This window comes from uncultured Pseudomonas sp. (assembly GCF_913774235.1).
Lineage (GTDB): Bacteria > Pseudomonadota > Gammaproteobacteria > Pseudomonadales > Pseudomonadaceae > Chryseomonas.
The window spans coordinates 225,326-279,955 of record NZ_CAJYDW010000016.1; the positions used below are offsets into that span (position 1 = coordinate 225,326).

The following is a 54,630-nucleotide window of genomic DNA, read 5'->3' on the forward strand; positions in this document are numbered from 1 at the left end:
CGGCGATGGCGGCCAGACCGGCATTGGCCGCCTGGGCCTGTTCACGGGTCTGGCGCGCCTGGTCGGCACTGGTCAACAGGGCATCGACGGTCTGGCCGGTGCCCTGCTGGATATTGCTGATCATCCTTTCGATCTCGCTGGTCGAGTCCCCGGTGCGCTTGGCAAGGGCGCGGACCTCGTCGGCCACCACGGCGAAGCCGCGGCCCGCCTCGCCGGCCCGGGCCGCTTCGATGGCGGCATTGAGCGCCAGCAGGTTGGTCTGTTCGGCGACCGAGCGGATGACATCCAGCACCTGGCTGATGTCGCGGGTCTGGGTTTCCAGCTCACGGGCCTGGACGCTGGCGCCGAGGACCTGCTCGGTGAGCGCCTCGATGGCACCCAGGGTCTTGCCCAACTGGTGTTGCCCCTGGCGTGCGGTGTCGGCGGCCTGGCGCGATTCGGTGGAGGCGGAACCGGCATTGCCCGCGACATCCTCGACCGCCTGGCTCATCTCGGTCACGGCAGTGGCAGCCTGTTCGATCTCGTTGTTCTGCTGCTGCAGGCCGGTGGCGCTCTCCTGCATCACCGCGGTCATTTCCTCGGCGGCCGACGCGAGCTGGTTGGCCGAATCGCCGATATTCCCGAGGGTCTCGCGCAACTGGTTCTGCATCTGTTGCATGGCTTGCAGCAACTGAGCCGCCTCGTCGTGGCCATTGCTTTCCAGCGGCTGGGTCAGGTCGCCAGTGGCGATGGTGCGTGCCGCCGCCACTGCCTGGGCGATAGGACCGGCGATGCTGCGGGTCAGGCGCCAGGCGAGCAGGGCGGTGAGGGCCAGGGACAGCAGGATCGCCAGCAAGGTCACGGTAGCGGAGCGCGCATAGGTAGCATCGGCGGTGGCACTGGCCGTACGGATATCCTCCTGGACGGCTTTGCGCAGGGTTTCGAAGCCGGCATTCATCTGGGTGCCCAGCTGCGTCATGCTCTGCTGGACTAGCTGACGCGCCTCGGCGAGCTGTCCGGCGCTGACCAGGGTGGCCAACTGCTGCACACCCTGCATGTATTGCCGCTGCACCTGGCGCAGCTCGTTCAGCGCCTGACGGCTCTGAGGCGACAGCACTCCTTGCTGATAGTGGTCGAAGAGGGCTTGGGCCTGAGTATTCAGCTCGTCGAGTTTCTTGCGGGTGCTGGTCAGGGTTTCAGCGTCGGGCATGGCCAGCAGACGCAGGGTCTCGATGCGGGTTCTGGCCAACAGCAGACTCAAATCGTTGGCTTCGATGAGCGTGGGGATATAGCGCTGCTCCACCTGGTGCCCCAGCTGACGGACCTGGGCCAACTGGTACCAGCCGAACAGGCCGAGGGCAGCGACGAGCACCGCGAGGATGCCAAAACACAGCAGATTGCGGACAGCGATGGAGAGCGAGCGGAGAGTCATGACGGCCTGCAGAGACAGATTCAAAATGCGAACAGGGTCACAACTTTAGGTGAAGCTTTAGCGAAAAGGCTTTAGGAGGGGGTGCGTCAAAAAATCGCACCCTTTAAAAGACAGTTTATTGACAGATGCCCTGGAGTCATTGTGACTCCAGGGCAGACGCAGGAAACGTCGTCGTCAGTCGCCGCTTACCTGGCGCAGATGCGCGGCCGGTGCCTCTTCACCGAGGTTGGCGAGCAGCCGCTCGCTGTACCAGTCGATGAAATTGATCACGCCGAATTCGTAAGTCTTTGAGTAAGGGCCGGGTTGGTAGGCCTTGGAGTTGATGCCGCGCTGATTCTCCTCGGCCAGGCGCCGATCCTGGTCGTTGGTGGCATCCCAGACCTTGCGCAGGTTGTTCGGGTCGTAGTCGACCCCTTCCACGGCATCCTTGTGCACCAGCCACTTGGTGGTCACCACGGTCTCGGTCGGACCCAGCGGCCAGACGGTGAAGACGATCATGTGATCGCCCATGCAGTGGTTCCAGGAGTGCGGCAGGTGCAGGATGCGCATGGAGCCCAGGTCCGGGTCCTTGATGCGGCCCATGAGCTTCTTGCAGCCCGGCTTGCCGTCCATGGTCATGGACACGGTGCCGGCGAGCAGCGGCATGCGCACGATACGGTTGCGCAGACCGAAGCTGGCGTGGGCGTAGGGGATGTTGTCGGCGTCCCAACGGGTGGTGCAGGCGGCGACCTGGTCCTTGAACGCCTGGGAGGCGCGCGGGTCGGTGACGTCGTCCCATTCCAGCAGGGTGTTCAGCAACTCGGGGTGGGAGCCGCTGCAGTGGTAGCACTCGCGGTTGTTTTCCAGCACCAGCTTCCAGTTGGCCTGCTCGACCAGGTCGGTGCGCACCGCGACCTTGGCGTTCTCCATGTCGTACGGCTCCATGTAGTGCTCGAGCGTACGCAGGAAGTCGTCGATGGCGGGCGGTTCGTCGGCCAGGGAGATGAAGATGTAGCCGCCGGCGGTCTTGACGTGGACCGGCTTGAGGTTGAAGTCGGCCATGTTGAAATCGGCGCCCATCTCGGTGCCGGCGAACAGCAGGCGGCCATCCAGCTCGTAGGTCCACTGGTGGTAGGGACAGACCAGCTTGGCGACCTTGCCCTTGTCGCTGACGCAGAGGCGCGAACCGCGGTGGCGGCAGACGTTGTGGAAGGCGTGGACCTTGCCCTCGGCCCCGCGGACCACCAGGATGGGGTTGTCGCCCAGCTGCAGGGTGATGAAGTTGCCCTTGGTGGGGATCTCGCAGGTCATACCGGCGATCAGCCATTCCTTGCCGAAGATCTCCTGCATGTCGATCTGGAACAGGCGCTCGTCGTTGTAGAACGGCTGGGGCAGGGAGTAGGTGCGCTCGCGGGTGCGCAGCATCTCGGCCGTGGCCTTGCGGGCCGGATCGAGAGGGTCGCCCAAACTCAAGGTGCTGACGTCCATCGTACATCCTCGTGGCCACCGCGGCGGGTGGCGAAAGTGGTTGGTCACGGTATTGCAAGGCTATTGGCCGACGGGGCAGGGCCGCCGAATGACCCTAGGTTTCGCCCGTCGCGCGCTGTTTCAGATTCGGCTTGGGGCGGAGTGTGGGGCCGGAGCCGGGAGGGGGCCTTGCTCATGGGCGACATGGCCGACGCTGTTCACGACGCCCCAGCCCTCGTCATTGCTGGGCCGGTCGCCATCGGCATGTGGATGTCGCGATTGGGAAAGTGACGGTCGTGGGGCCCTCACAGAATCGCCGCCAATAGCCCCAGTGGCAGTCGAGGTGCGCCATGAATACCTTCATCAACCCTGTTACCACCCAGACCTGGACCAATGGCCGCCACCCCGTGCGCTGCGTCAAGGTGATCCAGGAAACCTGGGACGTGCGCACCTTCTGCTTCACCGCGGAAATCCCGCTGATGTACTTCTTCAAGCCCGGGCAGTTCGTGACTCTGGAACTGGAGATCAACGGCCAGCAGGTGATGCGCTCCTACACCATCTCCAGCTCGCCCTCGGTGCCCTACAGCTTCTCCATCACCGTCAAGCGCGTGCCGGGTGGCCAGGTGTCCAACTGGCTGCACGACAACATGAAGGTCGGCGACACCCTGGCCGTGCATGGCCCGGTGGGCCTGTTCAACGCCATCGACTTCCCGGCCGACAAGGTGCTCTATCTCTCCGGCGGCGTCGGTATCACCCCGGTGATGTCCATGGCGCGCTGGTTCTATGACACCAACGCCAACGTCGACATGGTCTTCGTGCACAGCGCCCGCACCCCGCGCGACATCATCTACCGGCACGAGCTGGAGCACATGGCGTCGCGGATCGACAACTTCGTGCTCAATATGGTGTGCGAGCGCACCGAGCACGGCGAATCCTGGGCCGGGTTCCGTGGCTACTTCGACCGCCGCATGCTGGAGCTGATGGCGCCCGACTTCCGCGAGCGCGAGATCTTCTGTTGTGGCCCCACGCCCTACATGAACGCGGTCAAGGCGATGCTCCGCGAGCTGGGCTTCGACATGGCCCGCTACCACGAGGAGTCCTTCGGCGCGACGCCACCGGAAGCCAAGGTCGAGGCGGCGGAACAGGCCGAGGCGGCGGCGGATCTGCCACCGATTCCGCTGGAAGCCCAGTGCCTGATTTCCTTCACCGAGAGCGGCAAGAGCGTCAACATCGGCCCCGGCGAGACCATCCACGGCGCCGCCGCCAAGCTCGGCCTGCACATCCCCAAGGCCTGCGGCATGGGTATCTGCGGCACCTGCAAGGTACTCAAGAAGAGCGGCGAGGTGGTCATGGACCACAACGGCGGCATCACCGAGGAAGACGAAGCCGAAGGCTACATCCTGTCCTGCTGCAGCATCCCGCAGGGGGACGTGCAGATCGAGTTCTGAGGCCGTGATGCCGCTCGACTCATCGCGGCCATGGGCCGCTCCTACAGTGGTTCGATGTCCTGTAGGAGCGGCCCATGGCCGCGATCCAGTCGCGTAGCCGTAGCCTGGAAAACCGCGTCAGCGTTTTCCAGGAACTGCGCCTAGCTCCAGCTACCTGGACGGCATCCGATAGACGTCCACCCGGACTTCGTTCTCCCCCGGATAGCGGCACTGGGCGATGAACGTCTCCCGCGCCAGCCAGCCCAGCGGCCCGCCGCCCACCTCGAATTCCGGCGTGCCGTGGCAGCGGTAGTCGGCTTCCGGTAACGGCCAGTGGCCTTCGTCCATCCGCTGGCGTCCCGCTGGCGTCACGTTCAGCCAGCCGCGGTTGCGCACGTTGATCAGCACGCCCCCGGTGGTCCTCAGGCTATAGCGGGCGTCCAGCCGGCCCAGGCCATCGGCGCACTCCAGAAAGCGATCCTCGCCACCGGGCAGCACCTCCCCCTCGGCGATCAGGTGGTTTTGCTCGAACACCATGAAACAACCGCCGAGGATCGGATAGTTGATGCGGACCCCGGCGCTACCCGGGAGGCGACCGAGTAGCTGGCCGTCGCCAATGCGCACCAGCAGGGTCAGGCAGGGGGCCAGGCTCAGGCTGGGGGCGGCACTCAGCCGGGTAAGGATCTCACTGGCCATTGCGGATGGTCGTCCAGACGCGGGTTCTCAGACGATCCAGCGCCAGATCCGCCGGGGTCTGCATGAACAGCTCGGCGCGTCGCGCTTGCGGGACGAAGATGTTCGGATCGCTGCGCAGGCGGGCGTCGATCAACGGCTGCGCCGGCAGGTTGGGGTTGGGGTACTCCAGGGTGTTGCTGATCCGGGCGATGACCTCGGGGCGCAGCAGGAAGTCGATGAAGGCATGGGCTTCGCTGGGATGGCGCACGCCCTGGGGAATGGCGATGACATCCGCCCACTGCAGGGTGCCACCCCGGGGCAGGCTCATGGCGATGTCGATGCCCTTGCCGGCAGCCTTGGCCATGTTTCGCGCCTGGGTGAAGGCACCGGACCAGCCCACCGCCACGCAGATGTCGCCGTTGGCCAGATCGAAGGGAAACTTGGAGGAGCTGAAGTACAGGATGGAAGGACGGATGCTCAGCATCAGTGCCTGGGCCTTGGCGTAGTCCTCACGCTTGTCGCTGTTGGGCGGCAGGCCCAGGTAGTGCAGGGCGATGGGCAGGATCTCTTCCGGGGCATCGAGGAAGGCGACGCCGCATTGCTTGAGCTTGGCGATGTTTTCCGGTTTGAAGATGAAGTCCCAGCTGTCGAATTGCACCTCGGGCCCGAAGATCTCGTGGATCTTGGCGACGTTGTAGCCGATCAGGGTGGTACCCCAGAGATAGGGCACCGCATAGCGATTGTCGGGATCGTTCACCGCCAGCCTGTTCATGAAGGCCGGATCGAGGTTCTTCCAGTTCGGCAACTGCGCCCGGTCCAGCGGCTCCAGGGCCTTGGCCTTGATCAGCTTGCCCAGCTGGCTGCCGGAAGGGAAGACCACGTCGTAGCCGGAGTTACCGGTGAGCAACTTGGATTCCATGGTCTGGACGTTGTCGAAGACATCGTACTGGACATGGATGCCGGTCTGCTGCTCGAAGTCCTTGATGACGTCCTTGGGCAGGTATTCGATCCAGTTGTAGACCCGCACCTCGCGTTGTTCGGCCAGAGCCGGATCGAGGCGGAGCAGGGTGCAGAGCAGCAGCAACAGCAGCGAGAGATGACGCATACGGCCTCCGAGGGAGTGCAGGAGCGACTCAGAATTTGTAGGTGACGTAGGCTTCCAAGGCATTGAAACGCTCGTCGCCCAGCACCTCGCGCGCCGCCTGCTTGGCCTGGACCCAGTTATAGGCGACGGCGGCATAGATCGACGGCGTAGGCGTCCACTCCACGTACAGGGCGGTTTCGTCGGCGAAGCGACGATCGCTGACCGGCTGACCCTGGAAGTTCTTCTGGTCCAGACTGAAGGCGTGGAACAACGTCCCCACCGCCCAGCTCTCGTTGAGCCGCGTCTTGAGGTGCAGGCTATGGACGTTCTCGTTGTTGTTGAACAGCAGGTAGTTGCCCACCACATCGCCGATCAGCCAGGTGCCCCAGTCGGTATAGCCCTTGGTCAGCGGATCCCAGCCGGCCAGGCGCGTATCGCTGGGATCCGGATCGCCGGAAAAGTGTGCATAGCGATAGCTGAGTTGCGGCTGCAGTGGCAGGTCCTTGAATTGATACTGGGCCTGGGCGTACCAGGCATCGCCAGCATAGGTCAGGCCATTGCCGGAGCCGCGTTGCCAGGCGTATTCGCCGCTGAGGGCGAGCTCCGGTATGCCGGGTAGCGAAGCGTTGAGCCAGCGCAGGTTGTAGACCCGCATGCCATCGCGAGGGATCGCGTTGCGGGCGTCGGCGCTGACGCCGAAGGCCATGGCGCCGAGCACACCGTAGCCGCTGTCGTAGTCGAGGTTGCCGCCACTCAGCCGATAGTCGCCGCCCAGGGAGTCTGCCGCTCCCAGGGTGAAGCCTTGAGCTTTCCAGCTGCCATGGCTCCAACTCAGCACGCCGGCGCGGTCGAAGGCGGTACGAGGGGCAAGCCAATAGGCGCCGTCGCGGCCCAGATCGGCGCGGCCATCCTGGACGATGAAGCCGCTACCCACCAGGTAGTTCTGGCGCCCTACGGTGAGGCGCCAGTCCCCCAACTGAGCGCCGACGAAGGATTCTTCGAGATGCACGCGCTGGTCGCCGCTGCGGGTGAAGCCGGCCGGATCACCGTCGCCCCGGGTAGCGGCCCCGACGGCCGAAATGCCGGCCACCCAGCGCAGGTCTTCGTTCACCTGATAGCCGAGATTGAGTCCCGGCTTGAGGTAGAACTCCTGCCAGTCCAGGCGCGTGGCGCCGGTGCCGGGCTGACCCGCGCCGAACATGGCGCCGCGCGCCTGGATGGCGGCGGCCCCGGCGGTAAGGGAGGGGGTGACTTCGAGGCCGCCGTATTGATAGGTCTCGCCGGCAACGGCAAGGGATTGCCCGCCCAAAGGCAGGATCAACGCGAGGGCACTGTATCTCTTCTTCATGTATCGCTCCTGTCGTTTGCTTTTTTTGTCGCAGGGCAGTTGAAGCGCCAGTGGGCGCCAAGCCACCGGACCTGGGGTTCGGCGGAAATAGTTCTTAGTTTTTAATCAGCGAAGTGCTCGCCCAGGCTGCGCAGCAGGCGCACCGTGTCGAGGTCTGCCTCGGTATGGGCACGAGGTAGGGAAGACTGCTTGACCACCACCAGGCGTGCCGCCGGATCGACATAGAGGTACTGGCCATGGATGCCGCCGGCCATCAGCGCCGGGCGGCCGTCACGGAACACGTACCACTGGCTGCGATAGGAGGCGCCGGGGGGCCAGGCGGAGAAGTCGCGATCTTGGGCATAGAGTGCCGCGTCGCCGCCGGCGGCGATGGCGTCGATCACCGCCGGGTCGAGCAGGGGGCGGCCATCGGGCAGGGAGCCGCGATGGGCGAGCAGTTGGCCGAAGCGGCCCATGTCCTGCAGGGTCGCGGCGAAACCGGCGCCGGCCACTGCCCGCCCCCAGGGATCGGCGACGAAGAAGCCATCGCGGCGACAGCCGAGCTGCCGCCAGAGGTCTTCCAGCAGGGCCGCGCAGGAGCGCCCACCGGCGCGCTCCAGGGTCCAGGCCAGCACCTCGGTGCAGGCGGTGACGTAGTGGAAGGTGGCCCCGTGTTCGCCGCGCTTCTGCAGGCTGGGCAGGTATTCGTAGAGCGAAGCGTGCTGCGCCTGCCCGGGGGGCGCCGGCTCGAAGCCGCAGGCATAGCCATAGCGCGAACTGGCGGAATCCGGATCGTCGTAGACCTCGTCGTAGGCGATGCCCACCGTCATGTCCAGCAACTGCCGGACGCTGGCATCCGCGAAGGCGCTGCCGGCCAGCTCCGGGACGAGGTCGCCGGCCAGGGCTTCGGCCGACAGTACCCCTTGGCGCAGGGCCTGTTCCGCCAGCGTGCCGATCATGGACTTGGTGACCGAGAACATGACGTGACGGCTGTCCGGCGTCTGGCCGTTGAAATACCGTTCGCAGAGGACCTGATCGTCCTTGAGCACCAGAAAGCCGTCGGTATAGCTGTTTTGCAGATGCTGCGCCAGCTCGACAGCGTCACCCTGGGCGCCCTGGAAACGGTAATCCGCCAGTCGATCAGGGCCTGCCACCCAGGCTGCCCTGGTGCCCCAGCCGGCGCGCACGGCCAGGGTCGGACGCAACTGGTCGAGATGCTGCAGGCTCCAGCAGTTGAATGGGGGACGCAGCCAGTTGCTCCAGAGCACCCGCTGCGGTGGCGGCGGTGGAAAACCCTGCATCAGCAGCGGCGTGGCGGAGGCTTGGCGAGGCGCGTCCATAGGGCTTCTCCTTGCGTGGACGAAGCAAATTTGTCTCGCTTTAATTTTTTAGTCAATAAAATATTTATCCGAGAAAGATTTTTACGTCCGGCCTAGAATGGAGGCTCCAGATCGCGGGTCGGACCATGTCTCAGTTACGCCAGCAACAGAAAGCCAGACGTCGCCAGCAGATCAGCGACGCCGCGCTGCAGCTGTTCTTCGACCAGGGTTTCCAGGAAACCACCATCGAGCAGATCGCCCGCGAGGCGCAGGTCTCGCCGCCGACGGTGTTCAACTATTTCGGCTCCAAGCAGGAGATCCTGCTGGAGTTGCTGGTCCAGGCCGATGGCCGCGCCCTGCAGGAGAGTCGTGAGCGCCTGGCGAGCTACGCCGATCCACTGGACGCCCTGTGCGATCTGGAAGGCCGGCTGGTGGGGTACGCGCTCGACGCCATGCCGCCCGAGTTGTGGCGGCAGTTGCTGCCGGCGGTGCTGCGCGGCGGCGACGAGGGCGTGGCGGCCAAGTACCAGGTGCTAAACAGACGCCTGCAGCGGGAGATCGCCTTGATCCTGCGCGAGCTGCAACGACTGGGCAAGCTGCGCCAGGATCTGGACATCGAACTGGCGGCCTTCCTGCTCAACGACTATTCCCACCTGCAGTTGCTGCGCCTGGTCAACCAGACGCCGCTGGACCTGGCCGCCCACCGTGAACAGGTGCGCCGTACCAGTCGGTTGATCCTGGAAGGCATGCTGCCCAGAACCTAGCTCAGGCGCAGCGGCAAGCTCAGGGTGATGACCACCTCGCCGTCGCCATTGGCGAAGCGCGCCTCGCCGCCGAAGCTTTCGCTGAGCGCCTTGACGATGGGCAGGCCCAGGCCCCAGCCGCGCTTGTCGCTGCGGGTGGAGATGAAGTAGGGCGTGGCCAGGTTGGCCAGGACCTCGGCGGGGAATTGCCCGCGGTTGCGCAGTTCCATTATCACGCCGCCTTCGGCCAGGGTCTGCCGCACCTGAATCGGGGTGCCGGCTTCGCCGTGCTTGGCGGCGTTGAGCACCAGGTTGTCGAAGATGCGCAGGAAGGCGTATCTATCCCAGCGCACTTCCAGCTCCGGGGTGTCCAGGCGCAGGTCGAGCGAGTTGGCGAACTGGAGGCGCAGATTGGCTGCGGCATCCGTCAGCAGGGGCCCGAGCAGCAGCGATTCGCCGCTCAGCCGTACCCCGCCGCCCAGGCTCATGTGGGTGATGTCGAGTACGTCGGTGATCATCTGGTTCATGCGCTGCAGGTTGTCGTGCAGGGTCTGCAGCAGGTCGTCGGTGCGCCGCGACGGGTTGCGCTGCATGAGGTTGACCACCATGGTGGCGGCGGTGAGCGGCGAGCGCAGATCGTGGTTGAGCGATCTCATGAAGCGTTCGAGCATCACCTTCTCCGCCTGCAGGTTCTCGCTGCGGGCGATGGCCGAATTGCGCTGCTGCTCCATGTGCCCGACCTGGGAGCTGGCCTTGAGCAGGGCGGCGACGGTGGCCAGTACCTCGTCCGGATTGATCGGGTGGGTGAGATAGGCCTGGGCACCGGTATTGAAGCCGCGCGCCTTGTCCTGGCCGGAGACGAAGGTGGCCGAAATGTTGATGATGGCCGGCAGGCGACCGCGACCACGCTGGCGCTCGATGGCCTGGATCAGCTCGAAGCCGGTCATGTCCGGCAGGTTGACGTCGATGATCACCAGGTGCACGTCGTCGTCGATCATTGCCAGGCCGGCCGTGCCGCTGGCGGCTTCGCAGACCTGGTAGCGCGCCTGGCTTTCCAGGATCTTGCGCAGCACGTAGCGATTGGCCTCGGTGTCGTCGATGATGACGATCCGCTGCGCGGCGCTATTCATGGCTCAGACTCCGCGCCAGGGCATACACCTCCGCGAGCAGGCGCTCGGCATGGTCGGGCTGGTGCTTGGACAGGATGGCGTGGCAACTCTCCTGCAACCGCGCGCGCCGGGCGTCATCCAGCGGCTGGGCGGTGTTGATCAGCACCCGGCGGTGCATGCTCCAGTCCATGCTGGCGAGCAGGTCCTCGCCGTTGATGTCGGGCAGATCGAGGTCGAGGATGATGATATCGGGCCGCACCGCGTTGAGGCGGTCCAGGCTGCTGCGGGCGCTGTCGGCTTCCAGCAGCACCGGGTTGGCGACCTCCAGGGTGCGCCGGACCAGGTAGCGATCGCCTTCGTTGTCCTCGATCACCAGCACCGTGAGACCGCTCAGGTCGAGCGGCTCCGCGGCGGTGCCGGCGGTCAGGTAGCGGCGCGGCAGGCGCAGGATGAAGCGGCTGCCGCGGCTGACCTCGCTGTCCAGCGACAGCTCGCCCCTGAGCAGCACCGCCAGGCGCTGGGCCAGGGGCAGGCCGAGTCCGGTGCCCTCGATGTGGGTCAGGTGCGGCGAGCGGATGCGCTCGAACTCCTCGAAGATCTTCTGCCGGTCCGCGGCGGCGATGCCCACGCCGCTGTCTTCCACCAGGAATTCCAGGTGGTCGTCGTCGGGCTGGAATACCTGGATGCGCACTCGGCCCTGGGGGGTGTACTTGAAGGCGTTGGAGATCAGGTTGCGGAGGATCTGGAACAGCCGCGTCTCGTCGGTCTCCAGCGTGACGGCGTCCGGTGCCGGCACGATCTCGCAGCTGACCTGCGGATAACGCGGCGCCAGGGCTGCGGCGAACTGGGCCAGGCGCTCCATGAAGTCACCCAGCAGGAAGGGCTGGGGCACGATGGTCAGGCGCCCGGATTGCACCTCGGCCAGAGCGAGCAGTTCGCTGACCAGGTTGGCCAGCTCCAGCGCCGCGTCGCTGATGAAGCGCACCTGGCGCTGCTGTTCGGCGTTGAGGTCGCCGTCCACCCCGCTGGCGAGCAACTTGGCCACGTTCTCGATGATGTTGATCGGCGTGCGGAATTCGTGGGTCATGTTGGAGAAGAAGCGCGCCTTGGCCTCGCTCGCCTCCTTGAGTTCCTGGGTCGCCTTCTCCAGTTCGGAGTAGAGCGCCACCACCCCCTGGTTGGTGTTCTCCAGCTCCTTGTTGGTGGCCTCCAGCTCCGATTGCTTGAATTGCAGCTCGGTGTTGGTCACCAGCAATTCCTCGCTCTGCAGGCGAATCTGCTGGTAGGGATCGGGCGCCGGTGCGCCCTGCAGTTCGCTGATCAGGGCGGCGAGGGTGGCCGAGTCGGGCGCCGGGCGCGGCGCCTGGTACTTGCAGGCGGTGATCTGGGTGCCGGCGGGGGAGGTGTGCAGGTCGAAGTCGTCGAACAGCCGCTGGGCACCGCGCAGGCCGATGCCCATGCCGGTCGCGGAGCGATAGCTGCCGTCGCGAATGGCCTCGATCGCGGCGATGCCCGGACCCTGGTCGAGGGCGCGAATCTGCAGACCACGCAGCAGTTGGCCCTCGCCAGGCAGCAGGGCGAATTCGAAGCGACCGTGGCCGGCGTACTGGTGGATGTTGCGGGCCAGTTCGGAGACGGCGGTGGCCAGGCGGATCTGCTCCAGTGGCGGCCAGTCCAGGGCCGCGGCGAGCCGCTTGGCCGCCTGGCGGCAATGCACCACGTCCTGCTCGCTACGCAGCGTGAGGGTCAGCAGGGGCGGGGCATCAGACATGCTTGAGTACCAGAACGGTGGCATCGTCGGCGGGACGACGGAAATCGCGGTGCAGCAGGGCGGCGATCAGCGCCGGATGACGTCCGCCCAGGCCCGAGTGCTCGCCCAGGCTGACCTTGGACGTCAGGCCATCGGAGTTCATCACCAGCAGGGTGCCGGGCGTCCAGGGGTAGGTGAAGGTCTGGATGCGGCCGATGCGATAGCCCAGGGTGCCGTTGTTGGACACCAGGCTGCGCGCACCGTTGCCGAACAGGCGCCCGGCAATGTTGCCGATGCCACAGAAGCTCACCTGGCCCTGGTCGGCATCCAGCTCGGCCAGGGCCAGGGCGGCGCCGCGGGTTTCCATCAGCGCCTGGTGCAGATTCTCCATCAACTGCTGCAACGGCAGATGAGCAGCCTGGCGCAGGAACAGCTCGCGGGCGCGACGACTGGCCGCCGCGGCCTGCTGGCCGTGGCCGAGGCCGTCGCACACCAGCAGGCGCCGCCCGCTCACCGCCCAGGTGTCGCCACAGACCTGCTCCTCGGGGTGCGGGGTACAGAGGGCGCCGAGGTGCAGGCGGCTATTCGGAGCGCCAGCCAAATGGAAGCGCGCCAGCACCACGGTGCCCTGGCCCGGACGCGAATGGATGTCGAAGACGTCGGACTGCCGGCGGATGGCGCCTAGTCCGGCGCCCAGGGTGGCCGCCGTGCTGTAGCTATCGGTCAGGCAGCGGGCGACGTCCTGCATGCCCGGGCCGCGGTCCACCGCCAGCACATCGAGCACGCCGGCGTCGCCCAGGGTGGCGCACAGCTCGCCATGGCCGGCATGGCGGACCAGGTTGTAGCCCAGCTCCTGGGCGACGATGGTCAGGCGGCCGAGCAGGGTTTCGTCCTGGGTGACGCTGCCGGCCAGGCGTACCAGGGCGCGCCGGGCGGCATCCACGTGCACCGCGGTACTCACCGGCAGGACCAGGCTACATGGCTGGCCGCTCAGCGCCATTTCCACAGTTCCACGGTGGTGCCCTGGCCGGGCTGGCTTTCGATGCGGAAGTCGTCCACCAGCCGGCGCGAGCCGGACAGCCCCAGCCCCAGGCCCTTGCCCGAGGTGTAGCCGTCGACCATGGCGCGGTCCAGGTCGGCGATACCCGGACCGTTGTCGCGAATCACCAGGCGGATCGCCGGCTTGCCGGCCCGCACCGTCTCCTCGATCAGGCATTCGCCGCCCAGGCCATAGACCAGACCGTTACGGGCGATCTCGCTGGCTGCGGTGACGATCTTGGTCTGGGAGATCAGGCCCAGGCGAAGGGCTTCGGCGACCTTGCGCACCTGCTGACGGATCAGCACGATGTCAGTCTCCTGGCGCAGTGGCAGCGTCTGCATCTTCGCCATCCTCTGACTCTCCCGGCAATTCGTCCGCGGCCACCATGGCCTCGAGTCGGCGCATGCCCTTTTCCATGTTCAGCGCCGTGGCGATGCCCTCCAGCGACAGCCCCAGCTCCACCAGGGTGATGGCCACCGCCGGCTGCATGCCGACCACGATGACCTTGGCATCGAGGATGCGCGAGACCTGGGCGATGTGGGACAGCATCCGGCCAATGAAGGAATCGACGATCTCCAGCGCCGAGATGTCGATGAGCACGCCCTTGGCCTTGTGGCGGACGATCTGCTCGGTCAGGTCTTCCTGCAGGTCCAGCGCCAACTGGTCGTGCATGTCCACCTGGATGCTCAGCAGCAGGAAGGGGCCGAGCTTGAGGATCGGGATCCGGTCGATCATGTCTGGTCCTCAGCCCTTGGCCGGCGCGGCCAGGCGTACGCCCTGCTGACGCAGCGCCAGGCGGAAGGCGTCGGCCAGGGAAGCCTTGGTGATGACGTCGCCGAGGTCCACGCCGAGGTGGACGATGGTGGCGGCGATCTGCGGGCGGATGCCGCTGATGATGCACTGGGCGCCCATCAGCCGTGCGGCGGTCACCGTCTTGAGCAGGTGCTGGGCGACCATGGTGTCCACCGTGGGCACGCCGGTGATGTCGATGATGGCGATGTCCGACTCGGTCTGGACGATCTTCTCCAGCAGCGACTCCATCACCACCTGGGTGCGATTGCTGTCCAGGGCGCCGATCAGCGGGATGGCGAGAATGCCGTCCCACAGTTCCACCACCGGGGTGGACAGCTCCAGCAGGCTCTCCTGCTGCTCGCGGATCACCGTCTCGCGACCGCCCACGTAGCTCTCGATGCTGTAGAGGCCGAGGGCGTCGATCAGCCGGGTGGCGGCCCACATCTCGGCGAGGGGATCGTCGCATTCGTTCTGGATCAGGGTGAACAGCGGCTCCTTCAGCGAGAAGACGAAGGTGGCGGTCTGCGAGGGGGTGAGGCCTGCGCGGCTCTGGTCGAAGGAGAAGCGCTCCAGCAGGGCGCGCACCGGTTGCCAATGGGGTTCGCGCAGGTCGCCGATGCCCTGGGCGCTGGCCACGGTGATGCGCCGCAGCAATTCGGCGGAATTGGCCAGGATGGTGGTTTCGTCGAGCAGGTCGACGCGCATGCCGGCGGCGCGCTGGGCCCCGATCCAGGCGTCGAGCAGGGAGCGCTCATGGGTGCGCAGCAGCTCGACCAAAGCGGTACTGTACATGGGAGTTCCTAGGGAGAAAGCAGGCGACCCGGGATGGGTCGATCTGGCGTAGCGGGAGGTGGCGGGACGCAGGAGACCGGGCACCAGGACCCGGTCTCGAGGACATCACATGTCCATCTTTTCCTTGGTGATCTTGCCGGTCTTGGCGTCGGCATGGAAGTCATACTTCATGCCGTCCTTCTTCATGCCCTCGCCTTCCCATTGGCCGTCATCGGCTTCGATCTTGGTGATCGAGGTGTAACCCTGCTCCATGAGCTTGGTCTTGACGTCGTTCATCGGCATCCAGTCGGCGCCGGGCTGGTCGGCCAGGACCGCACCACTGGCCAGGACGGAACAGGCAAACAGGGAAGCGAGCAGTTTGGATTTCATCGCGAGACCTCGTCGTGGTGGTTTGTCCCCGTTTGGACCACCACGACGCGCGACAAATCCCGTGGTGCCCGGGCCTCAGGTATCGGCCTGGTCCACCAGGTGCGGCAGCAGCCCTACCGGCGCGGTACCGCCCTTGGCCTTGGGCTTGCGCGGGCTGTAGGGCCGGCTGGCCAGGCGCCAGAGATCGCGCCAACGCTCGGCCAGCGCCGTGGGTTTGTCCAGGTACAGCCGGCGGCCGAGGGTGAAGGCCTTGGTCTGCAGCACCTCCCGCTGGCGGGCGACGCTCTCGGCGATGGCCTGGCGGGTATTGCTGGCGCCGAACAGCGTGGGCTCGCTGTCGAGCAACTGCCGCATCACCGCCAGGTCGTGGTCGTCCCCCAGGTACTCGGACAGCCGCTTGAGGCTCTTCTGGCGCGTCTTGAATTCCGTCGGCCAGGCCGCGGCGAGCAGTTGGGTGTGGTACCAGTGGTCCTTCACCCGCTTGCGCCAATCGTGCAGGGTCTCGTCGGTGGGCTTGTCGCGGGCGGTCTTGAGCGCCTGGCGACCGGCTTTGTAGTTGTCTTCCAGGCCGCGGGAAAAGAGCGCGAAGCCCTGGCCGGCGAGTTTCCAGCCGGGCACGCCCTCGCGCAGCTCGGCGAGTTCGGTGAGTAGCTCGGGGTGGCTGCTGGCCGCGGCGGTCTGTTGGTCGGCGCGCTCCTGCAGGCGCTGGCGCACCCGCTTCATGGCCGGCGAGGCGAATCTCTTGCGATCGGACTCGCCGAGCTTGTCCCAGCTTTCCACCAGGGCGGCGCTGTCGCGCAGCGACGACAGCTCGCGGCCCAGGTCACGCAGGCGGCGATTGCGGCTGGCGAAGGCGCGCTTGCCCAGCGCGGCTTGCAACAGGCGGAGCAGGGCGCGCAATTCCTTGAGTCGCTTGCGGGTTTCGTGCACCCCCTTGGGGGTCCCGCTCGCCAGGGACGCTTCAGCCTGAACCAGACGATCCGTCACCACACGGCGTACTTCTTCGTCTGCCGGTTGCCGCGCATCGAAACGAAAGGCCATCGAACTCTCCTCAATAGGTGGACTGCAGCACCCGCTGGCGCGGGAGCGTAACGGTAAGGAAGACCTCTACAACAGCGGTTGATGCCAAATTTCATTTAATCGTCATATTGCCGTCATGCAACTCCACCCTGGGCACCGCCTGCCGCGCAACCGGTCAGAAGGGCTATAGTTGCCCCACCACGCTAGCAAGGAGATCCGGATGTTCGAAGCCGCCGAGAACGAACACCTGCTCGACGAGGCCACCTACGACGCCAAGCTGCCCAAGCTGCGCGAGGCGCTGCTGGCCGCCCAGTACGAGCTCAAGGCGCAGGGGCGGTTTCCGGTGATCGTGCTGATCAATGGCATCGAAGGTGCCGGCAAGGGCGAGACGGTCAAGCTGCTCAACGAGTGGATGGATCCGCGCCTGATCCGGGTCGAGACCTTCCTCCAGCCCAGCGCCGAGGAGCGCCAGCACCCACCGGCCTGGCGCTATTGGCAGCGCCTGCCGGGCAAGGGACGCATCGGGGTGTTCTTTGGTAACTGGTACAGCCAGATGCTGCATGGGCGGGTGAACAAGGAGCTGTCCCGGCTCGAGCTGGACGCTGCCATCGACCAGGCCGAGCGTTTCGAACGCATGCTCGCCGATGAGGGCGCGCTGATCCTCAAGTTCTGGTTCCACCTCTCCAAGGGCCAGCTCAAGCAGCGACTCAAGCACCTCAAGAAGGATCCGCGCCTGGGCTGGAAGCTCAGTCCACTGGACTGGCGCCAGGCGCGGGTCTACGACCGCTTCGTCAAGCAGGGTGAGCGGGTGCTGCGCCGCACCCATCACGACTACGCGCCCTGGCACGTGGTGCCCGGCTTCGACGAGCGCTTTCGCAGCCTGACCGTGGGTACCGTGCTGCTCAAGGCGCTGCAGCGCGCCCTGGCCAGCAAGCCGCGCAAACCCCGCAAGGCCGCTGCCGTGACCCTGCCGCCGGTGGACGGGCAGGGCGTGCTGGCGGCCCTGGACCTGAGCCAGCACCTGGACAAGGCCGACTACGAGGACCAGCTGGTCACCGAGCAGGCACGTCTGGCCAAGTTGCTGCGCGACAAGAAGTATCGCCGCCACGCCCTGGTGGCGGCCTTCGAGGGCAACGACGCCGCCGGCAAGGGCAGCGCCATCCGCCGCGTCACCGGCGCCCTGGACCCACGCCAGTACCGTATCGTCCCGGTCGCCGCACCCAGCGACGAAGAACTGGCCCAGCCCTATCTCTGGCGTTTCTGGCGGCATATCCCGCGGCAAGGCGACTTCACCATCTTCGACCGCTCCTGGTACGGCCGGGTGCTGGTGGAGCGGGTCGAGGAACTGACCCCGGTGGCCGACTGGCAGCGCGCCTATGGCGAGATCAACGAATTCGAGGAACAGCTGAGCGACGCCGGCATCGTGCTGGCCAAGTTCTGGCTGGCCATCGACCAGGACACCCAGCTGGAACGCTTCAAGGCCCGCGAGGAGACGCCCTTCAAGAGGTTCAAGATCACCGAGGACGACTGGCGCAATCGGGACAAGTGGGATCTCTACAGTCAGGCGGTCGACGATATGGTGGTGCAGACCAGCACGGCCATCGCGCCCTGGACGCTGGTGGAGGCCAACGACAAGAGATTCGCGCGGGTGAAGGTGTTGCGGACGCTCAACGAGGCGTTGGAGCGGGCTTACGACAAGGGGTAAGCCAACACCAGGGCTGTTTGGCTGATTATCGAGGTTTGCGGCTACCTCTTGTTTCGCCCCCTCGGGCGAGTCACTTTTGCCAGTCGCGGCAAAAGTAACCAAAAACGCTTGCCCCTCCATCCGGCCCCGGCTGCGCCGGGGTCCACTCACTCCATCGCCGCTCCAGGGGCTCGCCGCGAAGGGCCTTCCATGGCCCTCGCGACTCTCGCGGCATCCATGCCGCTCGACCCCTTACGCAACGATTGCGTTCGTCCTGCTGGAAGGGGCGGTGGCCGCGCCTGAGGCCTGAGGCAGTCTGAGCAGGTATTGTCTTTGTGGCGGCGCGATGGAGCATCCTGCAAAACCCAAATCCCAGAAACGAAAAAGCCCCACCGAAGTGGGGCCTTATCTGCAACCGGATCAGTCGTTAGACGACTTGAACCTGGTCAGCTTGCATACCCTTCTGGCCTTTGACAGCCACGAAAGTGACCTTCTGGCCTTCGCTCAGGCTCTTGAAGCCGGCGCTTTCGATGGAGCGGTAGTGCACGAACAGGTCGGCGCCGCTTTCCGGGGTGATGAAGCCGTAGCCTTTCTCATCGTTGAACCACTTGACGGTGCCATTTTCACGATTGGACATGAGTATCTCCAGGATGTAGGGGGAACAACCACGTTAACGAGACATTCGCTAGCGGGACTGTAATGCGAGAGTGAGACGAGCCAGGAGATGAAAATGAAGCAACATCAAGCAGGTATCGAGTAACTATTGCAGTAGCAGTGCCTACACCATACGCGCTTTCGCGGGCTTGTATAGCCCTGATTTGCATATTTGACGATCGGACCCAGCGGCTTGCACTGCCAGAGCGTCTGAATCAGGCTACGGATTCTTCCGATCGATAGAGGTAAAGCATGGACAAGCTGCACCGGATCAAGGGGGCTTGGCCCTATCTGATCGCTGTCTTTCTCAACGCGTTCGTCGATCTTGGCCACAAGATCGTTATCCAGAACACCGTCTTCAAGGTCTACGACGGCTCCACCCAGGTGGTGCTGACCTCCTTGGTCAACGGCATGATGCTGTTGCCCTTCATCCTGCTGTTCAGCCCCTCCGGCCATGTGGCCGATCGCTTCGCCAAGGTTCGGGTGCTGCGCCTCGGCGGCTGGGCGGCGGTGGCCATCACCCTCGGCATCACCCTGGCCTACTACGCCGGGCTGTTCGAGCTGGCCTTTGCCATGACGCTCTTGCTGGCCACCCAGGCGACCTTCTACTCGCCGGCCAAGTACGGCTACATCAAGGCGCTGTTCGGCAAGCAGCGCCTGGCCGAGGGCAACGGCCTGGTACAGGCCAATTCCATCATCGCCATCCTCGCCGGTACCGTGGTCTTTACCGCTTTCTTCCAGTTGCATCTGGGCGAGGGCCAGGCCACGCCCCACGCCATCCTGCAGGACATCGCCCCGCTGGGCTGGCTGCTGGTGCTCTGCAGCCTGGCCGAGGTGGCGCTGCTCTATCGCCTGCCGCTGCTCGAAGAGCCCAAGCCGCGCGAACCCTTCGACTGGCATGCCTACCTGCGCCTGCGCAGTGCCCGGCGCAACCTGGCGGTGATCGGCGAGAATCCGGTGATCCGCCTGTCGATCATCGGCCTGGCGGTGTTCTGGTCGGTGGGCCAGGTATTGCTGGCGAGCTTTCCGGCCTACGCCAAGGATCACCTGGGCATCGACAACGTGCTGGTGCTGCAGGGCATCCTGGCCTGCGCTGGGATAGGCATCGCCCTCGGCTCGGCGCTGGCCAGCCGGGCCTCGCGCGGCCGCATCGAGACCGGGCTGATCCCGGTGGGCGCGCTGGGCATCGCCGTCGGCCTGTGGTGGCTGCCGGCGCCCAGTTCGGCCTGGCTGCATGCGCTCAACTTCATCTTCATCGGCCTGATGGGCGGCCTGTTCATCGTGCCGCTCAATGCGTTGATCCAGTTCAACGCCCGTGAGGACCAGCTCGGTACGGTGCTGGCCGCCAACAACTGGGTGCAGAACGTCGCCATGCTGGGCTTCCTGGTGCTCACCGCGGTGATCGCCCTGCTCGGCCTGGATAGCCGCTGGTTACTGCTGCTGATCGCCGCCGTGGCGCTGATCGGCGGCGCCTACACGGTGTGGAAGTTGCCGCAGAGTCTGGTGCGCTTTCTGCTGGGGCTGATGGTGACCCGTCACTACCGCATCCAGGTGCAGGGCCTGCAGAACCTGCCGGCCCAGGGTGGGGTGCTGCTGCTGGGCAACCACATCAGCTGGGTGGACTGGGCCATGGTGCAGATCGCCAGTCCGCGCCCGGTACGCTTCGTGATGCTCAGATCGATCTACGAGCGCTGGTATCTCAAGCCTTTCCTCAAGGCGATGGGCTGCCTGCCCATCGCCCAGGGCAGCGGCGCCGGTGCGGCGCTGGAACAGGTGGCCGGCCTGCTCAAGGCCGGCGAGGTGGTCTGCCTGTTCCCGGAAGGGGCGATCAGCCGCACCGGCCAGCTCGGTGAATTCCGTCGCGGCTACGAGAAGGCCTGTCAGCAGGTCGGCCCCGAGGTGCAGATCGTGCCCTTCTATCTGCGCGGTCTCTGGGGCAGCCAGTTCTCGCGTTCCTCCAGCAAGCTCAAGGAGCTGCGCGATAGTCCATTGCACCGCGAGGTGGTGGTGGCCTTCGGCAAGCCGTTGGCGAAGGACACCCCGGCCGACGTACTCAAGAGACGCATCTTCGAGCTGTCGATCCGCTCCTGGGAGCGCTACATGCAGGGCCTGCCATCGCTGGCCGATGCCTGGGTCGCCAGCGTCAAGCGCCGGCCCAACGGCCTGGCGCTGGTCGACGACCTGGGCGCGCCGCTCAAGGCTGCCCAGGCGCTCACTGGCGCCGCTTGCCTGGCGCGGCGGATGCGTCAGCGGCCCGAGCAGAATCTCGGCCTGCTGCTGCCCACCAGCAGCGGCGGCATGCTGGCCAATATGGCGGTGCTGCTGGCCGGCAAGACGCTGGTCAACCTCAACTACACGGCTACTCCCGAGGCGCTGAGATCCGGCCTGGACCAGGCGGGTATCCGCACCGTCTATACCTCGAATCGCTTCCTCGAGCGCCTGCGCAAGCGCGGCCTGCCGGTGGACGAGTTGCTGGCCGGACGCGAGATCGTCGACCTGGAAAGCCTGCGCGCCGGCATCGGCAAGGCCGAGCTGCTCGCCAACTGGCTGGCGGTGTGGTTGCTGCCCACCGCCATGCTGCAGGTGCTGGTAAGTCGCGCCCACGATCCCGAGGCCACTGCCGCCATCCTCTTCTCCAGCGGCAGCGAGGGCACACCCAAGGGAGTGATGCTCAGCCACCGCAACATCATGGCCAACCTCAAGCAGACCTCGGACGTGCTCAACACCCAGGACGATGACGTCTTCATGGCGTCCTTGCCGCTGTTCCACGCCTTCGGTCTCACCGTCACCCAGTTCCTGCCGCTGATCGAGGGCCTGCCGGTGGTCTGCCAGGCCGACCCCACCGACGTGGCCGGCATCGCCAAGGCGGTGGCCACCCATCGCGCCACGGTGCTCTGCGGCACCTCCACCTTCCTGCGGCTGTTCGTGCGCAACACCAAGGTGCATCCGCTGATGCTGGAGAGCCTGCGCATCGTGGTGGCTGGCGCCGAGCGCCTGGACCCGGCGGTGCGCGAGGCCTTCAAGCTCAAGTTCAACCAGGATATCTACGAAGGCTATGGCGCCACCGAGACGGCGCCGGTGGCCTCGGTCAACCTGCCCGATGCCCTGGACGTCAGCTACCTGCAGGTGCAGCGCGGCGGCAAGCTGGGCACCGTGGGCATGCCGCTGCCGGGCACCGGCCTGAAGATCGTCGATCCCCAGACCTTCGCCGAGCTGCCCACCGGCGAGGCCGGCATGGTGCTGATCGGCGGCCCGCAGCTGATGCAGGGCTATCTGAACGATCCCGAACGCACCGCCAAGGCCATCCGCGAGATCGACGGCGAGCGCTGGTACGTGACCGGCGACCAGGGGCGGCTGGACGAGGACGGCTTCCTCACCATCGTCGACCGTTATTCGCGCTTCGCCAAGATCGGCGGCGAGATGGTCAGCCTGGGCGCCGTGGAGCAGGCGCTGGCGCGGGCGATCGCCGATCCGGAGATCGAGTTGCTGGCGGTCAACCTGCCGGATGCCAGGAAGGGCGAGCGCATCGTGGTGCTGCACACCGGCGCGCTGGACGGCGCGGCGGTGGAGAAGACGCTGTTGGCCCAGGGCGTGAGCGGACTGCTGTTGCCCTCGGCCTGGCTGGCCGTGGAGACCCTGCCGAAACTGGGGACCGGCAAGGCCGACGTGGCCGGCGCGAAACGGCTGGCACAGGAGCGGGTGGCGGAGGAGGCGTCTAGCTGAGGCGATACATCGCAGGACTGTCGTCAGAAGAGTGCTAAAGCCTGACGCTGTCCTGCCGATCATGAGGGGGCTATCCATCTTTTCGAGGTGTCCCCGGTGAACCTACGCTCCCTCAACATCGCCCCACGCGCCCTGGTCGCCTTTGGCTTCTTCGCCCTGTTGGTGATAGGTCTCGGCCTGTTTTCCCTGGGCCAGAATCGCGCAATCAAGGAAGGCGAAGAGCAGATCGTCGGCAATGTCATCCCGAGTGTGCAGATCATTGGCGAGATCCGCGCCGATCTGCTGAGTCTACGCATGCACAATCAGGGCTTGATGCTCGCCACCTCCAACGCCGAGACCCAGGCGGTGCACAAGGGGATCGAGGAGGCCAAGGCCACTCTGGAGCGGCACGTTCGCCAGTTCGACGCCCTGCTGCTCACCGACAAGGGGCGTGAGGTCTACACCCGAATGACCGGGCAGCTGGCCACCTACCTGAACAACCAGACCCGCTACCTCAAGGCCCTCGACGACCAGAACGATGCCGAGTTGCTCAAACTCACCGGGCAGGATGGTGAAATGGCGCGCAGCGGTAATGCCCTGGGCGCGACCGTCACCGAGCTGGCCAGTCTGGTCGATGGCAAGGTCACTCGGCTCTCGGCGGCCTCCATGGACAGCTATCGCACCGCCATCACCATCACCGTGGCGGTGATGCTGGCGGCCTTGGCCGGCACCCTGTTGCTGGCCTGGCGCTTCACCCGCAGCCTGACCGGGCCGCTGGAGAGGGCGCTGGCGGTGGCCGAGCGTATCGCCGCCAACGATCTCAGCCGTCCGGTCGAGCGCGACGGCAGCGACGAGCCTGGCCGGCTGCTGGCCGCCATGGCGCGGATGCAGGACAACCTGCGCGGCACCCTGGAGCGGCTGAGCCAGTCGTCCACCACCCTGGCCGCCACCTCCGAGGAGATGTCGACGGTGACCGAGGTGGGGCTGCGCGGCATCCAACGGCAGAACGACGAGCTGGCCCAGGCCGCCACGGCGGTCAACCAGATGACCGCGGCGGTGGAGGAGGTGGCGCGCAACGCCGCGGCCGCCAGCGCCGCCGCTCAGGACTCCCGTGTCTCCGCCGATGTCGGCCAGCGGCGCGTCGAGGAGACCCTGCAGACCATCCATGCGCTGCACGCCGCAGTGGCCACCAGCGGCGCCGAGATCGACGGCCTGGCCGGCCAGGTCGAGCGCATCAGCGGCGTACTCGACGTGATTCGAGGTGTCGCTGAGCAGACCAACCTGCTGGCGCTCAACGCGGCCATCGAAGCCGCCCGCGCGGGCGAGGCGGGGCGTGGTTTCGCCGTGGTGGCCGACGAGGTACGGGCCCTGGCGGCCCGTACCCAGCAGTCCACCGGCGAGATCGAGGAGATGATCGGCGCCATCCAGCAGGGCGCGGGCAAGGCGGTGCATGCCATGGCCACCAGCAACCAACAGGCCGGCACCTGCCTGGAGGTCGCCGCGGCGGCGGGCGAAGCCCTGGGCGAGATCGGCCGGCACATCGTGCAGATCACCGAGCGAAACCTGAGCATCTCCGCGGCGACCGAGGAGCAGGCCCAGGTGGCGCGCGAGGTGGATCGCAACCTCACCAGCATCCGTGACCTGTCCACCCAGAACGCCGCCGGGGCCGAGCAGACCGCCGCCGCCAGCAATGACCTGGCCCGGCTGGCTGGGGATCTGAATGGCGCGGTGCGGCAATTCCAGCTCTGAGCCGAGTCCGGGAGGCCGCGGCTTCCCGGACCGCATCAGCTAGGCGATGCCTTCAGGGCACCAGCGCCAGGGCGGTGCGCAGGTCGATCACCAGGACATCCAGGTAGCCGCCCTGCAGGGCGCCGCGGATGGCGTTGACCTTGCGCAGGCCACCGGCGAGGCCGACGACGCGGTCGATCTTGAGCAGTTGCGGCAGGTCCACCGAGACCACGGTTTCTTCGCTCTCGTCCAGCACCGGGCGGCCCTGGGCGTCGAAGTACCTCAGGCAGATGTCGCCCACCGCACCGCGGGCGGCGAGCACTTCCAGCATGGCTTCGCCGTGGTAGTTGCCACTGTTGCGCAGTAGCTGCGAGGGCTCCAGCTCGCCGATGCCGACCAGCGCCACGGTGAGCCGGGCGAAGCGCTCGGTGACCTCGCGGACCTCGTCCAGCTGCAGGATGCGCTGGCGACTTTCCGGTGACTGCTCGATGCTCTGCGACGGCAGCAGATAGGCCGGGCAGCCGAGCAGATTGGCCAGTTGCTGGGTCAGCAGGGTGGCCTCGAAGGCGCCCTTGTTGCCGACTCCGCCGAGCAGTTGCACCACCTCGGTCGCGCCCTGGCGACTGCTGCCGCGGTGCATGTGGCCGACCATGGCGCGGATGGTGGAACTCCAGGAGGAGATGCCGATGTGGTCTTTCTCGGTGACGCTGGTTTCCAGGTAGTGGGCGGCTGCCGAGCCGATGGCCTGCTTGATGGCCTCTTCGTCGTCGCCGGTGGGCTCGACCACGATGGCCTGGCGGATGCCGTAGCGCTGCTGCAGCTGGCGCTCCAGCTCGAGGTGGAAGTTGCGCGGGCGCTGCACCGAGATGCGCACGATGCCTTCCTTGAGCGCCCGGCTCAGGGCGCGGCTGACGAAGGATTGCGACAGGTCGAGCTGTTCGGAGATCTGCGACTGCTTGAGTCCCTCTTCGTAGTAGAGGGAGGCGATCTTGGTTAGCAGGCGTTGTTCTTCGAGGTTACTCATCCAGATTCCCGGTACCGGCGGATAGGTTGTGCCCAGGGTCGTTGGGCCGGACTGGCCATGGCGAGCCGCCGAAAAGCAGGCACGAACCTGTTAGAAGGGCGCATTTTCCCGCTATTTTCCCTCAGCCTCTCGCTGGACGCCAAGGCTTTTGCGGCCGGGCGCCCAGGGGGTGCTCAGGACATGATGAGGCCACCATCCACATTGATCGCCTGGCCGGTGATGTAGGCAGCGTCCGCCGAAGCTAGAAAGGCCACCAGGCCGGCGACGTCGGCGGGCGTGCCGGCGCGCTTCATGGGAATGTTGCCGACCCATTCGGCCATCAGTTCACCCTGGCCATAGCGCTTTTCCGGGGTGGAGAGAATCTCGCCCCAGACCCGGTCGTTGTAGTCCCACATCTCGCTTTCGATGATGCCGGGGCAGAAGGCGTTGACCGTGATGCCGTGGCGCGCCAGCTCGTGGGCCAGGCTCTGGGTGATGCCGATGACGCCCATCTTGCTCGCCGCGTAATGGGGCGTGTAGATGAAGCCCTGGCGACCCTGGCCGGAGCTGGTGTTGATCAGGCGTCCGCCACGCCCGGCAGCCACCATGCGCCTGGCCGCCTCGCGGCAGCACAGCCAGACGCCGGTGGTGTTGACCTGCAGGATGCGGTCGAAGTCCTCGCGCGGCATGCGATCGAAGGGGTCGATGGTGATGATCCCGGCGTTCTGCACCGAGACGTCGACGCGGCCGAAGCGCGCCTCGGCCTGGGCATAGAGGTCGGTCACCGCCGCCTCGTCGGTGATGTCCACCACCAGCGGCAGCACCTCAGCGCCGGTATCGGCCGCCAGGCGCGCCGCGGTGTCGTGCACCCGCGCGGCGTTGGAGACCAGCACCAGGTTGGCGCCCTCACGGCCGAAGCGCTCGGCGATCCCTTCGCCGATGCCGCGGCAACCGCCGGTGATGACTACGGTTTGACCTGCGAAGCGACGTTCCACGTGAAACCTCCTAGGGCTATAGGCCACGATCTCGCGAGCTAGAGCCAAACAAGGCGAAGACAGCTGAGGACGCGGAGTTTACGAGTGGTAAATGAGCAGTCCGAAGCTGTATTCAACGCAGGTTGGCCGACGCGCAGCAGATCGTGAAAGGCGTTACCAGCAGACGAAGCCGCCATCGACGATCAGATCGACCCCGGTACAGAAGGACGCGGCCGGACTGCAGAGGAAGATCGCCGGGCCGACCATCTCCTCCACCTCGGCCATGCGGCCCAGCGGGGTGGTCTGCTCGAAGATCTTGACCTGCTCGGCCACCTCGGGACGGGTGTTCATGGGCGTGGCGGTGTAGCCGGGACTGATGCAGTTGACCCGGATACCGCGCTCGGCCCATTCCATCGCCAGGCTCTTGGTGAGGTGGATGACCCCGGCCTTGGAGGTGTTGTAGTGCGCCTGCAGGAGGCCGCGGTTGACGATGCTGCCGGACATGGAGGCGATGTTGACGATGGCACCCTTGCCACGCGGCAGCATGACCCGCGCCTGGGCCTGGCAACTGAGCATCACCCCGGTGAGGTTGATGTCGAGCATGCGCTGCCAGCGCTCCAGTTCCAGCTCCTCGGCCGGTTGGGCATTGGCGATGCCAGCACTGTTGACGGCCAGGCTCAGCGGGCCGAGTTCAGCTTCGGTGCGGGCTACCGCGGCTTCCAGGTCGGCGGCGCTGGTCACCGAGCCTTCCAGGGCCAGGGCGCGGCGGCCATGGGCCTGGATACGTTCGACGGTACCGGCCAGGTCGCGACTGCCGGGCAGGTCGAAGCAGGCCACCTGGGCCCCGGCCTCGGCGAGACCGACGGCGATGGCCTGGCCGATGCCGCTACCGGCACCGGTGACGAAGGCGGTCTGGCCGCCGAGATCGAAGAGACGCATGGGAAAACTCCTAGTCAGGCGGTAGCCAATTCCATCACGGCCACGGGGGTGGCCCTTTCGCGTTCGAGAATGCCCATCTGCCGGCCACGGCTCATCACCATGACCCGGTGCGACAGGCCGAGAACCTCGTCGAGATCCGAGCTGACCACGATCACCGCCATGCCGGTAGCCGCCAGTTCGGCGATCACCTGGTAGATGGCGGCGCGGGCACCGACGTCGATGCCACGGGTGGGCTCGTCGAGGATGAAGACCTTGGGATTGCGTGCCAGCCACTTGGCGATGATCACCTTCTGCTGGTTGCCGCCGGAGAGGGCGGCGATGGCCTGTTCCGGCTGGCCCTTCACGCCGAGGCGGGCCACCGCCTTGCGGGCGAAGGCGCGCAGGCCGCCGGGGGAGACCCAGCCGCCGGCGGCGAGCAGGTCGGTGTTGCCATAGATGAGGTTTTCCTCGATGGCGTGATCGACCACCACACCCTGCTGCTTGCGATCCTCGGGAACCAGCACGATGCCGGCGTGGATGGCGTCATAGGGACTGGCGAAGCGACAGGCCTGGCCCTCCAAAACCAGTTCGCCGGTGACCTGCTCGGCGGCGCCGGCGATGGCGCGGACCAGCTCGGTACGCCCCGCACCGACTACCCCCGCCACGCCGAAGACTTCGCCCGCGCGCACGCTGAAGTCGATGTCCTTGAGCGGCATTTCGCGGCAGCTCAGGCCCCTGACCCGCAGGACCTCGCGGGCAGCGGGCGCGGCCATGGCCGGGAAGATGCGTTCCACACTGCGGCCGACCATCTCTTCCACCAGTTGCCGCACCGGCACCTGGGCGGTGGCGTGCAGGGCGATCTGGCGGCCGTCGCGCAGCACCAGCACCCGGTCGGCGATCCGCGCGATCTCTTCCAGGCGATGGCTGATGTAGATGAAGGAGACGCCCTCGGCCTTGAGCCGTTCGACCTGGGCGAACAGCAGTTCGGTTTCCTCGCCACCCAGCGCGGCGGTGGGTTCGTCGAGGATCAGCAGGCGCGCCTTGAGGGTCAATGCCTTGGCGATCTCCACCAGCTGCTGGGCGGCCACGCTGAGGCCGGCCACGGTACGCGTGGCGGGCACCTTCAGCCCCAGGCGATCCAGCTGGCGCTGGGCCTCGGTTTCCATGAAGGCGCGGTCGATGCGGCCCCCGCGCATGGGTAGGCGGCCGACGAACATGTTCTCGGCGATGGTCAGTTCCGGCAGCAGGCGGATTTCCTGGTGGATCAGGCCGATGCCCGCCGCCAGGGCGGCGCCCGGGGAATCCGGGGCGTAGTCCCGGCCCAGCCAGGTCATGCGCCCACCCGCCTCGGGCGGTACCAGGCCGGCGATGATGGAGGACAGGGTGGACTTGCCGGCCCCGTTCTCGCCGAGCAGGGCCAGGACCTCGCCGGGCTGGATGTCGACGTCCACGCCGGCCAGCACCTCGATGCCGGCGTATTTCTTGCCGATGTTTCTCAGGCTGAGGGCGGCGGGCTGTTCCAGGGGCATAACGGCGGACATGGGGCCTCCGAAGGGGGAGCTGAAACGGCGCCTCCCGCGGGAGGCACCTGAGGCATGAGCTGGAGGCGGCGGCCGTTAGCCGCCGCTGACCGGACGAACCGTTACGGATGGTTCTCGATGAAGGGGGCGACGTTGTCCTTGGTGGTCAGGATCGCCTCCTGCAGTTGCTCCTTGGGCAACTGCTTGCCTTCCTTCAGTTCGATGGCCGAGTCCAGCGCCATGCGGCCCATCTTGCGGGTCTGCTGGGTCATGGTGGCGGCCAGGGTGCCAGCGGCCACGGCCTTGAGGCCGGCCACGTCACCATCGAAGCCGACGATGGTCACCGGATGATCGAGGTTGGCGACCTTGACCGCCTGGGCGGCGCCCAGGGCCATGGCGTCGGCGCGACCGAAGAAAACGGTGATGTTGGGATCGCGCTGGAGCATGTCCTGGGCCACGGCGAAGCCCTTGTCCTGGGCCCATTCGGCGGGTTGCTGGGCGACCACCTTCAGCTCGGGAAACTTGGCCAGGCCTTCGGCAAAGCCCTTGGCGCGGTCGTTTTCCGGGGTGGTGCCGATCTGACCCTGGAGGATGGCGACGCGACCCTTGCCGCCGGTGACCTTGCCGACGTACTCGGCCAGGGTGCGGGCAGCGGCGACGCTGTCGCTGGCGATGAAGGTGTCGCCGGGTGCATCGGGGGCGTTGCGGTCCACGGCCACTACGGGGATACCGGCCGCCTTGGCGGCTTTCACCGGTACGCCAGCGGCGGTGGCGCCGGCGGGGATGTAGATGATGGCATCGACCTGGCGGGTGATGAGGTCCTGGATCTGGTTGACCTGGGTCGCCGAGTTGCCCTGGGCATCCACGGTGATCACCTTGACGCCCTTGGCCTTGCCCTCGGCCTCGACGGCCTGTTTGATCTGGTTGAAGAAGTCGGCCTGCAGGTTGGCCACGGCCAGGCCCACGGTGAGTTCCTTGGCTTGGGCATTGAGCGCGCCGGCGCAGGTGATGGCGGCGAGCAGGGTACCGAGCAACAGCTTCTTGGGGGTCAGCATGGAAAGCACTCCGTTGTTATTGTTGTACTGCGGTGTCGAAGCGATCTGCTTCAGCGCTGCCCGTTACGGCGGCGCAAGGTATCCAGGGTGACGGCCAGGGCGATGACGATGCCGATGATCACCTGTTGCACGAAGGGCGAGACGCCCAGCAGGTTCAGGCCGTTGCGCAGCACGCCGATGATCAGCACCCCCACCAGGGTGCCGCCGACGCTGCCGACGCCGCCGCTGAGGCTGGCGCCGCCGATCACCACCGCGGCGATGGCATCCAGTTCCAGGGACAGGCCGGCGCTGGGCTGGGACGAGTCCAGGCGCGCCGCCATGGCCACCGCGGCTAGGCCGGCCAGGGCGCCGCTCAGGGCGTAGATCCAGATGGTGAGGGTACGCACCTTGATGCCCGACAGCCGCGCCACCTCGGCGCTGCCGCCCATGGCGTAAAGATTGCGGCCACCGGCACGAAAGCGCAGGAAGACCCAGGCCACCAGCAGCATCAGCAGGAAGAGGCCGACGGTGACGGAGAGAAAGCCGAAGTGGCGCACCGTGGCCAGGCTGGTGAACCAGTCCGGGAAGCCGACGATCTGGCGGCCATCGGTGAGGATGTTGGCCAGGCCGCGGGCCACCGACATCATGGTCAAGGTGGCGATGAAGGCGGGTAGCCGCGCCCGGGCGATGAGCAATCCCGAGACCAGGCCGCAGACCAGGCCGCCGAGGATGGCGGCCGGAATCGCCAGCCCCAGGGGCCAGCCGATGTCCTGGTAGAGCCAACCCAGCAGCATCATGGCGAAGGCCAGTACCGAGCCTACCGAGAGGTCGATGCCGCCGATGACGATGACCAGGGTCATGCCAATGGCGAGGATGCCGAGCACCGTCACCTGATCGAGGATGTTGAGGGCGTTGCGCACGGAGAAGAAATACTCCGAGGCGAAGGAGAACACGGCGATCAGCAGCGCCAGGCCGATCAGCGGACCGCCGATGTTGCGCGGCAGGCGCAAGGCCAGGCGGGCGAGGGGCTTGGCGGGTGGCGAGGCGGTCGGGGCTTTGGCGTCCACGAGCTTCTCCTGGTGGTTATTGTTTTTGTAGTGAGGGTTCTTGTGTGGCTCGCCTGAATATTTATGCGTGCCTGATTTTTAATTCAGACTCCGCCTGTTCCGGGTGGAAGTCAAGTGCCTTTTCGTTACGTTCTTCCGGAAGGGGATGCGCTCGGCAATCCCTCTGCCAGCCGCCCATCCTACCTGCTTGATCAGCCGAACGAGGTCTGTCGATGGCTATTGACGGCCTCCCGGAATGGGGTCTAAATGGTAAATATATTTTCAGTGACGAATAAATATTCATAAGACGCCCACTGAAACCTCGGCAGGCGTCTGCACCACCGGAGCTTCGGATACCCGAGGGGGACCGCCTGATGAATCCGTTCCAGTACGACGTCGCGCAAATCCGCGAAAAGGCCCGGCTGATCCGCCGGCGCGTCATCCAGCTCAACGCCGCCTCGCCTGCGGGCGGCCATACCGGGGCCGATCTGTCGGAGACCGACATCCTCGCCACCCTCTATTTCCGCCTGCTCGACGTCGCTCCGCAGCGCCTCGCCGATCCCCAGCGCGACATCTACATCCAGAGCAAGGGCCACGGCGTCGGCGGTCTCTATTGCTGCCTGGCCGAAGCCGGTTACTTCCCGCCGGAATGGCTCGACACCTATCAGCACTTCGACTCCCACCTGCCGGGCCATCCGGTGCGGCAGAAGACCCCCGGTATCGAACTCAACACCGGTGCCCTCGGCCATGGCCTGCCCGTGGCCACCGGCATCGCCCTGGCCGCCCAGCGTGATGGCAGCCCGCGCCGGGTCTATGTACTGACCGGCGACGGCGAGCTGGGCGAAGGCTCCAACTGGGAGTCGGCCCTCACCGCCGCCAAGTACCGGCTGGACAATCTCACGGTGATCGTCGACCACAACCGCCTGCAACTGGCCGGCCCTACCGCGGAGATCCTGCCGCTGGAACCCCTGGCCGAGAAATGGCGCGCCTTCGGCTTCCATGTCGTCGAGTGCGACGGCAACGATGTCGCCCAACTGGTGGAGACCCTGGAGGCCCTGCGCGAACACCGCGGCCAGCCCCAGGTGCTGATCGCCAACACCGTGAAAGGCAAGGGGGTTTCCTTCATCGAAGGCAAACCCGAATGGCACCACCGGGTGCCCAAGGGCGACGAGATCGCCGCTGCACTGGAGGAGCTCGACCATGGCCACTGATACCCAGACCCCGGGCGAAGCCCATCTCGCCAGCGTCATGGTCGAGGCCTTCATCGCCGCGGTGGACGCCGGCGTCGACCTGGTGCCGGTGGTGAGCGATTCCACCTCCACGGCCAAGATCGGCCCCTTCGTCAAACGCTTCCCGGAGCGCTTGGTCAACGTCGGCATCGCCGAGCAGACCCTGGTCGGGGTGGCCGCCGGCCTGGGCCTCGCCGGCAAGGTGGCGGTGACCTGCAACGCCGCGCCCTTCCTGATCTCCCGGGCCAACGAGCAGGTCAAGGTAGACGTCTGCTACAACAGGTCCAACGTCAAGATGTTCGGCCTCAACGCCGGGGCCAGCTACGGTCCCCTGGCCAGCACCCACCACAGCCTCGACGACATCGCCGTGATGCGCGGCTTCGGCCATGTGGAAATCTATGCCCCGGCCGATGGCAGCGAGTGCCGGCAGATCGTCGAGCATGCCCTGGCCCATGACGGCCCGGTCTATGTTCGCCTGGACGGCAAGGCACTGCCCGACCTGCACGGCCCCGACTATCGCTTCGTCCCCGGTCAGGTCGACGTGCTGCGCCAGGGGCACGACGTCAGCCTGGTGGCCCTGGGTTCGGTGGTTCACGAGGCGGTCGATGCCGCCAAGTTACTGGCCGAGCAGGGTATCAGCGCCCAGGTGATCAACCTGTCGTCGATCCGTCCGCTGCAGCGCGAAGCCCTGCTGGAAGCCCTCTGCGCCGCCCGCGGTGGGGTGGTCACGGTGGAAGAGCACAACGCCAACGGCGGGGTGGGCAGCCTCGTGGCCGAGGTCATGGCGGAGGCTGCCCTGGGTGTGCCGCTGATCCGTCTGGGCATCGCCGACGGCGAGTATGCGTCCGCCGGTGCCCGCGGGCCGACCCGCGCCAAGCACGGCATCGATGCCGCTGGTATCGTCGCCGCGGTACAGCGGCTGCGCTGAGCCGCAGGACTACAAGAACAACAGGAGCTGCCATGGCCGCCGAACCGCTGATCCTCGCCCTCGACGAGGGCACCACCAATGCCAAGGCGATCCTGGTGGATCGCGCCGGCCGCGTCGTGGCCCGCGGTTCCCGCCCGCTTAGCGTCCAGCACCCGCAAGCGGGTTATGCCGAGCAGGACCCCCTGGCCATCTGGCAGGCCCTGCAGGGTGCCATCGGCGACTGCCTGGCCCAGGTGGCTGCGCCCCTGGCGGCCATCGCCATCAGCAACCAGCGCGAGTCCGCCCTGGCCTGGGAGCGCGCCAGCGGCCAGTTGCTCGGCCCTCTGGTGAGCTGGCAATGCAAGAGATCCCAGCCGCAGTGCGAGGCCCTGCATGCCGCCGGTCACGGCGAGCTGATCCGCGAACGCAGCGGCCTGGCGCTGGACCCGATGTTCTCCGCCGGCAAATGGCGCTGGCTGCTCGACCACATTCCCAACGGCGCGGCCCGGGCCGCGGCTGGCGAGATCTGCCTGGGCAGCGTGGACAGCTGGCTGCTCTGGCAACTCAGCGGCGGCGCCCACTTCCTCATCGATGCGGCCAACGCCGCCCGTACCCAGCTGCTCGACCTGCGCGGTGGCGATTGGGACGAGCAATTGCTCGAGCTGTTCGATATTCCCCGCGCGGCGCTGCCGGAAATCCGGCCCAGCGCCGGCTGCTTCGGCGAGACCCGCGCCCAGGGCGCCTTACCGGGCGGTCTGCCGATCCTGGCCATGCTCGGCGACTCCCACGCGGCCCTGTTCGGCCAGGGCGGCTTCGTCCCGGGCAAGGTCAAGGCCACCCTGGGCACCGGTTCCTCGCTGATGACCCCCATCGCCGCGCCGGTGGTCTCCGCCCATGGCCTGGCCACTACCCTGGCCTGGCGCCTGGGCGATACCCCGACCTACGCCCTGGAGGGCAATATCGTCCACACCGGCGCTGCCGTGGGCTGGACGGCGCGGCTACTGGGCGGCGTTGGCGAGCTGGATGTTCTGGCCGCCGAGGCCGCGGCGCTGCCGGACAACGGCGGCGTTTACTTCGTCCCCGCCTTGGGCGGCCTTGGGGCGCCGCACTGGCGAGCCGATGCCCGTGGACTGTTCTGCGGTCTCACCGAGAATTGTGGCCGGGCGCACCTGATGCGTGCGGCGCTGGAGGCCATCGCCTATCAGATCCGCGATGTCTTCGACGCCATGCAGCAGGACAGCCCCACGCCCCTGGACGAACTCTGGGTGGATGGCGGCGCGACGCGCAACGAATGGTTGCTGCAATTCCAGGCCGATCTCTTGCAGCGCCCGGTGATCTGCAGCCTCTCGCCGGAGGTCTCGGCGCTGGGCGCTGCCCACCTGGCTGGTCACGCCCTGGGCTGGTGGCAGGACGCGGCGGCCCTGGCCGATCTCGACCGCCCGCGCCGCCGCTACGAACCCCGCGCCAACGCCGTGCCCGAGCTGTACGCCGGCTGGCGCCAGGCGCTGGCGCGGACGCTGCTGTAAACCAGAAGGGGTAACGGTCTTCATCGCGGCCATGGCGGTCCGCCGATGCGGGCGCTCTGGCAGGATTCTGATGTTCTGATGTTCTGATGTTCTGCTGATCGCGGCCATGGGCCGCTCCTACGGGATGCCAGGCTCCTGTAAGAGCGGCCCATGGCCGCGATAACACGTAGCAGACTTAGGACCGTAGTGTGGAAAACGGCGCAGCCTTTTCCACTGGGACGTCGCGACGCGGTGCTGCCCTCACCCCACCCCTCTCCCCGAAGGAGAGGGGGCTGTCCGAGTAGGCGCTCGGCTTCATCCGTCCTGGCAGGATCGGGCCGATTGGCGCGACCCTATCCGTGGTAGCGCCCCGGGATGGTTCAGGTCGGCAGGGTCATGAAGATCTGGGTGCCCTGACCGGGCCGCGAGACCACGCCGATGCGGCCGCCGTGCTGGCGGATGATTTCCTTGCACAGCGCCAGGCCCAGACCGGCACCGCCCTTCTGGCTGCCGATCTGTACGAAGGGCTCGAAGACCCGGCCCTGCTGGGCATAGGCGATGCCTTCGCCGTTGTCCTGCACCGCCATCAGCAACTGGTCGTTCTGGCGCATGGCCTGGATCACGATCCGCCCGCCCGCCGGGGTATGGCGCAGGGCGTTGCTCAGCAGGTTGTCGAATACCCGGGCCAGTTGCTTGGGGTCCAGGCTGACCCGCGGCAGCGGGGTGTGCAGCAACTCCACCGTCAAGTCGATCTCGCGTTCGCGGGCTTCGTCGACATGGCGGGCGCGAGCCTCTTCGAGCAGGTCGCCGATCTCGCTCGGTAGTTTCTCCGGGCGCTGCAGGCCACTCTGGTGGCGGGAATAGTCCAGCAGGTCGTTGATCAGCTGCACCAGGCGATGGGTTTCCTCGTCCACCGTCTGCAGCAGATAGGCCTCGCGGGACTCCGGCGCCACCTTGAGTCTTTCGCGCAACAGCCCGAAGGCCATGTGCATGCCGGTGACCGGGGTGCGTAGCTCATGGGAGGCGCGCAGGACGAATTCGTTACGCACCCGGTCGAAGGCGCGTTGCTCGGTGACGTCGCGCAGCACCATGAGCGCACCGACGCTGCGGCCATCGGCGTGGTTCACCGGCGTCAGGCTCCAGGCCAGCAGCCGCACCTCGTCGTCGACGCGGATCTCTAGGTCTTCGGGCGCCGCATTCAGGGCGCCACCGGCGAGCACGCGCTGCAGGCTCGCCTCGATCTCCGGCCGTTCCAGCGCCGCGATCAGGGATTCGCCCAGGTGGTTCTCGTTCCAGCCGAGCTGGCGGCAGGCCACCGGATTGGCGTGTTCGATGTTGCCCTGCGGATCGAGGATCACCAGGCCGTAATCGATGCTGTCGAGCACCGCCTGCAGGCGGCGCTGGCCGGCCACCAGGGCCTCGACGTTGGTCTGGCTGAGACGGTGCAGGGCCTGGGCCATGTTGCCGAAGCGTCGGCTGAGCAGGGTGAATTCGGCGATCTGCGAGGTGGGCAGCTGGACGTCGAAGTTGCCCTGGCTGATGCGCTCGGCGGCCTTGGCCAGGCCGTCGATGGGGCCGGTGAAGCGCTTGGCGATGCCGTTGGCCGTTACCACTCCGGTGACCAGGATGGCCACGCCGATCAACGCCAGCAGCAGGGCGATGATCACCGCCCGGTCGTGGGCCTCGTCCTGCATGCGCTCCAAGGTCACCACGTAGCTGCGCTGCAGATCGTAGATGCGGTTGCGCAACCCGTTGAGCGTCTCCTGGAACCCCGGATCGGCGCGCAACTGGGCGTAGTCGGTAGGGGGTGAGCGCAGGTACTGGGCGAAGCGTGCGTAACGCTGCTTGACGTCTTCCAGCACCGCACGTTGGTCGGGCTTGCGCATCTCGCCCTGGACCAGTTGCAGGTACTGCTCGAAGCGTTGCTGGGCGGCCTCCAGGGCCTTGGGGTCCGGCGCGCCATCGAGCATCTGGAACAGGCTGTTGCTCAACTCCTGACGCATGTTCAGCGTCAGGTTGATGAAGTCCAGGTTGCTGCGCGTCTGCACGCTCTGCTCGCGGGCCAGGTGCAGGACGCTCACCAGCCCCACCAGCAGCCCGATGAGGGCCACGGCGATCAGGGCGGAAATGCTGAGGAACAGGCGGGTGTGCAGCTTGATTGGCAGTTTCATAGCCCGTACTGCTTGCGTTTCCGATAGAGCGTGGAGGCATCGATACCCAGGGTCTTGGCGGCCTGGTCGAGGGTTTCGCTGGTGGCCATCACTGCGGCGATGTGGGCGCGCTCCAGGGCCTCCAGGCTCATAGCTTCACCGACCCGTGGCGCGCTGGCGGCGCCGCTGGGGGTCGGACCGTCGCCCAGACCCAGATGGTTGACGTCCACCAGGTCCTGGCCGCAGATGATGCTGGCGCGCTCGATGACGTTGCGCAGCTCGCGGACGTTGCCCGGCCAGCCGTAGGTCCGCAGGGCCTCCAGCGCTGCCTCGCTGAAGCCGTGGGCGGGTCGGTTGTAGTCCTTGACGAAGCGCGCGAGGAAGCGCTCGGCCAGGTCGACGATGTCTTCCTTGCGTTCGCGCAGCGGCGGCAGGTTGAGCACGATGACGTTGAGGCGGTAGAGCAGGTCTTCACGGAATTCGTTTTCCGCCACCATCTGTTCCAGGTTGCGGTTGGTGGCGGCGAGGATGCGCACGTCGGCGCGGCGGGTCACCGGATCGCCGACGCGCTCGTATTCCTTGTCCTGGATGAAGCGCAGCAGCTTGGGCTGCAGCGCCAGGGGAAAGTCGCCGATCTCGTCGAGGAAGAGGGTGCCACCGTCGGCCTGGCTGACCCGGCCCAGGGTGCTCTCGCTGGCGCCGGTGAAGGCACCGCGGGTATGGCCGAACATCTCGCTCTCCATCAGATCGGCGGACAGTGACGGACAGTTGATGGTGACGAAGGTCTTCTTGGCGCGGCGACTCCAGGCGTGAATGGCACGGGCCAGCTCACCCTTGCCGGAACCGGATTCGCCGAGGATCAGCACGTTGGCATCGGTGGTGGCGACCTGCCGGGCGGTCTCCAGGATGCTCATCATCGCCGGGCTGCGCGAGTCGAGGCCGGCGCTAGACTTGCGTACCTCGCCTTCCAGCGCCTCCAGGCGCGCCGAGAGCTGGCGGAATTCCAGCTGCTTGGCGGCGGCCATGCGCAGCTGGTCCGGGCTGCAGGGTTTCACCAGGTAGTCGGCGGCGCCGGCCTGCATGGCGTCCACGGCGGTATCGATGGCCGAGTGGGCGGTGACTATCACCACCCGCATCCAGGGCGCCTGGATGCGCATCTGCTGCAGCACGTCCAGGCCGTTGTCCGCGCCCAGGCGCAGGTCGAGGAAGCAGAGATCGTAGACCTGCCGCAACAGCAGGGCTTCGGCCTGGGCGGCGCTGTTGGCAGTGGCGACGCTGTAGCCGGCGTCCTCCAGACAGAAGCGGAAGGTACGCAGGATGGCGGCTTCGTCGTCCACGAGCAGGATGCGACCGCTGGTTTGTTCCATGACGGCAAAACTCCGGGCCGAAGGGCCGAAACGCACTAAAGGACAGGGCTGGCAGTTAGTCCATGATACATCGTGCAAGTTGCAATCCGCAGGACCGGTGGAGATCGGGAGAGTCAGCTGAGGTAGGTCGTGCAGAACGCAATCCCCTCACCCGGATGGCTGCCGAAAGGGCATTCAGTACAGAAAAAGATCGCTCCTTGGCCCGAGACTTCGTTCGTCAGTACCGACGGCGGGTACTGCTGGGGCGGTAGGGTCCGCCGAGCATCATGCAAAACGCAATGCTCCAGGCCTTGCACCTTGCAAGGTGCAAGTTCCAGGTACTCGCTAAAAATTGATAAGTAATTGATTTATATAGAATATTTTATTTAGAAAAAGCTGGCACGCAGTCTGCAATCTCCCTTGCAAGCCGGCCCCACGAGGGCCAACGGAATGCAGGAGAGACCCGATGATCAGCCAGACCCTTCGCAAGCACTTGGTAGGTACTGCGCTCTTCGCTTGCTTCGCCAGCGCCGCCGTCGCTGCTCCCCAGGGGCACGACGTCAGCCGCGAACAGGCACTCATCGACTCCACCCGCATTGCCGCCCAGGCCATGGTGCCCGCTGCCAAACCGCTGGCGAGCCAAGGTCGTGGGGAACTCAAGGCCATCCCCGCACAGTCCAACGGTGACCGTCTGGTAAAGCAGACCCGCTGGGTGTTCTGAGGAGATGGCCATGACCTGGATGCTGCTGCTGATTTCGTTGTTCATCGCAGCCGCGGTCGTGAGTGTCGGGATGTTGCTCAGCGCCTTGATGATGGGTCGCGCGCTCAACCAGACGCATAACCTCAACGGTATAGATCTTGAAATAACCGATGTGGAACCACGGATGGCGAGTCTGGACACCCAGGATATCGCTACTACAACCACTGCTCGCTGGACAGGTGCTGTCGTCCGCTGAGTGCACTTGCAATAAATAGGAGAAACACCATGCTGAGCTGGGCTATCACTTTCCTGATCATCGCCATCATCGCAGGCGTCCTGGGTTTCGGTGGCATCGCCGGTACCGCCACCAGTATCGCCAAGATCCTCTTCGTGCTGTTCCTGGTGCTGTTCGTGGTGTCCTTCTTCATGGGTCGTCGGCGTCCCTGACGCCAGCTTCCTGAAGGCTGGACAGGCTACCGGTCGTGACGACCGGTAGCCGAGGCACTGTCATCGAACTGCAGCGTTAAGCCGGTTCAATTGACAACCTCGAAGTCGTCTCACCCGAGGAGACGCAAGGGCCACAAGGTCGGGACGCTCTGCAGTAAGGGCGCGTTCCAAGGGTACAGGGAGTACCTTCGCACTCGTAGCGGACTTGGCTGGATACGACTACACCCCTGAATTCGATTGACTTCGGCCTCTGCCGGGGTTTGCCGACGTCAGGGGTGTCGTCGTTTCAGACATTGGGAAAGCAGTGTGCGAGCGAGTTGCTCAGCCCTGCCAGAAGGCATCCCACCAAGAGCGCTCGCCGCGAGCGTCTTCCAGTACCACCGTGCAGGTGGTCCCGGCGGCCAGCAGCACATCGTCCGCCAGCGGGTCCAGGGCGATGCGTACCGGTACCCGCTGGGCCAGGCGCACCCAGTTGAAGGTGGGATTCACGTCGGCGGTGAGTTCACGACTCTGGGGGTTGTCGCGGTCGTAGATACCGCGGGCGATGCTTTCCACGTGGCCATGCAGGACCTGGCCGCTCATCAGGCGCATTTCGGCGGCGGCGCCCACCTGTACGTGGGGCAGCTTGGTTTCCTCGAAGTAGCCATAGACCCAGAACGAATGGGCGTCGATGACGGCCAGCTTGGGCGCGCCCGCGGCAGCGTAGTCGCCCTTGAACACCGACAGGTTGGTGACGTAGCCGTCGACCGGCGCCACCACTCGGGTGCGCTTGAGGTTCAACCGAGCCGCTTCCAGCTGGGCCTGGGCCTGACGCAGATCGGCCTCGGCGGCCAGGGCGGCGGCGCTGGCGTCTTCACGGTTCTCGCGCGACACCACCAGGCTGTCGATGTCGGCACGGCGGCGGGCGTTCTGTTGGCGCATGGCCAGGGTGGCCTTGCGCGCGGCGACGGTGGCCTCGGCCTGGTGGACGGCGATCTCGTAGTGTTCCGGATCGATCTGCAGCAGCAGGTCGCCCTTGTTCACCCACTGGTTGTCGCGCACGGCGATCTCGGTCACCAGCCCGGCGACATCAGGCGCGATGGTGACGACCTCGGCGCGTACCCGGCCGTCGCGAGTCCAGGGATCGTTCATGTAGTGCACCCAGAGCAGCCGGCCGAGAATCAGGGCCAGGCAGACCACCAGCAGGGTGAAGAGCACGCCGAAGAGTTTCTTGAGGATCATGGCAAAAGTCCTAGCGATAGACGCACAGCGCCAGGGCGCAGTAGAGGCAGGTGAAGAGAGCCAGGCGCAGCAGCGCCGGATGCCAGACGAGGCGATAGAGCCCCACCGCGGCGAGCACCCGGTCCAGCGCCCAGGCCAGCAGGGCGGCGACCAGGAACAGCACCGTCACGGTGGGCAGGTAGAGGCCGTGGAAGGCGATTTCACGCGGCATGGGTGGTCTCCTGGTAGCGGGCCAGGGGACCCTGGGGATCGAGCAGGGCGCTGCGGATGAAGTGCAGGTCGCTCTGCACCTGGCGCAGGGGCGATTCGTCGTAGGGCAATTCGGCTGGTTCGGTCACTGCGCCCACGGCGGTCAGGGCCGCCTCCACCGCCGCCAGGGCGCGGCGCAGATTTTCCGTGCCGGGTTCGAGGAACAGCCGCACCAGGGCCCTTCCGACCACGCGGAGGGCCTGGCGCCAGGGGCTGCGCTCGGCATAGTGCGGCGCCGCAGGCAGGCGCGCCTGCAACTGGCGCAGCTCGATCACCGCGTGGCCGATCTCCAGTACGCAGAAGGCCCAGCCGATCAGCCGGCGCTGGGCCTCACCTTGGCCGGCGCTGACGCCATAAGCCTGGTTGAGCAGGTCACGGGTCTGGCCTTCGAAGGTGGGCGCCAGGTGCGGCAGCGGCGCACTCACCGCCCGTACCAGCTGCTGGCGCAGGTCGCGCTCCAGGCGGCGCCACAGCCAGGGGCTGTTGGGCGGCAGCAGCACCGCCGAGACCGCTGCGGTGATCACCATCGACAGCACCACGGCGATGCCGTTGTTGATGAAGGCGTAGGCATCGTAGACCGGCGGGTTGTCGGGGATCGAGGTGAAGCAGAAGAACACCAGGCAGCCCAGGCCGTAGCCCATCCAGCCCGGGCGCAGAGAGATCCAGGTGCCGAGCATGAACACCGGGGCCAGGGTCAGCAGCAGCAGCGGCAGGCCGGCGATCCAGGGAAAGACGAAGAAGGTCAGGAAGAAGCCCAGCAGCACCCCGCCGCTGGCGCCGACAGCCATCTGCAGGGCGGTGCGCTTGGGATCGGGCGAGGCCGAGGCCAGTGCCGAGACGGCGGCGGCGTTTAGCGCCAGCATGCCGCCGCTGGGATAGGCACTGGCGATCCAAAAGGCGCCGAGCACCAGCACCAGGAAGGCGCTGCGAATCCCGGTGACCGCCGCGCCGAAGGCATTGGCCTTGGCCACGAAGCGCGGCTTCCACTGTTCGCGACTGTGCCGCGGCGCTGCCAGGGAAGCGTGGGTCTGCAGATAGGCGTGCCATTGGCCGGTGAAGCGGAAGAGCAGCTCCACCGCGGTCTCGAAATCCCGCCGGTCCAGCTCGCTCAGCGGTGGCAGCTCGGCGCGCAGGGCGCGGATGCGGGGGCGCAGGGCCTGGTGCAGGGCGTCCAGCCGCGCAGTTGCCGCGGGGGCGGCGCGATCGCTGATGGACTGGTCGCGCCATTCCTCGAACAACTCCAGCAGCGGTGCCCAGAGGCGTTCCAGCGTCTGCAACGGCACCTCGGCCCCGCGTTCGCGCAGGCGCATCAGCGACCGGCTCAGGGCATGCAGGCGAGTGGTGAGACCCATGAATTCGGCATTGAGGCGCGCCAAGCGTCCACTGCGCATGCGCATGTGCGGGTCTTCGAAGGCGGTGGCGCTGCGCAGGCTTTCCAGCCCCACGGCTTCGGCGGCCAGGCGTACCCCGGCTGCCTCCAGGGTGGGGCGGTCGAGGCGCCCGCGCAGCACGTCGGCGGCCAGCCCGGCGAAACCGCCCATACGGCGATAGAGCGCCGCGCGCATGGCCGTGGTGCTGGTCTGCGGAAAGACCGCCGCGCTCACCGCGCCGCTGCAAAGCACCCCCAGGGTGATGGCCAGCACCCGCATCACTGCCGACATGAAGGCGGTATCGGCGTTCAGCGCCGCAGGAATGCCGATCAGGGCGGCGGTGTAGCCGGCCAGCATGCAGGCGTAGCTGCGAAAGTCGCGGTAGCGTGCCGAGCCGGCCACGCAGAGGCCGATCCACAGCGCCAGGAAGATCAGGAAGGGCACCCGCTCCTGAGCGAATAGGGCGATCAGCACCAGCATCACCGCCAGCCCCAGCAGGGTGCCCAGCACCCGGTAGAAGCTCTTGGCCAGCACCTGGCCGCTCTGCGGCTGCATGACGATGAAGACGGTGATCACCGCCGAGCTGGGGTGCGGCAGCTGCAGGCGCATGGCCAGCCAGAGGGTCAGGCTGGCGGCGAGCAGCACCTTGGCCTGATACAGCCAGAGGCTGCCGTCGCTCCGCGCCCAGGCGCCCAGAGCCTGGCGCAGCGGCGAGGCAGTGGCGGCGCTGGCGCTCATCGAGCCGCCTGCTCGACGGCTATGCGCGCCGGCACCAAGTCCTTGTCTGCGGGGCCGCGCTCGAGGTCCGTACCGCCACCCAGGGCCACCAGGGCATCGGCCTGGGCGGCCAGGCGCAGGGCGTGCACCTGGGCGGTGACGCGCTGCTGGGCGAACAGCCGGGTCTGGGCATCGAGCACGTGCAGGTAGTCGGTCAGGCCACGGCGGAAGGCCTCGCGGGCAATATCGTAGGTGCGCTGGGCCTCCTGGCTGGCCTGGTCGGCGAGGGTCGCCTGTTTGGCCGTCGAGTCGGCCTTGATCAGGGCATCGGAGACGTCCTTGAGCGCGCCGATCAGCGTCTGGTTGTAGGCGCTGACGGCCAGGTCGTAGGCCGCCGATTCTGCGCCGAGGCGACTGCGCAGGGCGCCGCCGTCGTAGATCGGCAGGGAGAACGCCGGGCCGATGAAGGAGCCGGTCTTGGCATGGGTCAGCATCTCGCTGAGCCGGCCCAGGGTGAGGAACTGGCCGACGTTGGCCACCAGGTCGATGTTGGGATAGAAGCTGGCGCGGGCGACGTCCACGCCCTTGGCCGCCGCGGCGATCTGCCAGCGGCGCGCTACCACGTCGGGGCGCTTGCCGACCAGTTCCAGCGGCAGGGCGCTGGGCAGCCGGGGCGCCGCGCCGAGGGTCAGGCGGGGCCGTTGCAGGGCGGCGCCGGCGCCCGGCCCTTTGCCGGCCAGGGCGGCGAGCTGGTTGCGATCCAGCGCCAGGGTCTCGTCCAGGGCTTCCAGCTGGCGCTCGGTCTCAGGCAGCAGGGCTCGGGCCTGGCTCACCTCGAACTGGGTACCGAGGCCGCCGTCCAACTGCCGCTGGGCCAGGGCGGCCAGCTGGCGCTGCTGTTCCAGGGTGGCGGCGAGGATGTCGCGCTGATCATGGTGCAGGGCGAAGCCAATGTAGGTGCGGACGATGTTGCCGGCCAGCTCCAGTTCGGCGGCGCGCACCTCGGCGGCGGCCTGGTGGGCCTGGTCCAGGGCTTGGGCGCTGGCATCGCGCTCGCGGCCCCAGAAGTCCAGGGCGTAGCTCAGGCCCAGCTCGGCATTGTTGTTCCAGGTGGTGCGGTCGGCCAGCTCACCGGGGCCGTAGAAGCCGTCGGTGGGCCAGCTGTAGCGCTTGAAGGCGCCCTTGGCCTCGACCTGCAGGGCTTCGCGGGATTCCGCCAGGCCGGCCAGGGACTCGGCGCGGCGTACCCGGGCGGCGGCGGTGGCCAGGCGGGGGTTGTCGGCCAGGGCGCTGGCGATCCAGCCATCCAGCTGGGCATCGCCATAGGCCCGCCACCACTGGCGCTCGGGCCAGGCCGCCTGGCGCGCGGCGGCCTGGATGGCGGCATCGGTGGCCAGGGCCTGATCGTCGAGACGCTGCGCCTGGGGCGCGTTATGACCGGTACTGATGCACCCGGCCAGCAGGGTCGCCAGAGCGACCACCGCCAGCGCGGGCCATCCTCTGCAAGGGGAAGGCGGCACGTGGGGGTCCGTTTGCAACGAGGCCGTCCCTGGGGTGGCGCCGGCGGCGCGGGCAGGACGGCGGAATGGGCTGGAACGGGAAGCGGGCATCCCTGAGGGCGAACGACCGGACAGGATTACCATTAGTATGCTAACGATTCTATAAAATTCTCGGCGGAGCGATTAGGGCATCAGCCAGCGAATCTTTGTTTCACATACTGAAATAATGTGGAAAATGGCGCTTTCGTCAGACTGTCGAGGCGGCATGGACACCCTGCACAACATGCGCGTTTTCGTCGCCGTGGTGGAAAGCGGCAGCTTCACCGGCGCGGCCCAGACGCTACAGACCACCACGGCCCACGTCTCCCGGTCGGTGGCCCACCTGGAAACCCATCTGCGCACCCGCTTGCTGCATCGGACGACGAGACGCATCGCCCTGACCGAAGCCGGCCAGCGTTACCTGGCCCGTTGCGAGCAGATCCTCGCCTACGTCGAGGAAGCCGAAGCCGAGGCGGGATACGCCCAGGCGCGCCCGGAAGGCCGTTTGCGGGTGCACAGCATGACCGGTATCGGCCAGCACTACGTAATCCGTACCGTCGCCGGCTATCGCAAGCTGCATCCCGAGGTGCGCTTCGACCTGACCCTGGCCAATCGCATCCCCGATCTGCTGGAAGAGGGCTTCGACCTGGCCATCGTGGTCGCTGCCGAGTTGCCCGATTCCGGCTTCGTCTCCCAGCAGATCGGCCAGACCTACAGCATCCTCTGCGCCTCGCCCGCCTACCTGGCGGAACACGGCCAGCCGCAGACCCCGGTGGAGCTGGCCGACCACGCCTGCCTGAGATTCATCAGCCCGGTGGTGTCCTTCGATCGCTGGAACTTCGAAGGCCCCAACGGACTGGAAACCTTTCGCCTCGGCGAGACGCCCTTCCAGGTCAACGTCGGCGACGCCATGACCGAGGCCCTGCGCCAGGGGCTGGGCATCGGCGTGCTGCCGATCTATTCGGCGGTGGACGGCCTGCGCGACGGCAGCCTGGTACGGGTGCTGCCGGCCTATCGCCTGCAACGCCTCAACGCCTACGCCCTCTATGCCTCGCGGCAATACCTGGATGCCAAGATCAAGACCTGGGTCGCCTACCTGCGCGAGCAAATCCCCCTGGCGCTGGCGGCGGACGAAGCCGTGGTGCACGCTGCCAGCGGACTTGTCTGACAATCGCATTGAGCTTCGCGGGGCGGTTGGACTAAGCTCGGGGAGACGGCGGTGTTGCCGCGGTCATAGTTAGTAAGCTATTGAAATATCGCCCGGTATCGCGGTCCTGGGGGCGACAGGACGGCTTCCTCGCGGCACGCTTCGCAGTCGTCGAGGTCCATGTCCCGGGTCGGCGGTCTCGCCGACGGACCGCCGTGCAGGACGGCCGGATCATGCAGGCGGTCGCGGACCGCCGTCAGTGCCACGGGAGTCCAATGAGCGCCCAAGCAGGACCCACTATGAGATTCGCCGACCAGCCGCTCAAGGGCATCGCCCTGATCTGCCTGGCGGTCTGGTTGTTCGCCTGCCACGATGCCCTCTCCAAGTACCTCGCCGGTTTCTATCCGGTGGTCATGGTGGTCTGGGCCCGCTACCTGTCCCATACCCTGTTGATGATGGGTATCTTCATCCCGCGTTCGGGGATGGCGGTGATCCGCACCAAACGCCCTGGATTGCAGGTGCTGCGGGCCCTGTGCCTGATCGGCTGCAGCCTGCTCTTCACCACGGCGCTGCACTATCTGCCGATGGCCGAGGCCACGGCGGTCAACTTTCTCGCGCCGCTGATGGTCACGGCGCTGTCGGTGCCGCTGCTCAAGGAGACCGTCAGTCGCAGCCAGTGGGCCGCGGTGCTGGCCGGCTTCGTCGGGGTACTCGTCATCGTGCGGCCGGGCGGCCAGCTGTTCACCCCGGCGGTGCTGCTGCCGGTCTGTTCGGCGGTGTGCTTCGGCCTTTACCAGCTGCTGACGCGGATACTCAGCGCCACCGACAGTCCCACCACCAGCAATTTCCTCACCGGGGTGGTCAACACCCTGGTCCTCAGCGCCCTGGTGCCCTTCTTCTGGGAGGTGCCGACGTTGGGCCACGGCTTCATGCTGGCGCTGCTCGGCTTCTTCGGCATGACCGCCCACCTGCTGCTGACCCAGGCCTTCCGCTATGCGCCGCCGGCGCTGCTGGCGCCCTTCAGCTACGGCCAGATCGTCACCGCCGGCATCGTCGGCTACTTCGCCTTCGGCCATGTGCCGGACGGCGGCGCGCTGATCGGCATCCTCATCATCTGCGCCAGCGGCCTGGCGGTGGCCTGGCAACAGAGCCGCAAGAGATCCAAGACCAAGCCGGTACCGGCGCCGCAACCCGAGGCCTTGCCGGAGGTGGTGGCCGACGCCGCCACGGGCGCCCCGGCTCAGCGCAGCCCGTAGTTCGCGATGATTCCCAGCAGAATGGCCAGGCCCGCCCAGTGGTTGTGCAGGAAGGCCTTGAAGCACACCAGGGGTTCCCGGTTGCGAGTGACGTGGAATTCCCAGGCGAAGCAGCCGGCCGCCACTACCAAACCTAGATAGAAGGGCAGGCCCAGGCCGAAGCGGCCGCCGGCCAGCGCCAGGCAGAGCAGAGTCATGCCCTGCAGGGTCGCGATGATCACCCGGTCGGCATCGCCGAAGAGGATGGCGGTGGATTTCACCCCGATCTTCAGATCGTCCTCGCGATCGGCCATGGCGTAGTAGGTGTCGTAGCCCACCGTCCAGATCACGTTGGCGACGAACAGCAGCCAGGCCGCCGCCGGCAGCTCGCCGGTCTCTGCGGTGAAGGCCATGGGCATGCCCCAGGAAAAGGCCGCGCCCAGCACCGCCTGGGGGTAGTAGGTGTATCTCTTCATGAAGGGGTAGAGGGCGGCCACGCCCAGGGCGCCGAAGGACAGCCAGACGGTGGTGGCATTGGTGCAGAGCACCAGACCGAAGCTGATCAGCACCAGGGCGGCGAAGAACAGCAGGGCTTCCTTGGGCGAGATGCGCCCGGTGGCCAGGGGGCGGTTCTTGGTGCGGGCGACATGGCCGTCGAAATTGCGGTCGGCGAAGTCGTTGATCACGCAGCCGGCCGAACGCATCAGCACCACGCCGAGTACGAAGATCACCAGATTCTTCAGGCTCGGCACGCCCTCGGCGGCGATCCACAGCGCCCAGAGGGTAGGCCAAAGCAGCAGGTAGATGCCGATGGGCTTGTCCAGCCGGGTGAGCTGGATGAAGTCGCGGATACGTTCGCTGCGCGGGCGGGTGGCGATGACCCGGGCACTGGGTTCGGGGGTGCGCGGTGCGACAGGGCGGCGATCACGGGGGCGGGCGGCTTTCTTTTTCATCGGACGGCTGCATGGCGAAGGGCCCGGCGATTATAAGGGCCCTGTCGCCAGATCGCTGCCGCGGCGATGGCGCGCTCAGGACTCGCGTTCGGCGTGGGGCCAGAACGCCGGCAGGAACACCTCGCTCACCAGGATGGCCAGGGGCGCGCGGCGGAACACCGAGCGGCGGGCCCAGCAGGCCGTGGCCTCAGTACCCTCGGGCAGCCAGGCTCGGGGATAGCGACAGGCTTCCAGGGGGCCGCGGACGAAGGCCGGCGCCTGGAACAGCCAGTGGCCGAGTGGGCGATCGCCCAGCGTCGACAGGTCGAAGTCGGCCGCCTCCAGGGCCGCGCGCGCGGCCACGCTGCGGGCGAACACCCAAGGCTCGCCGGCACCTCGCAGCCAGACCTCGCGCACCCAGCCGGAACTGGACGGCGCCACCTCGAGTGCCTGGCATTCATCCGGGCGCAGGGGTTGCCAGCCCTGTGCGAGCACCTCGACGGCGAAGCGCCCATCGCTGAGGGCGGTCAGGCGTTCGGTGAGGGAGCCCCGGTCGGCGTAGAGCCAGCCGAGTGGCGCCTCGGCATAGTCCGGCTCGCCACGGGCTGCCGCCTGGGTCAGCCAGCGCGGTGAGTCGTCACAGGCCCCAGACATTGCCCAGGGTACTCAGCAGGGAGGGCTGGGTGCCTTGCTTGCCGAGATAGCCGAGAATCACCTGGGCGAACTGGCTGGTCATGCCGCTGTTCATGCCCAAGGCGTTGAAGGTCTTGTCGACGTCCTGGCGGCTGTCGACGTTGCCCAGCAGGCTGCCCAGCGGACTCTGCTTGGCATCCTGGCCAGCGCCGCCGAGCAGATTGCCCAGGCCGCCGAGTTGCGCCAGACCGCCCGCGGCGTTGGCGCCGGCGAGCTGATCCAGTCCCGGCACGGCCTTGGCCAACTGGCTGTAGTCGTTGCCCACCAGCTGGTTCTTGGCCAGGCCGAGCAGGGCGCCGGTGCCGCCCACCGCCTGCTGCGGGGTGACGTTGAGCTGGGTGGTCAGCGCCTGCAGCAGGCCCTGGGCCTGGGGCGTGGCGGCGGCTGCGGCGGTGGCCTTGGCGTTGTTGTTGCCATTGACGCTGTTGTAGGCGTTGACGGCGTCGTTGAGGTTGAAGGCGAACACCGGGCTGGCTGCGAGCACCAGCGGCAAGGCGAGAAGAGGCAGACGCATGAACGGACTCCAGCGATTTTCGTGAAAGGTCACAGGATAACCCGGCGGCGATGACCGCAGACTGAACGGCGTCCCTGCGCGGACCCGACGCTGCGGTTATCATCGCCGTTTTGCCGGGAGAACTCCGATGCTCAACGGGTTGTGGCTGAGCTTCTTCATCGTCGCCGGGATCAGCGCCCTCGGGCAGTGGCTGGTGGCCGGCAACGCCGGGGTCTTCGCCGCCATGGTGGAGAGCCTGTTCGCCATGGCCAAGCTGTCGGTGGAGGTCATGGTGCTCTTGTTCGGCACCCTGACGCTCTGGCTCGGCATCCTGCGCATCGCCGAAAAGGCCGGCTTGGTGGACGCCCTGGCGCGGCTGCTCGGCCCGCTGTTCGCCCGCCTGATGCCCGAGGTACCGCGCGGCCATCCGGCGCTGGGGTTGATCACCCTCAACTTCGCCGCCAACGGCCTGGGCCTGGACAACGCCGCCACCCCCATCGGCCTCAAGGCCATGCGCGCCCTGCAGGAACTCAACCCGAGCAGCACCACCGCCAGCAATGCGCAGATCCTCTTCCTGGTGCTCAACGCCTCTTCGTTGACGCTGCTGCCGGTGACGGTGTTCATGTACCGCGCCCAGCAGGGCGCGCCGGACCCGACCCTGGTGTTCCTGCCGATCCTGCTGGCGCACACCTGCGCCAACCTGGTAGGTCTGCTGTCGGTGGCCTTCATGCAACGCCTGAAGCTCTGGGACCCGGTGGTCCTGGCCTGGATCGGCGGCGGCGCGCTGGCCTTCGGTGCCTTCGTCGCCTTTCTCTTCACCCTCACCGCCTCGGCGCTGGCCGGGTTGTCGTCGCTGCTCGGCAACCTCACCCTGTTCGGCATCATCCTGGCGTTCATGATCCTCGGCGCCCTGCGCAAGGTGCAGGTCTACGAAGCCTTCGTCGAAGGCGCCAAGGAAGGCTTCGACGTCGCCAAGTCGCTGTTGCCCTACCTGGTGGCCATGCTCTGTGCGGTGGGGGTGCTGCGTGCCTCCGGCGCCCTGGAGGCCATCCTCGAAGGCATCCGCCACGCGGTCACCTTGCTCGGCTGGGATACCCGCTTCGTCGAGGCCTTGCCCACCGCCCTGGTCAAGCCTTTCTCCGGCAGCGCTGCCCGCGCGCTGCTGATCGAGACCATGCAGACCCAGGGCGTGGACAGCTTCCCGGCCCTGGTGGCGGCCACCATCCAGGGCAGTACCGAGACCACCTTCTATGTGCTGGCGGTGTATTTCGGCGCGGTGGGCATCCAGCGCGCGCGCCATGCAGTGGGCTGCGCCCTGCTGGCGGAATTCACCGGGGTGACGGCGTCGATCCTGGTCTGCTACTGGTTCTTCGGCTGAGCTCCGTGCTCCGGCTCGAGCATCCACTCGTCCTGCACCATGCGCCGCTGGCGGCGTGAGGTGAGTTGCTGGGTCTGCCAATCCTCGGCGATCAAGGCGCAGTAGTGGCCGTCGTGCTGGCCCAGGCGAAAGCGTCGGCGCACGCCGATGGGATCGTGGTCCGAGCCATAGAAGGCCACCGCGCGGATTTCCAGGCCCTCGAACACCCAGCCCTCGGGCGGGCGATGGTCTTCCAGCGTCAGGCCGTTGCGCTCGGCGGCGCGGCGGATCAGGCCCTGGAAGGTACCGATGTGGGTGAAGTCGCCGGTGTTGAGTGGCCCCTGGTGGGTTGCCTGGCCCAGCACCAGGTCGGGGTCGACGTCATCCTGGCCACTCTCGCGGATGTCGGTGACGTCCGTGACCAGCGTTGCGCGATTGGTCCTGAGGATCACCGTGAGCTGGTTGATGAACACCGGCTCGGCGCTCATGTTCGACAGCAGGCAGAGGGCGCCCACGCCCTTGCCGGCGCCGCGGTTGATGATCAGCCGCGGCTGGCGCTGGCGCTTGTAGTTGTTGAGCAGGAGCTGAGCGTAGAGAATCCAGACGGCCAGGGTGCAGCACTGGGCGAACAGCGTGAGCACCTGGGAATTGTCTTTCAACCACTGGAACATGGTGGGGTACTTCGCGGACGGGGAACCTCATCGGAAAGACCTTTCGGGTGGCGGGTTCCACCGCTTCGTTGGCCGAAGGCCAGGCCTGAGAACGTCGCCACAGCTCAGGCGTCCAAGCCTGAGAGGTCATCACGCCAAGGAAAATCACCATGCTGCGTCTATCGCTGATCTGCTGTACCGCTCTGCTGAGCACCTCGGTGCTGGCCGAACCCCTGTCCTGCGAACAGCTCAAGGCGGACATCGAGGTCAAGATCCAGTCGGCCGGGGTGACCGCCTATACCCTGGAAGCGGTACCCAACGCCGAGGTCCGGGATCCCAACATGGTGGTGGGCAGCTGCGCCAACGGTACCTACAAGATCATCTACCAGCGCAACGACTGAGCCTCCGAGCAGGCGACGGACCGTTCATCAGCTGGATGCTTGTACAGTTACGCTTGGCTTAGTACTGTTTGCGCATACAGTATCTAGCCAAGAGGGTAATGCCATGTCGCTGTTCGCCCGGATTCGCCAAGCTCTGTCCCTTGCTCAGCCCGCCCCGCGTTGGATGGAGCGTGAGGATTTCCTGCGTCTGAGTCGCCAGCTGCGCGAGCAGAAGCCACGCGCTGCGGTCGCCCGCACCCTGGATCATGGCCAGGATGATTGGCTCAGCGTACCGGCCTGAGAGCCGGGACAGCTTCAGATGGGCGTACAGATGCCCCGTTCCGAACTCACCAGCTCCCGTTGGCCGTCGTAGAGGGTGATCTCCCCGCGACCGAAGGTGTGCTGGCCTTCCAGCCGATAGCGCTTGCCGGCCTGGAAGTCGGGATAGTCCAAGTCCAGGTAGCACTGGAAGCGCAACGGCTCGTTCCAGCCGAAGCGCGGGCCGAAGCCACCGCCGCCATAGAGTTCGTAGCTGTAGCTCACCTTGAGGCTATGGGCGCCCGGGCTGAGCTGGAAGTAACGGCCATCGTCGAGGCGCCGGCCATCCTGGGATTCCGCCAGCAACGAGGCGCCAATGGCGGGTTCGCGCAGCTGGAGATCGACCCAGGCCTGGTTCGGATCGACGGGAGGCAGCGGCGTGGTACAGCCGCTGAGCAGCAGCAGGGAGGCCAACAACCGCAGGCGCATGGTCGACGACTCGTGACAGAAAGGACGAATCCAGTCTACACGTCGCCACAGCGGCTGGCATTGCTGCGCGCCACTTCCTGGTTGCGCTCGTCATAGAGCCGTGCCCAGGGTCGCCAGCCGGTCTGGCCGGCTTCCAGGCGATAGCGCTCGCCGGCGGCGAACTGCTTGTAGTTGAGGGTCACCAGGCAGGTGCGCGGTAACGGATCGGCGGCCTGAGCGCCGATGTTGGTGGGCTGCACCTCGAACTGGTAGCGTACCTGCAGGTCATGGCTTCCCGGCCAGACCTGGAAATAGCGCCTGTCCTCGAGTTCCTTGCGGTCGGCGCGCAGGGCCTCGAGCTTGGCCTTGCCGTCGCTGTCCAGATCGATCCAGGCCTGCGCCGGATCGGGCTTGGGCAGCGGCCAGAGGGAACAGGCGCTGAGGAACAGCACAGGCAACAGCAGGCACAGTCTACGCATGACGGCTACAACTCCAGGCAGGGAAGGGCGCGACGCCCAATCCGGCACCCTGCCTGCGCGACGCGCGGGCCGGTGGCTGGCGTGGCTGTCCCTGGCGATCGGACTGGGCGGCTGTACCTCGGTCGGGTACTACGGTCAGATGGTACAGGGCCAGTGGGCGCTGATCCGTGATCGCCAGCCCATTGCGACAGTCGTCGCAGACCCGACGCGTCCCGCCGCTTTGCGCGAGCGCCTCGCCGCCGCCGCCGCTGCCCGACGTTTCGCCAGTGCCCAGCTGGCGCTGCCGGACAACACCAGCTACCGCAGCTTCGTCGAGTTGCAGCGGCCCTTCGTGCTGTGGAACGTCTTCGCCACCGCCGAATTCTCCACCCAGCCCACCACCCACTGCTTTCCCATCGCCGGTTGCGTGGCCTATCGCGGGTACTACCGGGAGGCCGCGGCGCGTGCCGCTGCCCAGGCGTTGCAGCAGCAGGGCCTCGACACCTACGTCGGCGGCGTACCGGCCTATTCCACCCTGGGCTGGTTCAGCGATCCGCTGCTGAGCAGCATGCTGCGCTGGGACGACGACCAGGTGGCGGCGACCATCTTCCACGAGTTGGCCCACCAGCGCTTCTACCTGCCGGGCGATACGGCCTTCAATGAGTCCTACGCTACCTTCGTCGAGCAGGAAGGCCTGCGCCAGTGGCGTGCCAGCCGTGGCCTGCCCCCACCGGACCCGGGGCGGGAGGCCCGCTACCAGCAATTCCGCGATCTGCTGCTGACCACCCGCGCGGACCTGGCCAGGCTCTATGCCCAGCCGCTCTCGCCGGCCGCCATGCGCACTGCCAAGGCCGAGCGTTTTGCGCGGTTGCGCGCCGACTACCAGCGCCTGCGCGCCACTCCGGCCTGGCGGGAAGATCGGCGCTTCGATGGCTGGATGAGCCAGCCGCTGAACAACGCCCGACTGGTGCCTTACGGCCTTTACGAGCAGTGGGTACCGGCCTTCGCCGCCCTCTATGCCCAGCATCCTGGCAACTGGCCGGCGTTCTTCCATCGGGTCCAGCTGCTGGGCGAGCGTCCGGCGGTCGAGCGCGAGCAGGCACTCAAGACGCTGCTGGCCGCCGGGACCAAAGCGGCGCCCTAGCGCGGCGCCCGCCAGTTGGACCAGGCCGCGATCAGCCCCAGGGCTGCCGCCAGCGCCAATCCCAGCCGCGGTGCCAGGCTGCCATCCAGATGCAGCAGCAGCGCCAGGGCCGCAGCGCCCAGGGCCATGCCGGTCTGGCGGGCGGTGGCCTGGACGCCGCCGGTGGCGCCGTTGCGCCCGGTCGGGGCAGCGGTCAGCATGATCCTGTTGTTGGGTACCTGGAAGAAACCGAAGCCGATCCCGCCGATCACCAGGCAGGGAATCAGTAGGGCGGTGGAGTGTGCCAACGGCATGCCGGCGGCGGCTGCCAGGCCCAGGGCGATGCCGAGGCCGCCCAGCATGCAAAGGCGCTGCGGCGGATAGCGATCGGCGAGGCGCCCCGCCACCTGTGCGGCCACCGCCACGGTGAGCGGCCAGCTCAGCATCAGCAGGGCGATCTGCAGGGGCACCAACCCCAACTGGTGCTGCAGGTAGAAGGGCAGGGCGAGGAAGCAGAGCATCTGCGCGGCAAAGGAACAGACCGAGGCCAGCACGGCATGGCGCATCACCGGCAGCCCCAGCAGGTCGACCGGCAGCAGCGGCGCTGGCAGGCCGCGCTCGCGACGGATCAGCAGCACCAGGCTGGCCGCGGCCAGCAGCAGCAGGCCCAACCCTTGTAGCGGTGCGGCGCCCAGGCGTTCGAGACCGCCGATGCCGGCGCCGAACAGCAGGGCGTTGAGCAGCACACTGAGGGGGTCGAGGCGGCGCTGGGCGCGCGGGCTGTCGGGCAGGTTGCGCACCAGTGCCGCGATCAGCAGGGCGACCGGCACATTGACCGCGAACAGCCAGGGCCAGCCGCCCATAGTCAGGATGGCCGCGCCCAGGCTGGGGGCGGCGGCCGACCCGAGGGCCACGCAGAGGGCATTGATGGCGATGCCGCGGCCCAGGCGTGCCCGCGGATAGGACAGCCGCACGATGCCCGCGCTGACGCACATGATGGCAGCGGCGCCCACGCCCTGGAGTGCACGGGCGGCTACCAGGCTGCCGAGGTTCGGCGCCAGAGCGCAGCCCAGGGACGCTATCCCGAAGATCCCGACCCCGGCGGCGAATACCGGTCGCAGTCCCCGGCGTTCGGCTACTGCAGCCAGGGGAAACAGCAGGGCAACCAGGCTCAGCTGGTAGGCACTGACGATCCACACCGCGGCGGCCGCCGAGACATCCAGGGCTTCGGCGATGCTGGGCAGGGCCAGGTTGGCGATGCCGCTGTCTAGCACCGTCATGCTGATGGCGAGCAGCAGGGCGGCGACCGCCCGATAGCGGCGTGGCCGGGGCAGGCCGTCGGCGACGGCGGTGGTGCTCAATCCTCGACCTTCACGTGCTGGTCGCTCTCGCCCAGCTTCCAGTAGCCGGCGGCCTTGACCCAGTCTTTTGGCAAGCCCTTGGCCAGCAACGCCTGGCGCGCGGCCCGGGCCTGGCTGGCTTCTCCGGCGA

52 protein-coding genes (2 of these 52 only partly in view) are annotated in these 54,630 nt (G+C 66.9%); 17 read left to right on the forward strand and 35 right to left on the reverse strand.

Features of this window, described 5'->3' with window-relative positions:
* Nucleotides 1-1,411, reverse strand: partial view of a methyl-accepting chemotaxis protein gene (locus tag QZ471_RS16225; RefSeq protein WP_295465634.1) — the 5' portion only. Its footprint begins 215 nt before the window's first position; the window shows 1,411 of its 1,626 coding nt (coding positions 1-1,411); its start codon is at nucleotides 1,409-1,411; the stop codon falls past the left edge of the window.
* 174 nt (nucleotides 1,412-1,585) lie between these two features.
* Nucleotides 1,586-2,878, reverse strand: a complete 1,293-nt coding sequence (gene gbcA, locus QZ471_RS16230) for a glycine-betaine demethylase subunit GbcA (RefSeq protein WP_295465636.1) — start codon at nucleotides 2,876-2,878, stop codon at nucleotides 1,586-1,588.
* A 329-nt stretch (nucleotides 2,879-3,207) separates the two neighbouring features.
* Here gbcA and QZ471_RS16235 point away from each other — a divergent pair, with 329 nt between their 5' ends.
* Nucleotides 3,208-4,305, forward strand: a complete 1,098-nt coding sequence (locus QZ471_RS16235; RefSeq protein ID WP_295465638.1) for a hybrid-cluster NAD(P)-dependent oxidoreductase — start codon at nucleotides 3,208-3,210, stop codon at nucleotides 4,303-4,305.
* A gap of 150 nt (nucleotides 4,306-4,455) precedes the next feature.
* On the opposite strand, the gene QZ471_RS16240 is transcribed toward QZ471_RS16235, so the two are convergent.
* From QZ471_RS16240 to QZ471_RS16255, 4 genes are all read right to left on the reverse strand, one after another.
* Nucleotides 4,456-4,980, reverse strand: a complete 525-nt coding sequence (locus QZ471_RS16240) for a DUF3237 domain-containing protein (protein WP_295465640.1) — start codon at nucleotides 4,978-4,980, stop codon at nucleotides 4,456-4,458.
* Nucleotides 4,970-6,064 carry a polyamine ABC transporter substrate-binding protein gene (locus tag QZ471_RS16245; RefSeq protein WP_295465641.1) on the reverse strand — a complete coding sequence of 365 codons (1,095 nt, stop codon included), beginning with the start codon at nucleotides 6,062-6,064 and terminating at the stop codon, nucleotides 4,970-4,972. The genes QZ471_RS16240 and QZ471_RS16245 overlap by 11 nt, the downstream gene beginning before the upstream one ends.
* Before the next feature lie 28 nt (nucleotides 6,065-6,092).
* The gene (locus QZ471_RS16250; protein ID WP_295465642.1) at nucleotides 6,093-7,391 is read right to left on the reverse strand and encodes an alginate export family protein; all 1,299 of its coding nucleotides are present in this window, start codon (nucleotides 7,389-7,391) and stop codon (nucleotides 6,093-6,095) included.
* 101 nt (nucleotides 7,392-7,492) lie between these two features.
* Complete coding sequence (locus QZ471_RS16255) at nucleotides 7,493-8,710, reverse strand: serine hydrolase domain-containing protein (RefSeq protein ID WP_295465644.1); 1,218 nt, start codon at nucleotides 8,708-8,710, stop codon at nucleotides 7,493-7,495.
* A gap of 125 nt (nucleotides 8,711-8,835) precedes the next feature.
* Here QZ471_RS16255 and QZ471_RS16260 point away from each other — a divergent pair, with 125 nt between their 5' ends.
* Complete coding sequence (locus QZ471_RS16260) at nucleotides 8,836-9,453, forward strand: TetR/AcrR family transcriptional regulator (protein WP_295465646.1); 618 nt, start codon at nucleotides 8,836-8,838, stop codon at nucleotides 9,451-9,453.
* Here QZ471_RS16260 and QZ471_RS16265 read toward each other — a convergent pair.
* The 8 genes from QZ471_RS16265 to QZ471_RS16300 all read right to left on the reverse strand — a co-directional run bounded on the left by QZ471_RS16265 (nucleotide 9,450) and on the right by QZ471_RS16300 (nucleotide 16,324).
* Nucleotides 9,450-10,562, reverse strand: coding sequence for a hybrid sensor histidine kinase/response regulator (locus QZ471_RS16265; RefSeq protein ID WP_295465648.1), 1,113 nt, complete (start codon nucleotides 10,560-10,562; stop codon nucleotides 9,450-9,452). The genes QZ471_RS16260 and QZ471_RS16265 overlap by 4 nt on opposite strands.
* Nucleotides 10,555-12,312, reverse strand: a complete 1,758-nt coding sequence (locus QZ471_RS16270) for an ATP-binding protein (protein WP_295465650.1) — start codon at nucleotides 12,310-12,312, stop codon at nucleotides 10,555-10,557. The genes QZ471_RS16265 and QZ471_RS16270 overlap by 8 nt, the downstream gene beginning before the upstream one ends.
* On the reverse strand, nucleotides 12,305-13,291 hold the full coding sequence (locus QZ471_RS16275; RefSeq protein ID WP_295465652.1) for a SpoIIE family protein phosphatase: 987 nt from the start codon (nucleotides 13,289-13,291) through the stop codon (nucleotides 12,305-12,307). The genes QZ471_RS16270 and QZ471_RS16275 overlap by 8 nt, the downstream gene beginning before the upstream one ends.
* Nucleotides 13,282-13,680, reverse strand: coding sequence for an ATP-binding protein (locus QZ471_RS16280; RefSeq protein ID WP_295465654.1), 399 nt, complete (start codon nucleotides 13,678-13,680; stop codon nucleotides 13,282-13,284). The genes QZ471_RS16275 and QZ471_RS16280 overlap by 10 nt, the downstream gene beginning before the upstream one ends.
* Complete coding sequence (locus QZ471_RS16285) at nucleotides 13,640-14,062, reverse strand: STAS domain-containing protein (RefSeq protein WP_295465960.1); 423 nt, start codon at nucleotides 14,060-14,062, stop codon at nucleotides 13,640-13,642. The genes QZ471_RS16280 and QZ471_RS16285 overlap by 41 nt, the downstream gene beginning before the upstream one ends.
* Nucleotides 14,063-14,074: 12 nt before the next feature.
* Nucleotides 14,075-14,914: an STAS domain-containing protein gene (locus tag QZ471_RS16290; protein WP_295465656.1), complete on the reverse strand. Its 840-nt coding sequence runs from the start codon at nucleotides 14,912-14,914 to the stop codon at nucleotides 14,075-14,077.
* A gap of 105 nt (nucleotides 14,915-15,019) precedes the next feature.
* Complete coding sequence (locus tag QZ471_RS16295; RefSeq protein ID WP_295465658.1) at nucleotides 15,020-15,283, reverse strand: PepSY domain-containing protein; 264 nt, start codon at nucleotides 15,281-15,283, stop codon at nucleotides 15,020-15,022.
* 75 nt (nucleotides 15,284-15,358) lie between these two features.
* Nucleotides 15,359-16,324: a CHAD domain-containing protein gene (locus QZ471_RS16300; RefSeq protein WP_295465660.1), complete on the reverse strand. Its 966-nt coding sequence runs from the start codon at nucleotides 16,322-16,324 to the stop codon at nucleotides 15,359-15,361.
* A 199-nt stretch (nucleotides 16,325-16,523) separates the two neighbouring features.
* Between QZ471_RS16300 and pap the strand changes: the two genes are divergently transcribed.
* Nucleotides 16,524-18,008, forward strand: a complete 1,485-nt coding sequence (pap, locus tag QZ471_RS16305; RefSeq protein ID WP_295465662.1) for a polyphosphate:AMP phosphotransferase — start codon at nucleotides 16,524-16,526, stop codon at nucleotides 18,006-18,008.
* Between the two features lie 406 nt (nucleotides 18,009-18,414).
* On the opposite strand, the gene QZ471_RS16310 is transcribed toward pap, so the two are convergent.
* Complete coding sequence (locus QZ471_RS16310; RefSeq protein ID WP_007160189.1) at nucleotides 18,415-18,624, reverse strand: cold-shock protein; 210 nt, start codon at nucleotides 18,622-18,624, stop codon at nucleotides 18,415-18,417.
* A gap of 269 nt (nucleotides 18,625-18,893) precedes the next feature.
* On the opposite strand from QZ471_RS16310, the gene QZ471_RS16315 reads away from it, so the two are divergent.
* Together QZ471_RS16315 and QZ471_RS16320 are read left to right on the forward strand one after the other, a co-directional pair.
* Nucleotides 18,894-22,364, forward strand: a complete 3,471-nt coding sequence (locus tag QZ471_RS16315) for an acyl-[ACP]--phospholipid O-acyltransferase (RefSeq protein WP_295465665.1) — start codon at nucleotides 18,894-18,896, stop codon at nucleotides 22,362-22,364.
* Between the two features lie 96 nt (nucleotides 22,365-22,460).
* The gene (locus QZ471_RS16320; RefSeq protein WP_295465667.1) at nucleotides 22,461-24,092 is read left to right on the forward strand and encodes a methyl-accepting chemotaxis protein; all 1,632 of its coding nucleotides are present in this window, start codon (nucleotides 22,461-22,463) and stop codon (nucleotides 24,090-24,092) included.
* 52 nt (nucleotides 24,093-24,144) lie between these two features.
* On the opposite strand, the gene QZ471_RS16325 is transcribed toward QZ471_RS16320, so the two are convergent.
* The 6 genes from QZ471_RS16325 to QZ471_RS16350 form a co-directional block, all read right to left on the reverse strand.
* Entirely contained in the window at nucleotides 24,145-25,095 is a 951-nt protein-coding gene (locus tag QZ471_RS16325) for a sugar-binding transcriptional regulator (RefSeq protein WP_295465668.1), read from the reverse strand.
* Between the two features lie 173 nt (nucleotides 25,096-25,268).
* Nucleotides 25,269-26,069 carry an SDR family oxidoreductase gene (locus QZ471_RS16330; protein ID WP_295465670.1) on the reverse strand — a complete coding sequence of 267 codons (801 nt, stop codon included), beginning with the start codon at nucleotides 26,067-26,069 and terminating at the stop codon, nucleotides 25,269-25,271.
* Between the two features lie 153 nt (nucleotides 26,070-26,222).
* Nucleotides 26,223-26,987 (reverse strand): SDR family oxidoreductase, encoded by a 765-nt coding sequence (locus tag QZ471_RS16335; protein WP_295465672.1) that lies wholly within the window; start codon nucleotides 26,985-26,987, stop codon nucleotides 26,223-26,225.
* Nucleotides 26,988-27,001: 14 nt separating this feature from the next.
* Nucleotides 27,002-28,507, reverse strand: coding sequence for a sugar ABC transporter ATP-binding protein (locus QZ471_RS16340; RefSeq protein ID WP_295465674.1), 1,506 nt, complete (start codon nucleotides 28,505-28,507; stop codon nucleotides 27,002-27,004).
* Between the two features lie 101 nt (nucleotides 28,508-28,608).
* Nucleotides 28,609-29,541, reverse strand: a complete 933-nt coding sequence (locus QZ471_RS16345) for a sugar ABC transporter substrate-binding protein (protein WP_295465676.1) — start codon at nucleotides 29,539-29,541, stop codon at nucleotides 28,609-28,611.
* 50 nt (nucleotides 29,542-29,591) lie between these two features.
* Nucleotides 29,592-30,536: an ABC transporter permease gene (locus QZ471_RS16350; protein WP_295465962.1), complete on the reverse strand. Its 945-nt coding sequence runs from the start codon at nucleotides 30,534-30,536 to the stop codon at nucleotides 29,592-29,594.
* 404 nt (nucleotides 30,537-30,940) lie between these two features.
* Here QZ471_RS16350 and QZ471_RS16355 point away from each other — a divergent pair, with 404 nt between their 5' ends.
* Genes QZ471_RS16355 through QZ471_RS16365 form a run of 3 tightly spaced genes read left to right on the forward strand, consistent with a single transcriptional unit; the run spans nucleotide 30,941 to nucleotide 34,228 of the window.
* The gene (locus QZ471_RS16355) at nucleotides 30,941-31,777 is read left to right on the forward strand and encodes a transketolase (RefSeq protein WP_140219569.1); all 837 of its coding nucleotides are present in this window, start codon (nucleotides 30,941-30,943) and stop codon (nucleotides 31,775-31,777) included.
* Nucleotides 31,767-32,723 carry a transketolase C-terminal domain-containing protein gene (locus QZ471_RS16360; RefSeq protein ID WP_295465680.1) on the forward strand — a complete coding sequence of 319 codons (957 nt, stop codon included), beginning with the start codon at nucleotides 31,767-31,769 and terminating at the stop codon, nucleotides 32,721-32,723. The genes QZ471_RS16355 and QZ471_RS16360 overlap by 11 nt, the downstream gene beginning before the upstream one ends.
* Before the next feature lie 32 nt (nucleotides 32,724-32,755).
* The gene (locus tag QZ471_RS16365; RefSeq protein WP_295465682.1) at nucleotides 32,756-34,228 is read left to right on the forward strand and encodes an FGGY-family carbohydrate kinase; all 1,473 of its coding nucleotides are present in this window, start codon (nucleotides 32,756-32,758) and stop codon (nucleotides 34,226-34,228) included.
* A 359-nt stretch (nucleotides 34,229-34,587) separates the two neighbouring features.
* Here QZ471_RS16365 and QZ471_RS16370 read toward each other — a convergent pair whose 3' ends face one another.
* Nucleotides 34,588-36,378 (reverse strand): ATP-binding protein, encoded by a 1,791-nt coding sequence (locus tag QZ471_RS16370; RefSeq protein WP_295465684.1) that lies wholly within the window; start codon nucleotides 36,376-36,378, stop codon nucleotides 34,588-34,590.
* The gene (gene algB, locus QZ471_RS16375; protein WP_295465686.1) at nucleotides 36,375-37,724 is read right to left on the reverse strand and encodes a sigma-54-dependent response regulator transcription factor AlgB; all 1,350 of its coding nucleotides are present in this window, start codon (nucleotides 37,722-37,724) and stop codon (nucleotides 36,375-36,377) included. Before algB ends, QZ471_RS16370 begins: the two co-directional genes overlap by 4 nt.
* A 445-nt stretch (nucleotides 37,725-38,169) precedes the next feature.
* Here algB and QZ471_RS16380 point away from each other — a divergent pair, with 445 nt between their 5' ends.
* The 3 genes from QZ471_RS16380 to QZ471_RS16390 are packed head-to-tail and all read left to right on the forward strand — an operon-like array spanning nucleotide 38,170 to nucleotide 38,850.
* Nucleotides 38,170-38,424 (forward strand): hypothetical protein, encoded by a 255-nt coding sequence (locus QZ471_RS16380; protein WP_295465688.1) that lies wholly within the window; start codon nucleotides 38,170-38,172, stop codon nucleotides 38,422-38,424.
* Nucleotides 38,425-38,434: 10 nt separating this feature from the next.
* Nucleotides 38,435-38,659, forward strand: coding sequence for a hypothetical protein (locus QZ471_RS16385; RefSeq protein WP_295465690.1), 225 nt, complete (start codon nucleotides 38,435-38,437; stop codon nucleotides 38,657-38,659).
* Between the two features lie 29 nt (nucleotides 38,660-38,688).
* Nucleotides 38,689-38,850: a DUF1328 domain-containing protein gene (locus QZ471_RS16390; RefSeq protein WP_007160206.1), complete on the forward strand. Its 162-nt coding sequence runs from the start codon at nucleotides 38,689-38,691 to the stop codon at nucleotides 38,848-38,850.
* A 321-nt stretch (nucleotides 38,851-39,171) separates the two neighbouring features.
* On the opposite strand, the gene QZ471_RS16395 is transcribed toward QZ471_RS16390, so the two are convergent.
* The 4 genes from QZ471_RS16395 to QZ471_RS16410 are packed head-to-tail and all read right to left on the reverse strand — an operon-like array spanning nucleotide 39,172 to nucleotide 43,927.
* Complete coding sequence (locus tag QZ471_RS16395) at nucleotides 39,172-40,071, reverse strand: HlyD family secretion protein (RefSeq protein ID WP_295465693.1); 900 nt, start codon at nucleotides 40,069-40,071, stop codon at nucleotides 39,172-39,174.
* Nucleotides 40,072-40,081: 10 nt separating this feature from the next.
* The gene (locus tag QZ471_RS16400) at nucleotides 40,082-40,282 is read right to left on the reverse strand and encodes a DUF1656 domain-containing protein (protein ID WP_058761794.1); all 201 of its coding nucleotides are present in this window, start codon (nucleotides 40,280-40,282) and stop codon (nucleotides 40,082-40,084) included.
* Nucleotides 40,272-42,428 (reverse strand): FUSC family protein, encoded by a 2,157-nt coding sequence (locus QZ471_RS16405; RefSeq protein WP_295465696.1) that lies wholly within the window; start codon nucleotides 42,426-42,428, stop codon nucleotides 40,272-40,274. The genes QZ471_RS16400 and QZ471_RS16405 overlap by 11 nt, the downstream gene beginning before the upstream one ends.
* A complete protein-coding gene (locus QZ471_RS16410) occupies nucleotides 42,425-43,927 on the reverse strand; it encodes an efflux transporter outer membrane subunit (protein ID WP_295465698.1) in 1,503 nt (500 codons plus the stop codon). The genes QZ471_RS16405 and QZ471_RS16410 overlap by 4 nt, the downstream gene beginning before the upstream one ends.
* Before the next feature lie 244 nt (nucleotides 43,928-44,171).
* On the opposite strand from QZ471_RS16410, the gene QZ471_RS16415 reads away from it, so the two are divergent.
* Nucleotides 44,172-45,113, forward strand: a complete 942-nt coding sequence (locus QZ471_RS16415) for a LysR family transcriptional regulator (RefSeq protein WP_295465700.1) — start codon at nucleotides 44,172-44,174, stop codon at nucleotides 45,111-45,113.
* 254 nt (nucleotides 45,114-45,367) lie between these two features.
* Nucleotides 45,368-46,348: a DMT family transporter gene (locus QZ471_RS16420; protein WP_295465702.1), complete on the forward strand. Its 981-nt coding sequence runs from the start codon at nucleotides 45,368-45,370 to the stop codon at nucleotides 46,346-46,348.
* On the opposite strand, the gene ubiA is transcribed toward QZ471_RS16420, so the two are convergent.
* From ubiA to QZ471_RS16435, 3 genes are all read right to left on the reverse strand, one after another.
* Complete coding sequence (gene ubiA / locus QZ471_RS16425; RefSeq protein ID WP_295465703.1) at nucleotides 46,333-47,280, reverse strand: 4-hydroxybenzoate octaprenyltransferase; 948 nt, start codon at nucleotides 47,278-47,280, stop codon at nucleotides 46,333-46,335. The genes QZ471_RS16420 and ubiA overlap by 16 nt on opposite strands.
* A gap of 75 nt (nucleotides 47,281-47,355) precedes the next feature.
* Nucleotides 47,356-47,913: a chorismate lyase gene (locus QZ471_RS16430; RefSeq protein ID WP_295465704.1), complete on the reverse strand. Its 558-nt coding sequence runs from the start codon at nucleotides 47,911-47,913 to the stop codon at nucleotides 47,356-47,358.
* Nucleotides 47,897-48,466 carry a DUF2780 domain-containing protein gene (locus tag QZ471_RS16435; protein WP_295465706.1) on the reverse strand — a complete coding sequence of 190 codons (570 nt, stop codon included), beginning with the start codon at nucleotides 48,464-48,466 and terminating at the stop codon, nucleotides 47,897-47,899. Before QZ471_RS16435 ends, QZ471_RS16430 begins: the two co-directional genes overlap by 17 nt.
* A 127-nt stretch (nucleotides 48,467-48,593) precedes the next feature.
* Between QZ471_RS16435 and QZ471_RS16440 the strand changes: the two genes are divergently transcribed.
* The gene (locus QZ471_RS16440) at nucleotides 48,594-49,823 is read left to right on the forward strand and encodes a spore maturation protein (protein ID WP_295465709.1); all 1,230 of its coding nucleotides are present in this window, start codon (nucleotides 48,594-48,596) and stop codon (nucleotides 49,821-49,823) included.
* Here QZ471_RS16440 and QZ471_RS16445 read toward each other — a convergent pair.
* A complete protein-coding gene (locus QZ471_RS16445) occupies nucleotides 49,805-50,473 on the reverse strand; it encodes a hypothetical protein (protein ID WP_295465711.1) in 669 nt (222 codons plus the stop codon). The two genes, QZ471_RS16440 and QZ471_RS16445, sit on opposite strands and share 19 nt — an antisense overlap.
* Nucleotides 50,474-50,622: 149 nt before the next feature.
* Here QZ471_RS16445 and QZ471_RS16450 point away from each other — a divergent pair, with 149 nt between their 5' ends.
* Together QZ471_RS16450 and QZ471_RS16455 are read left to right on the forward strand one after the other, a co-directional pair.
* Entirely contained in the window at nucleotides 50,623-50,853 is a 231-nt protein-coding gene (locus QZ471_RS16450) for a DUF1161 domain-containing protein (RefSeq protein ID WP_059228479.1), read from the forward strand.
* A gap of 103 nt (nucleotides 50,854-50,956) precedes the next feature.
* A complete protein-coding gene (locus QZ471_RS16455) occupies nucleotides 50,957-51,133 on the forward strand; it encodes a hypothetical protein (RefSeq protein ID WP_295465713.1) in 177 nt (58 codons plus the stop codon).
* A gap of 14 nt (nucleotides 51,134-51,147) precedes the next feature.
* Here QZ471_RS16455 and QZ471_RS16460 read toward each other — a convergent pair whose 3' ends face one another.
* Both QZ471_RS16460 and QZ471_RS16465 read right to left on the reverse strand, forming a co-directional pair.
* Nucleotides 51,148-51,579 (reverse strand): hypothetical protein, encoded by a 432-nt coding sequence (locus QZ471_RS16460; protein WP_295465715.1) that lies wholly within the window; start codon nucleotides 51,577-51,579, stop codon nucleotides 51,148-51,150.
* Between the two features lie 35 nt (nucleotides 51,580-51,614).
* Nucleotides 51,615-52,037 (reverse strand): hypothetical protein, encoded by a 423-nt coding sequence (locus QZ471_RS16465; RefSeq protein WP_295465717.1) that lies wholly within the window; start codon nucleotides 52,035-52,037, stop codon nucleotides 51,615-51,617.
* On the opposite strand from QZ471_RS16465, the gene QZ471_RS16470 reads away from it, so the two are divergent.
* Nucleotides 52,036-53,160: an aminopeptidase gene (locus QZ471_RS16470; RefSeq protein WP_295465719.1), complete on the forward strand. Its 1,125-nt coding sequence runs from the start codon at nucleotides 52,036-52,038 to the stop codon at nucleotides 53,158-53,160. The two genes, QZ471_RS16465 and QZ471_RS16470, sit on opposite strands and share 2 nt — an antisense overlap.
* On the opposite strand, the gene QZ471_RS16475 is transcribed toward QZ471_RS16470, so the two are convergent.
* Both QZ471_RS16475 and QZ471_RS16480 read right to left on the reverse strand, forming a co-directional pair.
* Nucleotides 53,157-54,500 (reverse strand): MFS transporter, encoded by a 1,344-nt coding sequence (locus tag QZ471_RS16475; RefSeq protein ID WP_295465721.1) that lies wholly within the window; start codon nucleotides 54,498-54,500, stop codon nucleotides 53,157-53,159. The genes QZ471_RS16470 and QZ471_RS16475 overlap by 4 nt on opposite strands.
* A protein-coding gene (locus QZ471_RS16480; protein WP_295465723.1) for a siderophore-interacting protein crosses the window boundary here: on the reverse strand, nucleotides 54,497-54,630 show its 3' portion. It continues 661 nt past the right edge of the window; 134 of the gene's 795 nt are visible here — the last part of the coding sequence; its start codon lies off the right edge, out of view — the gene reads right to left on this strand; the stop codon is at nucleotides 54,497-54,499. The genes QZ471_RS16475 and QZ471_RS16480 overlap by 4 nt, the downstream gene beginning before the upstream one ends.

Bases quoted from the DNA above. Each gene is read 5' to 3' on its own strand.
- QZ471_RS16365 (WP_295465682.1), top strand. From the start codon at position 32,756: ATGGCCGCCGAACCGCTGATCCTCGCCCTCGACGAGGGCACCACCAAT.
- QZ471_RS16465 (WP_295465717.1), bottom strand. From the start codon at position 52,037: ATGCGTAGACTGTGCCTGCTGTTGCCTGTGCTGTTCCTCAGCGCCTGT.
- QZ471_RS16460 (WP_295465715.1), bottom strand. From the start codon at position 51,579: ATGCGCCTGCGGTTGTTGGCCTCCCTGCTGCTGCTCAGCGGCTGTACC.
- QZ471_RS16300 (WP_295465660.1), bottom strand. From the start codon at position 16,324: ATGGCCTTTCGTTTCGATGCGCGGCAACCGGCAGACGAAGAAGTACGC.
- QZ471_RS16390 (WP_007160206.1), top strand. From the start codon at position 38,689: ATGCTGAGCTGGGCTATCACTTTCCTGATCATCGCCATCATCGCAGGC.
- QZ471_RS16405 (WP_295465696.1), bottom strand. From the start codon at position 42,428: ATGAGCGCCAGCGCCGCCACTGCCTCGCCGCTGCGCCAGGCTCTGGGC.
- QZ471_RS16255 (WP_295465644.1), bottom strand. From the start codon at position 8,710: ATGGACGCGCCTCGCCAAGCCTCCGCCACGCCGCTGCTGATGCAGGGT.
- QZ471_RS16340 (WP_295465674.1), bottom strand. From the start codon at position 28,507: ATGTCCGCCGTTATGCCCCTGGAACAGCCCGCCGCCCTCAGCCTGAGA.
- QZ471_RS16435 (WP_295465706.1), bottom strand. From the start codon at position 48,466: ATGCGTCTGCCTCTTCTCGCCTTGCCGCTGGTGCTCGCAGCCAGCCCG.
- QZ471_RS16400 (WP_058761794.1), bottom strand. From the start codon at position 40,282: ATGCCGCGTGAAATCGCCTTCCACGGCCTCTACCTGCCCACCGTGACG.
- pap (WP_295465662.1), top strand. From the start codon at position 16,524: ATGTTCGAAGCCGCCGAGAACGAACACCTGCTCGACGAGGCCACCTAC.
- QZ471_RS16325 (WP_295465668.1), bottom strand. From the start codon at position 25,095: ATGAGTAACCTCGAAGAACAACGCCTGCTAACCAAGATCGCCTCCCTC.
- QZ471_RS16275 (WP_295465652.1), bottom strand. From the start codon at position 13,291: ATGGCGCTGAGCGGCCAGCCATGTAGCCTGGTCCTGCCGGTGAGTACC.
- QZ471_RS16235 (WP_295465638.1), top strand. From the start codon at position 3,208: ATGAATACCTTCATCAACCCTGTTACCACCCAGACCTGGACCAATGGC.
- QZ471_RS16420 (WP_295465702.1), top strand. From the start codon at position 45,368: ATGAGCGCCCAAGCAGGACCCACTATGAGATTCGCCGACCAGCCGCTC.
- QZ471_RS16360 (WP_295465680.1), top strand. From the start codon at position 31,767: ATGGCCACTGATACCCAGACCCCGGGCGAAGCCCATCTCGCCAGCGTC.
- QZ471_RS16415 (WP_295465700.1), top strand. From the start codon at position 44,172: ATGGACACCCTGCACAACATGCGCGTTTTCGTCGCCGTGGTGGAAAGC.
- QZ471_RS16310 (WP_007160189.1), bottom strand. From the start codon at position 18,624: ATGTCCAATCGTGAAAATGGCACCGTCAAGTGGTTCAACGATGAGAAA.
- QZ471_RS16450 (WP_059228479.1), top strand. From the start codon at position 50,623: ATGCTGCGTCTATCGCTGATCTGCTGTACCGCTCTGCTGAGCACCTCG.
- QZ471_RS16355 (WP_140219569.1), top strand. From the start codon at position 30,941: ATGAATCCGTTCCAGTACGACGTCGCGCAAATCCGCGAAAAGGCCCGG.
- QZ471_RS16295 (WP_295465658.1), bottom strand. From the start codon at position 15,283: ATGAAATCCAAACTGCTCGCTTCCCTGTTTGCCTGTTCCGTCCTGGCC.
- QZ471_RS16395 (WP_295465693.1), bottom strand. From the start codon at position 40,071: ATGATCCTCAAGAAACTCTTCGGCGTGCTCTTCACCCTGCTGGTGGTC.
- QZ471_RS16290 (WP_295465656.1), bottom strand. From the start codon at position 14,914: ATGTACAGTACCGCTTTGGTCGAGCTGCTGCGCACCCATGAGCGCTCC.
- QZ471_RS16260 (WP_295465646.1), top strand. From the start codon at position 8,836: ATGTCTCAGTTACGCCAGCAACAGAAAGCCAGACGTCGCCAGCAGATC.
- QZ471_RS16240 (WP_295465640.1), bottom strand. From the start codon at position 4,980: ATGGCCAGTGAGATCCTTACCCGGCTGAGTGCCGCCCCCAGCCTGAGC.
- QZ471_RS16455 (WP_295465713.1), top strand. From the start codon at position 50,957: ATGTCGCTGTTCGCCCGGATTCGCCAAGCTCTGTCCCTTGCTCAGCCC.
- QZ471_RS16250 (WP_295465642.1), bottom strand. From the start codon at position 7,391: ATGAAGAAGAGATACAGTGCCCTCGCGTTGATCCTGCCTTTGGGCGGG.
- QZ471_RS16315 (WP_295465665.1), top strand. From the start codon at position 18,894: ATGGACAAGCTGCACCGGATCAAGGGGGCTTGGCCCTATCTGATCGCT.
- ubiA (WP_295465703.1), bottom strand. From the start codon at position 47,280: ATGAAAAAGAAAGCCGCCCGCCCCCGTGATCGCCGCCCTGTCGCACCG.
- QZ471_RS16335 (WP_295465672.1), bottom strand. From the start codon at position 26,987: ATGCGTCTCTTCGATCTCGGCGGCCAGACCGCCTTCGTCACCGGTGCC.
- QZ471_RS16470 (WP_295465719.1), top strand. From the start codon at position 52,036: ATGACGGCTACAACTCCAGGCAGGGAAGGGCGCGACGCCCAATCCGGC.
- QZ471_RS16270 (WP_295465650.1), bottom strand. From the start codon at position 12,312: ATGTCTGATGCCCCGCCCCTGCTGACCCTCACGCTGCGTAGCGAGCAG.
- QZ471_RS16245 (WP_295465641.1), bottom strand. From the start codon at position 6,064: ATGCGTCATCTCTCGCTGCTGTTGCTGCTGCTCTGCACCCTGCTCCGC.
- QZ471_RS16280 (WP_295465654.1), bottom strand. From the start codon at position 13,680: ATGGCGAAGATGCAGACGCTGCCACTGCGCCAGGAGACTGACATCGTG.
- QZ471_RS16430 (WP_295465704.1), bottom strand. From the start codon at position 47,913: ATGTCTGGGGCCTGTGACGACTCACCGCGCTGGCTGACCCAGGCGGCA.
- QZ471_RS16445 (WP_295465711.1), bottom strand. From the start codon at position 50,473: ATGTTCCAGTGGTTGAAAGACAATTCCCAGGTGCTCACGCTGTTCGCC.
- QZ471_RS16265 (WP_295465648.1), bottom strand. From the start codon at position 10,562: ATGAATAGCGCCGCGCAGCGGATCGTCATCATCGACGACACCGAGGCC.
- QZ471_RS16385 (WP_295465690.1), top strand. From the start codon at position 38,435: ATGACCTGGATGCTGCTGCTGATTTCGTTGTTCATCGCAGCCGCGGTC.
- QZ471_RS16345 (WP_295465676.1), bottom strand. From the start codon at position 29,541: ATGCTGACCCCCAAGAAGCTGTTGCTCGGTACCCTGCTCGCCGCCATC.
- QZ471_RS16370 (WP_295465684.1), bottom strand. From the start codon at position 36,378: ATGAAACTGCCAATCAAGCTGCACACCCGCCTGTTCCTCAGCATTTCC.
- algB (WP_295465686.1), bottom strand. From the start codon at position 37,724: ATGGAACAAACCAGCGGTCGCATCCTGCTCGTGGACGACGAAGCCGCC.
- QZ471_RS16440 (WP_295465709.1), top strand. From the start codon at position 48,594: ATGCTCAACGGGTTGTGGCTGAGCTTCTTCATCGTCGCCGGGATCAGC.
- gbcA (WP_295465636.1), bottom strand. From the start codon at position 2,878: ATGGACGTCAGCACCTTGAGTTTGGGCGACCCTCTCGATCCGGCCCGC.
- QZ471_RS16380 (WP_295465688.1), top strand. From the start codon at position 38,170: ATGATCAGCCAGACCCTTCGCAAGCACTTGGTAGGTACTGCGCTCTTC.